At 33.1% G+C, this 57,671-nt stretch carries 51 protein-coding genes and 1 tRNA gene (2 of these 52 cut by a window edge); 42 read left to right on the forward strand and 10 right to left on the reverse strand.

Annotated features, from left to right (window positions below):
- On the forward strand, positions 1-298 hold the end of the coding sequence (locus tag BLP68_RS03455; RefSeq protein ID WP_091540050.1) for a beta/alpha barrel domain-containing protein. The gene continues 383 nt to the left of window position 1, outside the view; the window shows 298 of its 681 coding nt (coding positions 384-681); its start codon lies off the left edge, out of view; its stop codon occupies positions 296-298.
- 39 nt (positions 299-337) lie between these two features.
- Here the strand turns inward: BLP68_RS03455 and BLP68_RS03460 are convergent, their stop codons facing one another.
- Positions 338-1,144, reverse strand: coding sequence for a histidinol-phosphatase HisJ family protein (locus BLP68_RS03460; protein ID WP_091540052.1), 807 nt, complete (start codon positions 1,142-1,144; stop codon positions 338-340).
- Positions 1,145-1,237: 93 nt separating this feature from the next.
- On the reverse strand, positions 1,238-2,461 hold the full coding sequence (arcA, locus tag BLP68_RS03465) for an arginine deiminase (RefSeq protein WP_330389043.1): 1,224 nt from the start codon (positions 2,459-2,461) through the stop codon (positions 1,238-1,240).
- Between the two features lie 374 nt (positions 2,462-2,835).
- On the opposite strand from arcA, the gene BLP68_RS21620 reads away from it, so the two are divergent.
- From BLP68_RS21620 to BLP68_RS03480, 4 genes are all read left to right on the forward strand, one after another.
- A complete protein-coding gene (locus BLP68_RS21620; RefSeq protein WP_176758846.1) occupies positions 2,836-2,976 on the forward strand; it encodes a hypothetical protein in 141 nt (46 codons plus the stop codon).
- 316 nt (positions 2,977-3,292) lie between these two features.
- Positions 3,293-3,868 carry a YdcF family protein gene (locus BLP68_RS03470; RefSeq protein WP_091540056.1) on the forward strand — a complete coding sequence of 192 codons (576 nt, stop codon included), beginning with the start codon at positions 3,293-3,295 and terminating at the stop codon, positions 3,866-3,868.
- A 355-nt stretch (positions 3,869-4,223) separates the two neighbouring features.
- Positions 4,224-5,690 (forward strand): M23 family metallopeptidase, encoded by a 1,467-nt coding sequence (locus BLP68_RS03475; RefSeq protein WP_091540059.1) that lies wholly within the window; start codon positions 4,224-4,226, stop codon positions 5,688-5,690.
- An 83-nt stretch (positions 5,691-5,773) separates the two neighbouring features.
- The gene (locus tag BLP68_RS03480; protein WP_091540061.1) at positions 5,774-7,402 is read left to right on the forward strand and encodes a hypothetical protein; all 1,629 of its coding nucleotides are present in this window, start codon (positions 5,774-5,776) and stop codon (positions 7,400-7,402) included.
- 73 nt (positions 7,403-7,475) lie between these two features.
- Here BLP68_RS03480 and BLP68_RS03485 read toward each other — a convergent pair whose 3' ends face one another.
- Both BLP68_RS03485 and BLP68_RS03490 read right to left on the reverse strand, forming a co-directional pair.
- Positions 7,476-9,551 (reverse strand): ABC transporter ATP-binding protein, encoded by a 2,076-nt coding sequence (locus tag BLP68_RS03485; RefSeq protein WP_091540063.1) that lies wholly within the window; start codon positions 9,549-9,551, stop codon positions 7,476-7,478.
- Positions 9,552-9,562: 11 nt separating this feature from the next.
- A complete protein-coding gene (locus tag BLP68_RS03490) occupies positions 9,563-11,311 on the reverse strand; it encodes an ABC transporter ATP-binding protein (protein ID WP_091540064.1) in 1,749 nt (582 codons plus the stop codon).
- A 246-nt stretch (positions 11,312-11,557) separates the two neighbouring features.
- Here BLP68_RS03490 and BLP68_RS03495 point away from each other — a divergent pair, with 246 nt between their 5' ends.
- The 5 genes from BLP68_RS03495 to BLP68_RS03515 all read left to right on the forward strand — a co-directional run bounded on the left by BLP68_RS03495 (position 11,558) and on the right by BLP68_RS03515 (position 16,759).
- Positions 11,558-11,971: a 4Fe-4S dicluster domain-containing protein gene (locus BLP68_RS03495; RefSeq protein ID WP_091540067.1), complete on the forward strand. Its 414-nt coding sequence runs from the start codon at positions 11,558-11,560 to the stop codon at positions 11,969-11,971.
- The gene (locus BLP68_RS03500; protein WP_242876893.1) at positions 11,971-13,722 is read left to right on the forward strand and encodes an aldehyde ferredoxin oxidoreductase N-terminal domain-containing protein; all 1,752 of its coding nucleotides are present in this window, start codon (positions 11,971-11,973) and stop codon (positions 13,720-13,722) included. Before BLP68_RS03495 ends, BLP68_RS03500 begins: the two co-directional genes overlap by 1 nt.
- Positions 13,723-13,823: 101 nt before the next feature.
- Positions 13,824-14,015 (forward strand): hypothetical protein, encoded by a 192-nt coding sequence (locus BLP68_RS03505; protein WP_091540072.1) that lies wholly within the window; start codon positions 13,824-13,826, stop codon positions 14,013-14,015.
- A gap of 258 nt (positions 14,016-14,273) precedes the next feature.
- Positions 14,274-15,764, forward strand: coding sequence for a MocR-like pyridoxine biosynthesis transcription factor PdxR (gene pdxR, locus BLP68_RS03510; protein ID WP_091540074.1), 1,491 nt, complete (start codon positions 14,274-14,276; stop codon positions 15,762-15,764).
- Positions 15,765-15,790: 26 nt separating this feature from the next.
- Positions 15,791-16,759 (forward strand): diacylglycerol/lipid kinase family protein, encoded by a 969-nt coding sequence (locus tag BLP68_RS03515; protein ID WP_091540077.1) that lies wholly within the window; start codon positions 15,791-15,793, stop codon positions 16,757-16,759.
- Positions 16,760-16,779: 20 nt separating this feature from the next.
- On the opposite strand, the gene BLP68_RS03520 is transcribed toward BLP68_RS03515, so the two are convergent.
- Complete coding sequence (locus BLP68_RS03520) at positions 16,780-17,157, reverse strand: bactofilin family protein (RefSeq protein WP_091540080.1); 378 nt, start codon at positions 17,155-17,157, stop codon at positions 16,780-16,782.
- Positions 17,158-17,174: 17 nt separating this feature from the next.
- Positions 17,175-18,122: a M23 family metallopeptidase gene (locus BLP68_RS03525; RefSeq protein WP_091540082.1), complete on the reverse strand. Its 948-nt coding sequence runs from the start codon at positions 18,120-18,122 to the stop codon at positions 17,175-17,177.
- A gap of 216 nt (positions 18,123-18,338) precedes the next feature.
- On the opposite strand from BLP68_RS03525, the gene BLP68_RS03530 reads away from it, so the two are divergent.
- From BLP68_RS03530 to hutH, 4 genes are all read left to right on the forward strand, one after another.
- On the forward strand, positions 18,339-18,776 hold the full coding sequence (locus tag BLP68_RS03530) for a MarR family winged helix-turn-helix transcriptional regulator (RefSeq protein ID WP_091540085.1): 438 nt from the start codon (positions 18,339-18,341) through the stop codon (positions 18,774-18,776).
- 35 nt (positions 18,777-18,811) lie between these two features.
- On the forward strand, positions 18,812-24,229 hold the full coding sequence (locus BLP68_RS03535; RefSeq protein WP_091540087.1) for a diguanylate cyclase: 5,418 nt from the start codon (positions 18,812-18,814) through the stop codon (positions 24,227-24,229).
- A 63-nt stretch (positions 24,230-24,292) separates the two neighbouring features.
- Positions 24,293-24,538, forward strand: coding sequence for a YkuS family protein (locus BLP68_RS03540; protein ID WP_091540090.1), 246 nt, complete (start codon positions 24,293-24,295; stop codon positions 24,536-24,538).
- 201 nt (positions 24,539-24,739) lie between these two features.
- Entirely contained in the window at positions 24,740-26,263 is a 1,524-nt protein-coding gene (hutH, locus tag BLP68_RS03545; protein WP_091540093.1) for a histidine ammonia-lyase, read from the forward strand.
- A gap of 262 nt (positions 26,264-26,525) precedes the next feature.
- Here hutH and BLP68_RS03550 read toward each other — a convergent pair whose 3' ends face one another.
- Complete coding sequence (locus BLP68_RS03550; RefSeq protein WP_091540096.1) at positions 26,526-26,810, reverse strand: hypothetical protein; 285 nt, start codon at positions 26,808-26,810, stop codon at positions 26,526-26,528.
- Between the two features lie 207 nt (positions 26,811-27,017).
- Here BLP68_RS03550 and BLP68_RS03555 point away from each other — a divergent pair, with 207 nt between their 5' ends.
- The 8 genes from BLP68_RS03555 (at position 27,018) to BLP68_RS03590 (ending at position 33,963) form a co-directional block, all read left to right on the forward strand.
- Positions 27,018-27,881, forward strand: coding sequence for a hypothetical protein (locus BLP68_RS03555; protein ID WP_091540098.1), 864 nt, complete (start codon positions 27,018-27,020; stop codon positions 27,879-27,881).
- A 55-nt stretch (positions 27,882-27,936) separates the two neighbouring features.
- On the forward strand, positions 27,937-28,107 hold the full coding sequence (locus BLP68_RS03560; RefSeq protein ID WP_091540100.1) for a DUF896 domain-containing protein: 171 nt from the start codon (positions 27,937-27,939) through the stop codon (positions 28,105-28,107).
- Positions 28,108-28,262: 155 nt separating this feature from the next.
- Entirely contained in the window at positions 28,263-28,721 is a 459-nt protein-coding gene (locus tag BLP68_RS03565; protein ID WP_091540103.1) for a chemotaxis protein CheW, read from the forward strand.
- A gap of 145 nt (positions 28,722-28,866) precedes the next feature.
- Complete coding sequence (locus BLP68_RS03570; protein WP_091540105.1) at positions 28,867-29,349, forward strand: hypothetical protein; 483 nt, start codon at positions 28,867-28,869, stop codon at positions 29,347-29,349.
- Between the two features lie 283 nt (positions 29,350-29,632).
- Positions 29,633-30,784, forward strand: coding sequence for a sensor histidine kinase (locus BLP68_RS03575; protein ID WP_091540106.1), 1,152 nt, complete (start codon positions 29,633-29,635; stop codon positions 30,782-30,784).
- Between the two features lie 12 nt (positions 30,785-30,796).
- Positions 30,797-31,447, forward strand: coding sequence for a response regulator (locus BLP68_RS03580; RefSeq protein ID WP_091540108.1), 651 nt, complete (start codon positions 30,797-30,799; stop codon positions 31,445-31,447).
- A 149-nt stretch (positions 31,448-31,596) separates the two neighbouring features.
- On the forward strand, positions 31,597-33,018 hold the full coding sequence (locus BLP68_RS03585; RefSeq protein WP_091540111.1) for an aminopeptidase: 1,422 nt from the start codon (positions 31,597-31,599) through the stop codon (positions 33,016-33,018).
- Between the two features lie 120 nt (positions 33,019-33,138).
- Positions 33,139-33,963 (forward strand): DegV family protein, encoded by an 825-nt coding sequence (locus tag BLP68_RS03590; RefSeq protein WP_091540112.1) that lies wholly within the window; start codon positions 33,139-33,141, stop codon positions 33,961-33,963.
- A gap of 50 nt (positions 33,964-34,013) precedes the next feature.
- Here the strand turns inward: BLP68_RS03590 and BLP68_RS03595 are convergent, their stop codons facing one another.
- Together BLP68_RS03595 and BLP68_RS03600 are read right to left on the reverse strand one after the other, a co-directional pair.
- Positions 34,014-34,928, reverse strand: a complete 915-nt coding sequence (locus BLP68_RS03595; protein WP_091540115.1) for a selenium metabolism-associated LysR family transcriptional regulator — start codon at positions 34,926-34,928, stop codon at positions 34,014-34,016.
- 39 nt (positions 34,929-34,967) lie between these two features.
- Entirely contained in the window at positions 34,968-35,888 is a 921-nt protein-coding gene (locus BLP68_RS03600; protein WP_091540117.1) for a cation diffusion facilitator family transporter, read from the reverse strand.
- 106 nt (positions 35,889-35,994) lie between these two features.
- Between BLP68_RS03600 and BLP68_RS03605 the strand changes: the two genes are divergently transcribed.
- The 18 genes from BLP68_RS03605 (at position 35,995) to BLP68_RS03690 (ending at position 56,097) form a co-directional block, all read left to right on the forward strand.
- Positions 35,995-36,444, forward strand: a complete 450-nt coding sequence (locus BLP68_RS03605) for a hypothetical protein (RefSeq protein WP_091540119.1) — start codon at positions 35,995-35,997, stop codon at positions 36,442-36,444.
- Between the two features lie 326 nt (positions 36,445-36,770).
- The gene (locus BLP68_RS03610; RefSeq protein ID WP_091540121.1) at positions 36,771-37,550 is read left to right on the forward strand and encodes an SDR family oxidoreductase; all 780 of its coding nucleotides are present in this window, start codon (positions 36,771-36,773) and stop codon (positions 37,548-37,550) included.
- Between the two features lie 67 nt (positions 37,551-37,617).
- Positions 37,618-38,229 carry a DNA-3-methyladenine glycosylase family protein gene (locus BLP68_RS03615; protein ID WP_091540246.1) on the forward strand — a complete coding sequence of 204 codons (612 nt, stop codon included), beginning with the start codon at positions 37,618-37,620 and terminating at the stop codon, positions 38,227-38,229.
- 107 nt (positions 38,230-38,336) lie between these two features.
- The gene (locus tag BLP68_RS03620) at positions 38,337-38,576 is read left to right on the forward strand and encodes a hypothetical protein (protein ID WP_091540124.1); all 240 of its coding nucleotides are present in this window, start codon (positions 38,337-38,339) and stop codon (positions 38,574-38,576) included.
- Between the two features lie 581 nt (positions 38,577-39,157).
- Complete coding sequence (locus BLP68_RS03625) at positions 39,158-41,170, forward strand: methyl-accepting chemotaxis protein (protein WP_091540127.1); 2,013 nt, start codon at positions 39,158-39,160, stop codon at positions 41,168-41,170.
- Positions 41,171-41,479: 309 nt separating this feature from the next.
- On the forward strand, positions 41,480-42,424 hold the full coding sequence (locus BLP68_RS03630) for a sugar-binding transcriptional regulator (protein ID WP_091540129.1): 945 nt from the start codon (positions 41,480-41,482) through the stop codon (positions 42,422-42,424).
- 312 nt (positions 42,425-42,736) lie between these two features.
- Entirely contained in the window at positions 42,737-43,537 is an 801-nt protein-coding gene (locus tag BLP68_RS03635) for a class I fructose-bisphosphate aldolase (RefSeq protein ID WP_091540131.1), read from the forward strand.
- Positions 43,538-43,572: 35 nt separating this feature from the next.
- Positions 43,573-44,613, forward strand: a complete 1,041-nt coding sequence (locus BLP68_RS03640) for an alcohol dehydrogenase catalytic domain-containing protein (protein WP_091540133.1) — start codon at positions 43,573-43,575, stop codon at positions 44,611-44,613.
- A gap of 194 nt (positions 44,614-44,807) precedes the next feature.
- Complete coding sequence (locus tag BLP68_RS03645; protein WP_091540136.1) at positions 44,808-46,181, forward strand: APC family permease; 1,374 nt, start codon at positions 44,808-44,810, stop codon at positions 46,179-46,181.
- Positions 46,182-46,404: 223 nt separating this feature from the next.
- Entirely contained in the window at positions 46,405-47,334 is a 930-nt protein-coding gene (locus BLP68_RS03650; RefSeq protein ID WP_091540138.1) for a bifunctional riboflavin kinase/FAD synthetase, read from the forward strand.
- Between the two features lie 81 nt (positions 47,335-47,415).
- The gene (locus BLP68_RS03655) at positions 47,416-48,741 is read left to right on the forward strand and encodes a glycine/betaine/sarcosine/D-proline family reductase selenoprotein B (protein WP_091540247.1); all 1,326 of its coding nucleotides are present in this window, start codon (positions 47,416-47,418) and stop codon (positions 48,739-48,741) included.
- Between the two features lie 2 nt (positions 48,742-48,743).
- On the forward strand, positions 48,744-50,054 hold the full coding sequence (locus tag BLP68_RS03660; RefSeq protein ID WP_091540140.1) for a glycine/sarcosine/betaine reductase component B subunit: 1,311 nt from the start codon (positions 48,744-48,746) through the stop codon (positions 50,052-50,054).
- 66 nt (positions 50,055-50,120) lie between these two features.
- Positions 50,121-50,519, forward strand: a complete 399-nt coding sequence (locus BLP68_RS03665; protein WP_091540142.1) for a 4Fe-4S dicluster domain-containing protein — start codon at positions 50,121-50,123, stop codon at positions 50,517-50,519.
- A 1-nt stretch (position 50,520) separates the two neighbouring features.
- On the forward strand, positions 50,521-52,344 hold the full coding sequence (locus BLP68_RS03670; RefSeq protein WP_176758850.1) for an aldehyde ferredoxin oxidoreductase family protein: 1,824 nt from the start codon (positions 50,521-50,523) through the stop codon (positions 52,342-52,344).
- Positions 52,341-52,631, forward strand: a complete 291-nt coding sequence (locus BLP68_RS03675) for a MoaD/ThiS family protein (protein ID WP_176758851.1) — start codon at positions 52,341-52,343, stop codon at positions 52,629-52,631. The genes BLP68_RS03670 and BLP68_RS03675 overlap by 4 nt, the downstream gene beginning before the upstream one ends.
- A gap of 207 nt (positions 52,632-52,838) precedes the next feature.
- Positions 52,839-54,053, forward strand: coding sequence for an iron-containing alcohol dehydrogenase (locus BLP68_RS03680; RefSeq protein WP_091540149.1), 1,215 nt, complete (start codon positions 52,839-52,841; stop codon positions 54,051-54,053).
- 909 nt (positions 54,054-54,962) lie between these two features.
- Positions 54,963-55,595, forward strand: a complete 633-nt coding sequence (locus tag BLP68_RS03685) for a hypothetical protein (RefSeq protein ID WP_091540151.1) — start codon at positions 54,963-54,965, stop codon at positions 55,593-55,595.
- Positions 55,596-55,773: 178 nt separating this feature from the next.
- Entirely contained in the window at positions 55,774-56,097 is a 324-nt protein-coding gene (locus BLP68_RS03690) for a DUF3795 domain-containing protein (protein WP_091540154.1), read from the forward strand.
- Between the two features lie 142 nt (positions 56,098-56,239).
- Here BLP68_RS03690 and BLP68_RS03695 read toward each other — a convergent pair.
- Positions 56,240-56,326 (reverse strand) — tRNA-Leu (locus tag BLP68_RS03695).
- Positions 56,327-56,477: 151 nt separating this feature from the next.
- Between BLP68_RS03695 and BLP68_RS03700 the strand changes: the two genes are divergently transcribed.
- Complete coding sequence (locus BLP68_RS03700) at positions 56,478-57,428, forward strand: metal-dependent hydrolase (RefSeq protein ID WP_176758853.1); 951 nt, start codon at positions 56,478-56,480, stop codon at positions 57,426-57,428.
- A gap of 174 nt (positions 57,429-57,602) precedes the next feature.
- Positions 57,603-57,671 carry the 5' end (the start) of an RNA polymerase sigma factor gene (locus BLP68_RS03705; protein ID WP_176758854.1) on the forward strand. The gene runs 507 nt beyond the window's last position, so 69 of the gene's 576 nt are visible here — the first part of the coding sequence; it begins with the start codon at positions 57,603-57,605; its stop codon lies off the right edge, out of view.

Consider the following 57,671-nt stretch of genomic DNA (forward strand, 5'->3'; position numbering starts at 1 on the left):
ATTAAAGAGAAACATTGATATACCCGTTGTTGTAACAGTTGTATCGGAAAATGAGGATATATACGCTAGATTAGAAGCAGGCGCCGATATATTAAATGTTTCTGGAGCATCTAGAACACCTCAGATAGTTGAGGAAATAAGAAAAATAAGTAAAACAGTTCCTATAATTGCAACCGGTGGCAATAAAGAAAGTACTATTACAAGAACTATAGAAGCAGGTGCAAATGCAATAACCTACACTCCTCCAAATATTGGAGATATATTTAGTGAGATAATGGATAGATATAGAGAAGGCTAAATAAAAATAGCATGATCCGATTAAGGTCATGCTATTTTTTTAGATTAGACTTATTATCTTGTGAAATCTTGGCTGCATAGTATCAAAGGTGCAGATATACTTAAAACCAATTATATCAAGAGCCTTCAAGGCATTTTTAAGGTCGAAGCCCAGTTGATCAGTTCTATGGGCATCTGAGCCTATTGTGATAATCTCTCCACCAAGCTGATGATATAGTTTGAATACATCTAAAGAAGGGTGATAATCTCCTACCTGATAACGGATTCCAGAGGTATTTAGTTCTATCCCTTTACCCTTTTCAATAATCCTCAGTAAAATGCTTCTTGTAATTTCGCTATAGCTTTCTAGGGGTAGCGGAATATCATAGCTGCCATATCGTTTGATAACATCTAAATGCCCAATGACATTAAATTCTTCAAACTGAGTAATTATCAGATACAATTCTTCAAAGTATTTACTATAAGCCTCAAGCTGAGTTTTTTTATTAAAAAAACTACCAGAATACAAGTCGGTTTTTTCCACCGAATGAACAGAGCCAATAACAAAATCGAAGGAATGGTTTTGTATATCTTCATTATATTTATCTAATGAGTGGCTTTGAAGACCTAATTCCACACCTATCTTTATTTCAATTTCGTTTTTATATTTGTCTTTATAATTTTTTATTGCTTTAAAATAATCATCATAATCGAAAATAATGTGATGATTATTACCATCGAAGTCATAATCGATATGATCAGTAAAACATATTTCACTTAATCCTTTAGTAATAGCTGCCTTTATTCCGGCCTCCATTGTCATAATAGCATCCGGTGAAAAATGACTGTGAATATGATAGTCAAACATAAATTGCCTCCTAAATTCCCAAATTACAACTCTAAAGTTTATTTTACAACGAAAAATTTACCATGTCAAAAATTTTATTGTTAATAATAGCTTTTATATATCGGCACGTACTAAAGGCATACTCATACATCTGGGACCACCTCGGCCTCTAGATAGCTCATAGGAGTCAAATTCTAGTACTTCTATTCCTACTTTTCGTAAAGCTTCATTAGTGACATAGTTTCTGTTATAGCAAACAACCTTACCGGGAGATATCGCTAAGGTATTACTACCGTCGCTCCATTGCTCTCTACCTGCGGCAATAACATCATTATTACCACATCTTATTAAATCCACAGATGGTAATCGAAGATATTTTTTTAGAATTGAAGATAAATCTTCAGCCTCGTAGCTAATATTTATATTGTTGTTACTACCCTTCCGTAGGCTATAAACATCAAGGGGCATTTCTATTCCAGGATAAATAGTGAATTTATCATAGTCAATCATAGTAAAAACTGTGTCTAAATGCATAAAAGCCCTTGTTTTAGGAATGTCAAAGGCCAGTACCACTTCAAAGGATTCATCGGATTCAAAAACATTTCTTGCTACCATTTCAACTGCTACTGGATCAGTTCTATCACTTACACCTATTGCAATAACTTTAGGAGAGAGCACAAGCTCATCGCCACCTTCAATAGGATGAGTTTTATTTCTGTTATACCACCTTCTAATATTTTTAAATCTTGGATGATGATCAAATAAGTACTTAGCAAAAAGAGTTTCTCTATTTCTTGTTACAGAGGACATAACATTTAAGGTTACACCACTGCCTATTGTGGCAAAGGGATCCCTTTGAAAATATAAATTAGGTATAGGATCTAAATAAAAGGGGTAAGGATTTTTTACCAAATCAGCTAAGTGTTTATTATTAATCTCTTTAACTTCATCCTTTCTAACGCCAGTAATTGCCTTTTTTGCCATTTCTAAGGGAGTTAATAGTGAAAAAAATTCTCTTAATGCTTCACGAACGCCTTCTGTAGGTACCTTTCCTTCATCCATTAGATTCTCTAAAAATTTTTGCCGAACATCAGGTGCTCCTAGTATATCTGCCATCAAATCAGTTAGATAAAGGACTTCTACTCCTTCTGTTTTTAAAATGTTGGCAAATTGATTATGCTCTACAATCGCCTGCTTTAAAAAGCAAATTTCATCGAACAGTAGTCTACTTAAATAATCAGGCACGATATTTTCTATTTCTTCACCGGGGCAATGTAGTAAAACACTCTTCAACTGACCAATTTCGTTATATACGTGAATATAGTTGTTGTTTTCCAATTTTATCATCCTTTCTAAATAAACTCTAATCATTCTATATTTCAAAGCAGTAATATCGACAAAATAGCTTATAAACTTGGACAAATTTTCGTAGAAAATGCAATAATTCTTTTCTATGCATTCATAAATATCGAAATTTTCTATCTATTATAATTATTTTATACTATTAATATGATTTGTAATTTATTAAATTATTATGTCTTGTAAAATAAACGTTCAAACTTTGGCAATTAAGGTGAAAGTCAGAAAAATTTCCATGAATAAATAAAAATGAAGAAATGAATAATAAAAATATAAAATTGCAATTGACAGATAAATGAATTGATGCTATAATTAAATTACAAATTCGGATAAGTTTGAGGGAGGTATGGGTTATGGTTAATAATATTAAAGACTTTGAAAATACAGAAGAGGTTCGCGAATGTGGTGTTTATACATGTATACACTGTGTTGTTAATACCTGTACTTTAGATGAATGCGAAATGTATGAAAGAAGATATTTGCAAGAAGGCTAAATAATTATGCAGAAATCAAATATATTAAAGCTTCCAATTTAGTAAAATCTGGAGGCTTTTTATTTTTTTATAGGAAAATTTGTTCAGAACTTCTCTATGTAATACGGGGTTGTTAAGGGGGCGTTCTTACTTATGATCAATGAGGAGGATACGAATTTTTCATTATTTTAAAGCATGAAATGCTATTGTTCTTAAAAAGAACTGATAGAAATATAAATATACACAAATATAAACTAGGTTAATTTAATAAGAGAAAAATGATATAATGAAAGTGTTAAATGTTACACCAAAGACTTTATATTAAAGGAAGAGCATAATGAAAAAAATTATTACTTACTTAATAGGTTTATTGCTAATTGTATATATAATTCTTCAATGGAGCATCATATATGACTCTATTAATGCAACACCAGAAAAAGGGGATGCTATCATTGTATTAGGCTGTCGCCTTTATGGAGATAAGCCAGGGCCCATGCTTTTGTATAGGTTGGAAAAAGCCTTAGAGCTCTATGAAAAGGGATACGCAGAAGCCTTTGTTGTTAGTGGAGCACAAGGAGAAGACGAATGGATCACAGAAGCCGAAGCCATGAAGAGGTATTTAGTTGATGCAGGAGTACCTGAAGATAGAATATTTAAAGAAGAAAACTCCTATAATACATATGAAAATTTAACTTTTAGTAAAGCGATAATGGAAGAGCAAGGCCATTCAAAGGGTATAATTGTATCCAATGGATTTCATATAAGACGATCACTGTTAATTGCTGACCGTATACAGCTGGAAGCTTCAGGAGCTCCAGCAAAGATGTATCCTAATTTATTTGTGAAAATTAGATATTATCTTCGTGAGGTATTTGCATATACTAAGGACTATATTAAGGTGAAGAAAATTTAAAGAATAATACAATAAAAAACTTAAAATAAATTAAGGGTGAGGGAATTATTCCTTCACCTTTAATTTTGGGTGTAAGGGTTAGTTTTTGTTGGTATGCATTACTATGTAAAAATATGTCGCAATATAAAGAAATATGAAGAAATATTATGATTGTCATGAAAATATAAAAATGATACTATATAAATTACATAAATTACATATTTTACTAAATATATGAAATATATTAAATTTATGTAATTAAATACCATGCTATATGTACATATTATTTGTTTTCCTAGAACTCAAGTAAGAAAGTCTTATTATAGGAGATAAGGTTGTGTATGAATAGAAGTAAAAATCTGAAAGGGGTATTTGAATGTGTATTAGGAAATTCGTATCAATAACAATATTAATTGCTTTGCTTGTTTCGGGATTGAACTTTCAAGCATTTTCTGGGCAAGAATTATGCGAAAGTAATCAACAAATTCTTAATTTCAATACTATTAGCGAGACTAAAATCTCAGCTTACTCACCACTTAGAGTGGGAGATGTAGGTACTGGACAAGAGGACTTAGTAGCAATAACCTCTCAATATAATCAACCCCGTAAGGAAAGTGGAATATTAAGAGTACATGCTGGGCTTGATTTACGAACTAGGAAAACAGATGGAACAGGAAGAGATGTTTTTTCTGTTTTTAATGGAGGTAGAGTTATACATACTACCGATAATGGTGGTGGTTATGGGAAGTATGTTGTAATTCAACATGAGTATATTCCATCGGGTACAGGAAAAAGATATTATTTTCAAAGCCTGTATGCTCATTTAGATTCAAGAGCACTTACATCAACAACTAGTAGATATTACAATCTACCTTACACTACAAAAGTGGGAAAAAGTGGATATTCTGGCATGAGCGATTCTAGTCAGATTCATTTACATTTAGAGTTTTTGACCCCAAAACAAGAAGTTAATAATAATATAGCAGTGGGAAATTTTAGATATGCACCATCTGTTTTTTATTGGCATAAGGGTGCCTGGGGTACAAATACCAGCTTCATAAATTATTCAAATACCACTGAAAATACTGTAATATTTAACATTGTTTCCTATGATAATGGAGCAGCACATAGTGTGGCTGCTGATAAAGTTAAGATTTACTATAAAAATGCTTCGTCGTCTGGAGGTTTTACTAGCAAAACGATGAGTAAAAATGGGCATACCTTTGTTTCCACTTTTACTGGTTTTCCCGTTGGTACAACTATACAATACTATATTGAAGCTCAGGAAAACAGATGGGATGGAACATATTATAAAGCTTTTAGGCCCTATTATGACAGATTAAGCACTCCACCACCTGCTGATAAATGCTTTAAACATGTAATGGTGACATCAACAGTAGAACCATCATCAATAATTGAAGAATATTTACAGCAAGCAAGTAGCACAATGTCATATCAAGAATTTATTGAAGACAAAACCTATGATGGCAGATATGAACCACAGATTAACATTCCATGGATTCCTTCAGAGGAAAGTGTGAGGAAGGGTCTTGAACTAAATAATATCTCATTTTTAGCGAAGGTGATTGAGATAAATAATGATGGTAGTTTGGTTGTTGAAAGCATCAATGGAGGGGAAATGTTTGAAATGGACGAATACCAAACTGCACATATTACTGAAGATTTAGAAAAAGGTCAGATATATACAGTAAACCTAGAATTTGAAGATAAAATATATATAGGAAATGTGTATAGATTAAAGGGTCTATATGACAATGAAACCGAAACAATAACTGTATATGATTCGCTGTTTTTCTCAGGCTACTACGAGGAAACCAACTAGATTATTTAAAAGTTATACACCCTACTGCAATAATAGCAGTAGGGTGTATAATATGAGAAAAGTAAAGTTTGGAGGTATTTATAGTGAATAAAAAATACAAAACTTACATAACACCTATTCTTTCCATCATATTAATGGTAATGCTGATTTCTGGTTGTACTACTATTAAGGAGGAAGATATAAATGTGGATAGACAGGGACAAGTAGAAGAATTAAAAATAGAGGAAATCATCTTACCATATTATTGTGGCGGTGTTGCTTATGCGCCAGAAGGTGTGAAGGTTATATATCTACCTGAGTCTTCAAAGGATAATAATAAAATAACCGTTAAATTTAATAAAGAGCTATCTGACGAAAATATAATGAATCTTTATTATATACAGACTGGAGGAATTGTACCAATAATATCTATGGAAAATAAATTACCCGCACCACGGCCCTTTGAACGTTACAGAATAAAGGACAATACAATCGAAATAGGCGATAACTGGAAAGGAAATTACCTGCCACCAATGATGTTTAGTGGCTTATTTTTACCTAAAGAGCTATTGGGAAAGGATGGCAGTAAATTGGAAAATGATATGGCATTATTCTTTTCTTTAGGCATTCCATCACCTCATGGACAGTTTCTAGAAATAAATGCAGTAATGGAAGACAGCCTTACTCCCACCCTTGTTATACCCATGTATTCTGAGAATAGTCTATGGAATAATTTAAGCAACCATAATCCCAAGGTTGGATATGTTATAAAAACATCAGCAGATATATATAATGATAAGGAGTTAACAGAAAGAAATGATGAAATAAGCTTTGGAGCCAATGTGGAATTAATTGAAAAATATGATGACTATTATTATGTGTATTATTATCTACCTCGAGATATTGAAGATCCAAAGCATTTTTCATATCATACATTACAATATAATATGAATATTTTCGATAGTGAGCATGTTATAAAAAGAGAGGGATATGTTAAATCAGATGACTTAGGTCTAATTGAACCCTTCGATAACAAAGGTTGTAAAATTATAGTTTACACTACTGGGTTACGAACCATAAATGGTACATTAGAATTATATATTGGTAATACTCTGTATCCTTATAGTGGAGCAGGCTATCGCCTTTATCATGTAGAAAATGACACAGAGATTCGATCCGACGAGGTTTTAAATAGAATAAATAATATACATATTAATGCTCTAGAGTTAAATAGCTATTTGAGTGTGGACGGGATGCTTGGAGATGGGTACAGTGGTGGTTATCTGGATGAAAACAACATGTCTATGGCAATGGAGGATAAACGGCAGCATGAATTTATATTGGATTTTTTTAAAGCGGACAGACAGTATATTATGAGAATGTTTGAAGTATACAACAACTTTATATTCGATTCATGGAATAAAGCCGCCAGTAACATAGAAGGGGAAAAATATAAAGAGGATGTTGATTTTGTGTTAGAAAGCATAAGTAAAAGAAATTATCTGTGGTATAAATGGAGTGAAATTGATCCAGAATTAAAAAGAGAAACCTATATTAACCTCATTATTGACAATTTCGCAGCAACAGATGAAGAAAAAGAAGAAATTCGAAATTATTTTAGAGACAATGAAGCACCGCTTATAGAACAAATGAGCAATTTATTTGTAGATATGGTATGGAGTAGGTTAAGAGAAAATGAAATCGAAGAACTTGTTAATAGAGCATTTGAATAAAGGTTTATACAGTAATGTTGTATTCAATACAAAATTAAGGGTGAAGGAATAATTCCTTCACCCTATTAGCCCATTATTGCGTAAAGCTTTCTTTATACTGCAATTGATAAAGATTAAAATAAATCCCCTCATTTTGTAATAACTCTTGATGATTACCCATTTCACGAATTTTTCCCTTATGCAAAACTATAATTTTACTACAATTTTGAATGGTGGATAATCTATGGGCAATTGCAATGGTTGTCCTTCCTTTAATAATTTTCACAATGGCATCCTGTATAAGCTCCTCAGTTTCGGTATCTATATTGGAGGTGGCTTCATCTAAAATTAATATTGATGGATTAAATACCAAAGCCCGTGCGAAGGCCAATAGCTGTCTTTGCCCAGTTGAGAGATTAGCTCCCCGTTCCATCACTGGCTCATTGTACCCTTTGGGTAGCTTTTCTATAAATGAATGGGCGTTAACGTACTCTGCAATCTCCATAATTCTATCATCTGTTATATTCTGTTGATTTAACACTATATTGTCACGGATAGTACCAGTGAACATAAATACATCTTGTAGAACTACTCCTATATTTTTTCTTAATTCCTTTAAGGGATAATCCTTAATATTGACACCGTCAATAAGTATTTCACCCTTCTGTATATCGTAAAGCCTACTAATTAAATTAATAATTGAAGATTTACCAGCCCCTGTAGCTCCAACAAAAGCAACTGATTCACCAGGGTTAATTTTAAAGCTAATATCCCTTAATACCCAATCCTCATCCTTATAAGCAAACCAAACGTTTCTGAATTCAATCTCTCCTTTAAACTCAGTTGCTTTTACAGGACTAATTGGATCTGTAACTGCTGGTTCCTTATCAATCAAAGCAAAAATCCTTTCGGAGGATGCCATAGCAGACTGTAATATATTATACTTTTCAGTTAAATCATTAATGGGCTGAAAGAATCGTTTCAAATAGCTTATAAATGCAAAAAGGACACCAAATTCAATGTTTTGTCTAAGCAATTGACCACCACCATACCAAATTAAAAGTGCCATTCCAAGGGATCTTATTACCTCCATAGATGGACGGAAAATAGAGAATATAAAGATCTCTCTTTTATTTGCATCTAAAAGCTCTCTGTTGCTATGATCAAAGCTATTATATTGCTGATTTTCCCTTTTGAAAATATGTATGGTTTTCATACCAGTAAAGTTTTCATTAAGACTAGAGTTAATTTTAGCCAGCTTAACTCTTACATCACGATAGGCATCTCTAATTTTTAATCTAAAAATTGCTGCTGAAATTAGAATTAATGGTATAACGGCAAATGAAATTAAAGCAAGCCTAACATTCATTCGAAGCATAACAATGACAATACCTAGAAGAAGAAATAGGTCCTTAAATAGATTTACCAACACTCCTGTATACATCTCATACAGTGTTTCTGTATCGTTGGTAACTCTAGTAACCAATCTACCTACTGGGTTTTTATCAAAAAAGCTTAAGGACATCCCTTGTAGGTGAGAAAAAAGCTGCTGACGTATGTTATAAACAATTTTATTGCTGGTATGGTTTAGTACATATACTTGTATATAGTTAAATAGAAATCCAAGTACTATTATTGCAAGATACAGGAGGCTCAGTTTATAAAGAGATGATACATCACCCCTTCTAAAAACCCTTACATCGTTGGGAGAAAGGGATTTTACCTCCGTCAATTCTCCATTATACTGCAATAATATAGTGCCATCCTCTTCTATTATTTCGTATTCTACATTTCTTAAATTATATTCACCCATTACAAGATAGTCATTCTGCTGATGACGTATAAGCTGAACAACATCATCATAAGTAAGGGAATCTGAATCTGGGTAATCTTTTTCTTTAACATAATACCTTCCCTGAAAAGCTACATAATCTAAATTGTGTGGTGTATCATCAAAAACATAAATAGGCTTTTCGTACACATTTATATGATCATCAATAGCGATTTTTATTATAAAGGGTTGAGCTAGGTCAATAACAGAAATTAATATAAGAAGTACAATACACAATGTTAGGGCGGCCCAATAGGGCCTTGCATATTTCAATAGACGACCCATAAGCTTTGAATCATAGGATTTTCCAAGTACCTCTTCTTGAAAATTATTACTCATCTCTACACCTCCTAATCCTGTGCTATTTTTTCCTCTAATAGTTGTTTTTGATATATTTCAAAGTATAGTTTTCTATTTTCCAATAGCTCGTTATGGGTTCCTTCCTCAACTATTTCACCATTATCCATAACAATAATCTTATCGCTATCTTTAATGGTGGAAATGCGATGAGCAATAATTATACTGGTGCTCTCCTTCATCGCATCCTTTAATGAACTCAAAATGCGCTCTTCTGTATCTGTATCAACTGCTGAAAGGGCATCATCCAACACTAGTATTTTTGGTTTTTTGATTAGAGCCCTTGCAATTGATATTCTTTGCTTTTGTCCACCAGAAAGGGTTACTCCACGTTCACCTACAAAGGTTTCATATCCATCAGGAAAACCTACAATATTATCATGGACCTCTGCAATTTTTGCTGTTCGAATAATTTCTTCTTTACTACATTCATCAACACCAAAAGCAATATTCTCAGCTATGGTTGTAGAAAAAAGAAAGCTATCTTGATCAACATAGCCTATTTGACTTCTAATACTTCGTAGCTGTACCTTGTTAAGAGCATTACCGTCAATAGATATTATACCTTCGTTTGCATCAAACAATCTCAATAGAAGTGTAGCAATGGTTGTTTTACCACTGCCGGTTTTTCCAATAACACCTATACTGGTACCAGAGGAAATGCTAAGAGTAAAATTCTTTAGGGCGTCTTCATTACTATTAGGATATTTAAATGACACATTATTGAATTCAATATCACCCTTTATATCTTTATGATCAATAGCATCAGGTTGATCCACAACTTCTGGCTGTTCATCTAATATAGTATTGATTCTTTCCATAGAAGCTGAGCCCCTTTGAAGCACGTTAATAACCCAACCAATAGCCATCATCGGCCATACAAGTAAGGCTAGATAAGCCTCAAAGGCTATAAAATCTCCTAAAGAGATATCTCCGTAAATAACTAGAGTGCCTCCATAGCCCACAACAATTAAAAAACTCAAAGCCGACATAAATTGAACAAATGGAAAAAACATACCGAACAATTTAACCATAGCCATGTTTTTGTCATAGACATGCTGGTTTTTTACACTGAACTTTTTAATTTCTGAGTCCTCTTGAACAAAAGATTTAATTACACGAATACCGGAAAAATTCTCTTGTACCGTATCAGTTAATGATGAAAAGGACTCCTGAACAGCTTTAAAGCGAACATTAATTACCTTGCCAAATTTACCTATAGTAAATGCTAAGAAGGGAAGGGGTAGTAGGGCAAGTATTGTTAAACGCCAATCTGTTGTAGTTGCCATCATTGTTATAGCAATTAATGTAATGAAAATTGCATCTGTCATCATTACTATTCCTGGCCCTAAAGCCATTCTAACAGCATTTATATCATTGGTTGCGTGGGCCATTAAATCGCCAGTTTTGTGATTGGTATAATAATTAGTGGATAGCTTTAATAGATGGCCAAAAAGCTTGTTTCTAAGCTCATATTCAAGCTTTCGAGAGGTGCCAATAATGTATATTCTCCATAAAAAACGGAAAAAGGCAATTCCAAAACCAATACTAATTATATAAATACCATACCTAATGATATCTTCATTTGAAAGAGTATTAGCTTGCAGCTGATCAGTAAATCTTCGTAATACCTCTGGTATAAGTAGCTGCAATACATCTACTAGTAATAGCCATATGATACCCAGTATGTAATACCATTTGTTACGAAAAAAGAATCCCTTTAAAGCTTTAAAGTGACTCATTATTTCACCTCTAATCATTATGTTTTGTTAGTCTAAATATTTCCTATTCTATAACAGTATAACATTTCCTTTATTTTTTTACTAAAATATAAAACAAAATTAAATTTCAAGGATATAATAACCTACAACTATTATTTTAAAGTAGGTTTATCTAAAATTAAGGATTAGTATATAAATAAAACTATAGGATAATACTTCAAATCAAGAACCCTTTTAACAATACAAAATGGAGGAGCTTTATATAGTATGTTGGATAACAAAATATTAAAGGTTAAAAATACAGGACAATGTATTGGCTGCTATTCATGCATGATAGGGTGCTCTACTATTGTTCATAAGGATCACTCATTATTAATGAGTGGAATTGCTGTGAAAACCAGTGGCGGTTACCCAGGGAGAATGGTGGTTGATATATGCAGAGGCTGTATAGAGCCAAAATGTGTAAGCTGCTGCCCAACAGAGGCACTTAAAAAGAGAGCTGGAGGTGGCGTTAGATTTAATAAAGATAAATGTAATGGTTGTAGTAATTGTGTAGAGGGATGTGTTATAGGGGGAATGCAATTTAATTATGATGAAAAAATCCCGATACCGTGCATTCAATGTGGTATATGTGTAAGTAGGTGCCCACATGAAGTGCTTAGTATGGAGGCTAGACTATAATGGAAAAGGAAAAAAAGATATTATACATAAATTTAAATGAAAGAACCTTTGAATCCATAAAAAGACCTGATTTAAATAAATATATAGGTGGTGTTTCATTAGGGACTCAGCTTTTAGAAGAGGAATGCTTATTTGATGAAAGCTCCCTTAGTCCAGAGCAACCAATCATTTTCACTAAGGGGCCCATGAATACTATTTTTCCCGTGGTTACTAAAACATGTTGTATGTTTAAATCTCCATTAACAGAGGAATTGGGAGAAAGCTATGGCGGAATGAGAATGGCTATGGCTATGGGGCTGGCTGGATTAGATGGAATTATTTTGAAGGGAAGCAGCCCTAGACCCTGTATTCTACATATTAATAATGATGAAGTTAAATTTTTAGATGGTGAACCCTTATGGGGATTAAACACAGATGAAGCAACACGCCTTCTTCATGATAAAAGAGGAAGAAGGGGGTTAAGGTCTATTATTACTATTGGAAAGGGTGGAGAAAAGCAAATAAAATATGCCTGTGGTTTAGTTGATACCTATAGACATTTTGGAAGGCTTGGACTTGGTTGCCTTTTAGGTATTAAAATGGTTAAAGCTATAGTTATTGAGGGGAGTAGAAGTAATCCCATTTCCAATACAGAAGACTATAGAAAAGCCTATGAAAAAATATATAAAAAGGTAACCGATACAGACCTAATGGAAAAGTATCATGGACTAGGAACTTCAATTAATATAAAATCCCTCAATGACTTAGGAGCTTTACCTGCCTACAACTTTAGTAAAAGCAAAATAATAGATGATAATAGTATAAGTGGAGAATTTTTAGCAGAAAACAAACTGATTAAGAAAGTTGCCTGTAGTGGTTGTCCTATAGGCTGTATCCATATTGCACTTCTAAAAAGGAAATTTGGTGATCCTTATGAATATGAGGCATCAACTGTTTCCTATGATCATGAGCTTATTTATGCATTAGGTTCTATGCTGGGGATTTTAGATGCTGACAAGCTTCTGAGGCTCATAGAAGCTGTTGAATTAACCGGATTAGATGCTATTACAACGGGGGTAATGTTTGCTTGGATGACAGAAGCCTATGAAAAAAAGATAATCGATGATGATTTATTATTAACAAAACCAGGATTCGGTGATATTGAAGCCTATCTACAGATTATTAGTAATATTATTAGTCAACCCAATAAATTTTACATAGATGCTGCTGATGGGACATATGCATTGGCATCAAAATATGGTGGCTTAAATTTTGCCATGGTTTTAGGCAAAAATGAGGTGGCAGGATATCATACCGGCTATGGAAATATTATTGGACAAGCTGTAGGTGCCAGACATTCTCATCTAGATAATGCTGGTTATGCAATTGATCAAGAGCTACAGGAGTTTAATCCAACGGAAATAGTAAATAAACTAATTAATGAGGAAATAGACAGAAACCTCCTAAATAGCTTGGTTATTTGTCTCTTTTCAAGGAAGATATACGACTATGAAACCATTGAAGATGCACTAAATTCAATTGGTTATAATATTACGAAAAAACAATTAAAGGAACTTGGGTTAAATACTTTTCTTGATAAAATTAGAATTAAAGAGAAAATGGGATTTTCGTATCAACGGCTTCAAATTCCAAAAAGATTTTTTGAAACAGAATGTTGTGGCAAAAGGCTAGAAGAAAAACAGGCAGATGAAATTCTAAGGCTGTATATAGATGAAGTTGAAAAGCTAAAACAAAAGTATAGCTTTAGTTAAGCAGCATTTTTTAACTATAGCTGTTTAGAATGGATTTTATATTATACCTGAATATTTGCAGTAACATTAGGAAAAATATTAGTATAAAGGAGGTGTGTAGCATGAATATGAATACAAGGGATATGATTACTAAAAAGCTTTTAGATGCACAAGAAATGGTTAGGGATTTCGAGATGTTTTCTAAGCATACAGAAGACAGTGAAGTAGCAAATCAGTTTAAGGAATTTGCTGAATTAAGTGGAAAGCAAGCAATGGAGCTTCAAAGATTAGCTGATAAATATAGAGGTGATTAGAGGATTCCATCCACTAAAATATTGATTAATGGAACTATTTAAACATAACATTAAGCACGCAAAAAAAATTACTTTTAACTACCAGCTAATGAGTCAGAAGTGCTTCTGGCTCATTAACTTTTTAATGGTTTTTAATTACTTATCTCAGTTATAAAAGCTGAATTAATTATTTAGTTATTTTCTAATAATTGTATATTAATAATATAGCTCCTTTGATATAATAAATTGTATGGTAACATTAATACCAGAGGTGATAAAATGTATAAATTTGAATCAATTAAGCTTGATAAGAATCATCCTCAACATTTATATGTTCAGTTATACAAAATGATTAAAGAGCTAATTCTTTTAGGTCATTTAAAGGAAGCCGATAGACTTCCCCCTGTTAGAGCTATGTCAAAAATGCTTGAAATTAATAATGTAACAGTTGTTAAAGCATATGAAATATTGGAAAAAGAAGGGCTAGTATACAAAAAAATAGGCAGCGGTACATATATATCAAAACAATTAATTAATCAGTTAAATGAAGTAGACCAAGAAAGTAAGCAACAGACCAATATTAGAAGTCAATTGATGGAGCAGGGTCATATTAAGGTTGAAAAAAACATGATTAATTTTGCAAGTGCAACCCCTTCTGCAGATTTATTTCCAGTAGAAGATTTTAAGCAAGTTCTCAATGAGGTTTTAGATAGGGACAAAGGATATGCCTTTGATTACCAAGAGGGGCAAGGCTATTATCAATTAAGAAAGATACTAAAGGATTACATCTTTCATTATGGTATTAAGTCAGAAGTGGAGAACATACAAATTATTTCTGGTGCTCAACAGGGAATTGATATTATTTCAAAGGCATTGGTGAACTATGGTGATTATGTTTTAATTGAAAGTCCCTCTTATACAGGAGCAATGGCTGCCTTCAACTCAAGGGGAGCGAAAATGATTGATATTCCTTTGCAAAAGGATGGATTAGACCTTGATATCCTTGAGAAAAAGATTAAAACCCATAAACCCAGATTTATTTATGTTATGCCAAATTTTCAGAATCCAACTGGCATCTCCTACAGCCCAGGAAAAAAGAAAGAGTTATTAAAAATATGCAAAAATTATAATATGTATATTGTAGAAGATGACTATTTAAGTGATCTTAACTTTTATAGTGAAGATAACACTACTTTAAAAAAGCTAGATGAAGATGAATTAGTAATATATATTAAGAGCTTTTCTAAGATATTTATGCCAGGCCTGCGGCTTGGGTTTTTAGTTATTCCTTCAAAGCTTCATGAAAACCTACTTATGGCAAAGCATACCACTGATATCTCTACTTCTGGCTTGTTGCAAAGAGCCTTCGAGCTCTATTTAGATAAGGGGATATGGCAACAGCACCTTAAATATATGGAGGATAAGTACAAGGAGAGATTTGTAGTAATGAAGGAATCAATTAAAGAGTATTTTCCAGAATATATTAGCTATTCCTTACCTTTAGGGGGTGTAAATTTTTGGTTTAAGTTACCAAAGGGTTTTTCCTCTAAAGAATTATATGAAAGGTCAGTAGTAAAGAATATAATATTTGCACCAGGAAATCTTTTCTTTATGAATAATAATGATGAAGGGTATTTTCGATTAAGTATAGCTGCAGTAAATCCTTCTGAAATAAAATATGGCATCAAGATTTTAAGTATAGTAATTAGGGAATATATAGATAAAAGAAGAGATCAAAGAAATGACTCGTTAATTAAGCCAATACTATAAAATTTCCTACAAATGGGGGAACCTTTATGAAAAGAAGAGTGAAAATCATATATAATCCGGATTCGGGTAGGAAGCTACTTCAAAAAGATATACCTAAGCTTAAGACTATATTAAGTGATGAATATCATATGATGGTAGACATTGAAGCCACTGAGGGAAAGCACCATGCAACAGAAATTGCTTTTAGGAGTAGTCAGGAGGAATATGATATTATTATAGCTGCAGGTGGTGATGGAACCGTTAATGAAGTTGTTAATGGTATGATAAGCAATACAAAATCTAGCCTTGCAATTTATCCTGCCGGTACAATCAACGACTTTGCAACTCACCTTAAAATCCCACGACAGCTAAGAAAATTTGCAGAAATGGTATATAACGAAAATACAACAAAGGTAGATATTGGTAAGGCAGGAGACACTTACTTTTTGAATGTTGCAGCAGGTGGCTTATTAACTGACGTAGCACATAAGGTATCATCAGATGCAAAAACTGTACTAGGTAAGTTTGCATATTATTTAGAAGGTATAAAGGAATTTCCAAAGCAGTTATTTAGACCCATAAAAATTTCTATTCAAATTGGTAACATTAAAGAAGAAAAGGAAATTTTGTTCTTTGTTTTAGCCAATAGTAAACAGGTAGGAGGGTTTAAAAAGATAGCATCGGAGGCAAAAATTAACGATGGCTTATTAGATTTAATTCTTGTTGAAACCAGTCATATATTAGATGCTGCTTCTTTATTTTTTCTGATTATTAAGGGTAATCATATAAATCATCCCAATATAACATATACACAGGTAAAGGAGTTTACTATATATAGCGATGGAGATTTAACTATAGACATAGATGGTGAGTTGGGTGGGAAGCTTCCAATGACATTTAGTATTATTAAAGGAGCCATACCAATAATAATTCCAGAAAAAAAGATATTAAATAATGATTCATACGAAAGTAAAGATCAAAAACATTTTTTATTAACTAGGCTTGATATCCGTTAAAAAAACCCGAAAGGGTTTTTTTATAGGTTTTCCAATTCAAGTGTTTTTTCATTATTGAGCATTTTACAATTGCCATCAAATATTGCATTTTCATCCAAAACAAAGCTTTTAACATTAACATCACCATATAGCTTTCCCTTAGCCGCCACTCGCAATTGTCCAGTAGCATAAACATTGCCATGTACTTCTCCTGCAACAAAAACATTACTACCATTAACATTTCCAATCAATCTGCCTGTTTCACCAATATAAAGGTTACCTTCGAGATTTATATCACCCTTTAACTCTCCTTCAATGCGGATTGTCCCCTTGGTATTCAAACGCCCTTCAAAGACGCAATCAGCTCCAATTAAGGTAGTGAATTTTGTGTATTGTACATCTTCCTTTTTACTAAACATGAATATCCTCCTTTATACTAATCGTCTAAAATTGATGATGGATCTATAGCTCTTCCATTTTTTCGTACTTCAAAATGCAAATGTGGACCAGTGCTACGGCCTGTACTACCCATCTTAGCAATAACCTCACCCTTTTCTACCCGTTCCCCAACCTTAACGAGATTCTTTGTATTATGGGCATAAACAGAAGTATAGCCATAACCATGGGAGATAATAATCATACGACCATATGCACCATTATATCCAGAGAAGGTAACAACGCCACTACCCGCAGCGAAAATATCTGTATTACTTCGATTCGCAATATCTATCCCTGAATGAAATTCTCGTCTCCTATTAATTGGAGAAATACGATACCCATAGGCAGAAGATATTTTACCGGTTGTGGGTTGAAGATTAGGTAATGAGTCTATATATTTTAATTGCTCTTCAACATCATCGATAAGTTTTTGCATATTTTCCTTTTGTCTTGAAATCAAATCATCTATTAGCTCCATTTCAACTTCCATATCTAGATCATTGTCAAAAAGCATACTCCGTCTGCTAGACCTTGATACTAAAAGGGATGGAATTATATCATTTGATACTTGTGTTACAAACATAGAATCAGATGGGTCTAAACCTACCATAGCCAGTACTTGGTTCTGCATATCATAAAGAGATATTAGCTTATCTTCTATTTCAATAGTACGCCCTTTTAAAAAGCTTATTTCTTCTATATATGCATAATTTTCAACCCGCAAGCTATTAATAGTGTTTTTTGCAGAAGTTAGTTTTGATGTTGTATCAAAGAGACTAGTTGAAAAGCCTACAGTACTAATAATTAAAGACACTATTATTATAGTTGAAAATATTGGTACCCAATAGGGAATATTAAATTGTATTATTTTATGTGAGGTGCTTGGAATGACGGTGAATGACAATGTCTTTTTTTGTTTTTTAGCGAGATGATTAAACTTTTTCATGAAAAGTTAACCTCCTTTTCCAGGGCGTTACAGATATTAAATATTCGACATAAGTTGATTAAAACCTTTTATGAATATAATTTTTTATAATAGTTAGTTAAATATGACTAGTTAATTAGCTTCGCAAAAAATAAAGAAGGATTTTTCAATAACAAGTACGAATTATTACATTAGTATGTTAAAATAAAAAAAACGAGTAGAGTGTGGGAGGTATGTATGAAAGATTTAAAATATGATGATACAATTATAGAGCTAGAAAAGGAAATAAGACATCTTTGTACAGTAATTAAACAAAAGGGTAGAGAAATCTTAACTGATTTTGAAATTACACCTCCACAATTTGAAGCACTTCAATATTTAATAAACGAAGATAATTTAACAATTGGCGAACTTAGTAATCAAATGTTTTTAGCATGCAGTACAATTACTGATTTAGTAGATAGAATGGAAAAAAACATGCTGGTAAAAAGGACAAGGGATGAAAAGGATCGCAGAGTTGTAAGAATAATAGTATTAGAAAAGGGTCATCAATTGATTAATGAGGTCCTTCATGCAAGAAGAAATTATCTAGCAGAACTATTGAAGGACTTAACACAGGCACAAAAAGACCAAATATTACAGGGAATTGGCATGGTTTATGGAAGAACTGTTTAATGTAATATTAATTCTATATTCGGGGAAGTGGAAAAATGGAGTTAATTAACAATCGCTATAGAATAGAAGACATAAAAGAACAGGAAAGTCTCTATAGTAAATATATTGTACAAGATTTACTACAAAAAAATAAGAAGGTTATTTTATATATTATAAATCATACACAATACTCTAATGAATTTATAACTTTTTGCAATAACAATTTTTATGAATTGACTTCTATACAACATCCCAACCTATTGCAAGTTTATAACTATGGGATTATTGAGACCATTGATGATAAAAGAATAAATGATAGAAGATTCTACTATACAACAGAGTATTATGATACTGAATCTTTAATCAATCATAATATACAATTATCAGAGGAAGAAATATTAAATGTCTATACCAAAGCAGCCTTGGTTTTAGATTATTTGCATTTTCATGGGCATATATATAAATTTATAGGCATTGATACAATGTTTGTTTTCCGGCATGAAAATGACATTAATATAAAGCTTCTTGATTTGGTTTCATTAAAGAAGTATGAAATAAATAAAAGGTATCTTGATGAGATGTCCATTAGTTGTCGTGCGCCAGAACTTACCTACGGTATTGAATTAGGAAGCTATACAGATATTTATTCACTGGGAGCACTATTTTTTTACCTCTATACAAATCAAGAATTTCAATATCATAAATTAATTAATAGAATGAACCACTTTGAAAAAACAGAAGTAAACAGTAGGGAATATTTACTGTTTGAAACCTTTAAAAAAATGACCCATTTAGATTTCTTTGAACGTTATCAATCTATTCATGAATTAAATCGTCACGTTAAGGAAGTATTTAGACTAGATGGTTTAATAGAAGATAAAAGCCCTCTAGAAAAGCTTAATTTTAAAACTCCAATTATTGGCAGAGATGTAGAACTTAAAAAAATACTTGATATTCAAGAGCAGTCACACAAAAATCTTATGCTAATACATGGCGATAAAGGAATAGGTAAGACTAGATTTGTAAGTGAAGTTAGAAACCAGATGAGATGGAAGGGCTACAAAACCTTTGGCACTACAGTTACATCCAGCAATGAGAATTTCTATAAGCTTTCTGCGGGTATTCTTAAAGGAATATTAAAAATTACTACCTCAAATATTATACATAAGTATGCAAATGAACTTATTAAGATTATACCTGAAATTGGCGCCAACAAGAATATTATACCTGCCCGTCCCCTTTCAGAGGGTAAAGAAATATTGAAGCTCTACGACCGTGTATCAAACTTTATAATCGAAGGAACAGCTAATCAACCTACTCTAATAATAATTGATGATTTCCAATACGTTGATCATACTGTAGCAGAATTTATAGACTATCTACTTAAAATCAGCAAGCTAAAAAAAGCACCCATTACTGTGCTTTTAAGCTTTATTAAAGATGAGCTAACCAATGAGTCAATAATGAATTATATTGAGCAATGGCAAAGGAATGATTATACATTAGAAACAAGGCTATCAAGACTTACAGTTGAAGAAACGGCAAAGGTTATTAAGCATATCCTAGGATGGAATCAGGAACCCCTTAATTTTGCCACAAGAGTAATGAAGGAAGCTGATGGAATACCTGCATATATAGAAGAGGCCATGAGGGAGCTATTTGCTCAAAAAATGATAATTGTTGATTATAGTACAAAATTCGATGGCTTCGCTTGGCATAAAACTACAGATGACTATTCTCAAATTAAGATAACTGATAATATTGACGAAGCAGCCGTTAAACAATTTGAAACCTTTGACCAATTAACAAAGAATATAGTGAAAATTATATCGCTATTTAATACATCTGTTTCACTTGAAATCATAACAGCGATTCTTGGAGAAGAGGATGATATATCTAACCACTTGCGACGCTTAACTCAGCTTAGAATACTTAATGAAAAGTTAGAAGATTGGGGCTACACCTATGGCTTTTTTAGAAAAGAGTTTAAAGGATATATTTATAACACAATTGATGAAGATTTAAGAATAGAGTTACATTTGAGTGTAAGCACCGTCCTTGAGGACTTATATATGAGAGAAGGAAGAGAAAACAAGGATGAATTAATTTATCATCTTCTACAATCAAATCAAAGAGAGAAAGCAATAGATTATTGTATAGATGCAGGAGATAGAATGTATGATTTAAAAATCCACTCCCAGGCATTGGTATTTTACATGCGAGCCCATTCATTAATTAATGAATCAGTTGATAAACGCAAGTTATATTTATTGATTAAAATCGGTGATGTTTATCAGAATCAAGGAAAAAATAAAGAAGCAGTTGAGTATTTTACAGAGGCAACTAAGCTTGCTACTGTTAATGATGTAGAGTTAATTATTGATGCAAAAATTAGAATTGGATTTATTGCTTTATATCGTAATGAATTGATTGAAGCAGAAAAATGTTTTCTGGAATGCATAGAAAATGCTGAAGCCTATGGATACAATGAAGGACTTTTAAGAACTGCATATTTATTAACAAGAGTATATATGTTTAGCCGAAGAATCGATAAAATGAGTGAAATTTGCACCAAATATTTAGATGTCGCCCGAGAACTTAATCGAGATGACTATATAGGAATGTTCCTAAGTCAAGTAGGGGTTAACTATTCATATAAAGGGAAAGAAGTAAAAGCACTTAGCTTATTCAAAGAAAGTGTAGTCTATTTAGAAAAAGCAAATAAGATCGAAGATACATGTCGACCAATAAATAATATTGGAGTTATACTTCAAGACCATTTTCAAGATAGTAAGCAGGCACGGGATTACCTAGAAAAATCTCTTAAAATTGCCCAGCAATATCATAGGGTAGAAGACGTTATAGTTACTTATAATAATATAGCAGATTCATATATGATCGACTATGAGTTTAACAAAGCAATAGAGGTATTAAACAAGAATGTTTTATTGGCACTAGAATATGAGGAAGAAACTATCAAAATATTGAGCTATATAAACCTTGTAGAATGTTATATAGATATTTGTGACTACAAGAGTGCATATAATTATTTAGTTAAAACACGAAATGAACATCAAGCCAAGACTGGAGGTCTCTATAGGGCCAATTTTCTTCTTGTATCATGTCGTTTTTACTTTGAAATGGGTCAGTACAAAAAAGCCAAGGAAATAATAAATGAGTATTTTACTGAATTCAATGAAAATGAGTCAAGGCAGTACTTGTTAATGAAGAAGCTAGAATTTATGACATTATCTCTTAATAAAGAGCCTATGGAAGATAAATACCTATTTGAAGTAATTGAACAGTACTCCAACACAAATTATGTGAGGGATCATAGACTTATTTTGTTAGAGGCTGCTATGTATTACTGCGATAGAAATCAGCTAGACTTAGCAAGGGATTTATTGGCTAAAGATGAAGTGCTAATCGAAGAATATAATAATGAGTATTTTCAAATACTGAGGATCTTCCTAAAGGCAATAGCAAAAAATCAGGATAACTTAATTTCATTTATAGAGGAGTCAATAATTCCATTTGTATCTGTTAACTCTAAGGAGTTAAAGAGTAAAATTTATAAAAAATTGGCAGAGGCATATTTAGAAAAGCAAGATTATTATCGTGCTGCCACCTATTATTTCAGTGTGCTAGAAATAATACAGTTAATTATTAATAGAATACCTGATGAATTTAAGAAATCATATTTTTTAAGAGAAGATAAATACCAAGTAAATCATCAACTCTTTATTATGAAGGAAGTAATTCTTAATAAGAAGTTTAATGATACTAATACTACATTAGACACAGATAATTTAGAGGAATATATTAACCTAGATGATTTTTTTGATATAAGTAAGTTCCAAGAGCTGTTTAATAATCCAGCCTTTTATCAGCTAGCCTTGGAGCAATATAAGAATTTATTTCCTATAGAAGTAGAGAACACCATGGATCTGATAGAGTCTTTAACTAATGATATTGACTATAATCTAGATCTATCCATAAAACTAGCAGGTAAGCTTGTTTTAGCAACTAGAGGGATTTTAATTGGTATTGCAGAAGAAGGATATGAAATAATTACTTCCTTCGGAGAAAAAATTGATTTAAAATCTATTAACTATATACTAGAGAAATCATCCACAATAAGAGAGGGGTTAATCGTAGAAAACAGCTTTATACAGCCATTAGATGGAAACGATGATTCCCAGAAAGACTCCAGAGCCCTTATGGTTGTACCTATTATTAATAAGAATAAAGGTGTACAAACTATTGAAACAGAGCAGCGGAATTTTGCAAGATATGAACAAGAAAAGATAGCAGGTTTTTTGTACCTAGAGACAGATAAAGTATTTAATAATTTTTCCCACGATACCCTTAAGGAGTGTGAAGAGCTAGTTCCATTATTAGGTATTATGTTGAATAACTACTACCTAAAAATATCCTCTTCTATAGATAAACTAACAGGAACATATATTAGAAAATACTTTGAAAAAGTATTGCAGGATGAAATTGAATATTCAAAGGATTACGAACATATTTTTTCAATCATAATGTGTGATATAGACCATTTTAAGAGTGTAAATGATACCTACGGACATCAAAGAGGAGATTTGGTTCTTACAGAGGTAGGACACATTATAAAGAACAATATTCGAAGCACCGATTATGCTGGTAGATATGGGGGAGAAGAATTTATTATTTTATTACCTAGAGCATCAAAAATGGATGCCTTATTGGTGGCTGAAAAAATAAGAACAGGCTTTAGTGATGCAAAACTTTTAGGTGATGATGTTGAACTTACAATTAGCTGTGGAATAGCCAGTTATCCCCATGATGGTGTAAATAAGGACACTATTATTGAGAGAGCCGACCAAGCCTTATATACTGCAAAGGAACAGGGGAGAAACCAATCAGTGGTTTGGGAAGATGGTATTAGATTTGTTAATAAACGAGTAGATAAGCTTGCAGGAATCGTAACTGGAAATATTGTACAAGATCAAAGAAATGTATTGGTTTTGGCGGAGGCAGTAGAGATAATAACCGAAGATTATTCCATAGAAGAAAAAATATACACTTTGCTAGGTAGACTAATCGAAATATTAGAAGCAGAAGATGGAATTTTGTTTATAGTAAAAAACAATGAAATATTAACCCAGTTTGGACGAAAGCGCTTCATAGACGAATGGATAAAAACCTATAGCTATAACAATAAGCTTATTGAAAAGGTTATACAGACTAAGCAAGGCGAGTATTTAATTGACTGGGAGGATGTTAGTCATATAGATATTTTCACCGGTGCTCCAAATTGGAAGTCAGTTATTGCAACTCCAATTATATTTAATGGAGAGCTGCAGGGAATAGTATACCTAGCAGTGTCTGTAAAAGAAAAGGAATTTGACTTTAGTGGTTATAATTTAGCAAAGCTCACCAGTAATATACTGGGTGCAGTTATTACTGATTATAATTATATAACAGAATAATATCTACTTAAACACCAAATAATATAATGAAAGAGTTTACTTACATTATTAGGAGGTGTTTAAGTGAAGAATAGAATAGCTGTGGAACATTCATTGACAGATGTTAGAGATTATTTACAGCAGAAGGGCTATGAGGTAGAAAGCTTAGAAAACGGAAAAGATTTAAACAGGTTTGATGCAATTGTTGTTACCGGTCAAGAATCAAATGTACTTGGTATTGAGGATGCAGTAACCAAATCACCTGTTATAACAGCCAGAGGCCAATCAGCTGAATTAGTGTATGATGAAATTAAAAAAAGATTAAAATAAGAAGCTGAGACGAATTTGTCTCAGCTTTTCTCTATATAGATTTAATAGTTTATCACAGTAAAACGACACCCTGCTAAAATTTGTTGAAGTGTTATAAAAAAATTGTAAATATGAGAAGGAGATATTTTATTCCTGTAGAAATTCTAATAAAGATAAAATATACTAAAGATAGATGATTTTCTAATTAAAGGAGTGAGCTTGTTGGAAAAAGTTGTTATTGATGGGTATAATTTGACATTAGAAGATGTTGTTAAGGTGGCTAGAGGGTTTTATCATGTAGATATTAGCACAGAGGCTATTGATAAAATTAAAGCCAGCAGACAGCTGGTTGATAAATATGTAGATGAAGAAAAAGTAGTCTATGGTATTACTACCGGCTTTGGAAAGTTTAGTGATGTTGCAATTTCAAAAGATGAAGCAGAGGAACTTCAAAGAAATTTGATAATTAGTCATGCATGCGGTGTAGGAAATCCATTGCCAGAGGATACTGTAAGGGGTATTATGCTTTTAAGGGCAAATGCACTTGCTAAAGGGTTTTCAGGAATTCGCTACAGTACAGTTACTACCTTAATTGATATGCTGAATAAGGGAGTACACCCAATCATACCAGAAAAAGGGTCTTTGGGGGCCAGTGGGGACCTAGCTCCATTATCCCATATGGTACTTGTGATGATTGGTGAAGGTGAAGCAATATATAAAGGTACAAGAATGTCAGGAAAAGAGGCTATGGAAAAAGCAGGCATTTCAATTATTAAATTAACTTCTAAGGAAGGTCTTGCTTTAATTAATGGTACTCAAGTTATGACTGCAATTGGAGCCTTAAATGTATATGATTGTAAGCAGCTTTTAAAGCTGGTAGATATTGCTGGAGCATTAACAGTTGAAGCACAAAGGGGAATAATTGATGCATTTGATCCAAAGGTACATCAAGTAAGACCCCACCCTGGTCAGATGGAGTCTGCTGAAAATCTTAGAATGCTATTGGAGGGAAGTACTTTTAAAACCCGCCAAGGTGAATTAAGGGTACAAGACGCCTATACAATTCGATGTATTCCACAGATTCATGGTGGAAGTAGAGATGCTATAAAATATGTTGAAGAAAAAGTAAGCATTGAAATGAATGCCGCCACCGATAATCCTTTAATATTTACTGCTGAAGAAGAGGTAATCTCTGGTGGTAACTTTCATGGACAGCCAATGGCATTGGCATTTGACTTTTTAGGTATAGCCATTGCTGAATTGGCAAATGTATCTGAAAGAAGGATAGAGCGACTTGTTAATCCGCAACTAAGTGGTCTACCAGCCTTTTTAACAGCTAAAGGTGGCTTGAACTCCGGATTTATGATAATGCAATATTCTGCTGCATCTTTGGTTTCGGAGAATAAGGTGTTAGCTCATCCGGCAAGTGTAGACTCTATACCATCCTCTGCTAATCAAGAGGATCATGTATCAATGGGAACTATTGCTTCTAGAAAAGCTAGAGAAATATATAATAATGCTGTAAATGTATTGGCAATAGAACTATTGGCAGCTGCACAGGCAATTGATTTTTATGAGGGTTATGAATTGGGTAAAGGAACTAGTATTGCCTACAATGAAATCCGTAAGAGTATAGAAACACTTAATGAAGACCGTATAATGTATACTGATATAAATGCATGCAGCCAACTTATAACAAGTCATCAAATAGTTAAAAAGGTGGAAGAGGTAGTCACATTGCATTAATAATGGGATGTTTATTAGCTCAGTATAAAAGCAGTCTTAACATAACTGAAAAGTTAAGTTAAGACTGCTCAGACTGTTGAAAATCCTCCATCTTCTTCGTTGCTGCAAAAACCCAGCACCCTCACGTATTACGTATACGCTGCGTTCGCTGGGTTTTCTTGCGCCTCGAATCTGAAGAATTTTGAACAGTCTGGATATTGTTGACTTTTTCAACAACCTCAGCAGTCTTAACATAACTGAAAAGTTAAGTTAAGACTGCTTTTTAATCTTCCTCTAAATATTCTAATACCCTCTGGAGCTTTTCTTTTTGTTCAGCGTTTAAAAAAGGTTGCAGTTTATCAATAATTTCTTGTTGATTTGGTATAGTATGCTTTAATTTTGCTAGCTCCTTTAGAATTTCATCTTCAGATTTATGACTATATTGATTGAATAGACTTAGAGCTTTTTGATAATCATCGTCAGAAATTAAATCTCTTACATCTTCTAATTTAGAATAATCTCCTGATTTTGCTGCTGCCATCAGTTCATTTAATTTTTTTCTGTCCACAATATCCCTCCTAGACATAATTACTAATTTAAATTTCTCATCTATCTATAGTTATGCCTCCAGATCAACTTTTGCCACTAAAATATGTTTTTTTATAAGTATTTATATAAAAATTCTTATGGTATTTAACAATTAGTTTAATAATTCAAACACCACTGCAATATATATTACTTAGAAAGAGAAAAAGCCAGAAAGGGAGGAAAAACAATGGATGGGAATAAAGCAAGAGATCTAAAGGATCCTATAATAAATAACAGCTTTTTGCAACAGAATTGGATTTTATTTTTACCTGTTATGATGATGGCTTCTAGTAAAATACCTGAAGTACTTAACTTTAGCAAGGTAGATACAATGGAATTAGAGAAAAAAATAAGATTACTAAATAGAATAAAGGGCTATATGAAGCCAGAGGAGCAAAATATTCTTCATAGATCAGAGATGATATTACATATAGTTGTAAAGGTAAAAAGTCTAATGGAAATTTCCAAGATGCAGAACCATGAAACGAAGTATCACTCCTTATCATTAGATGATAGAAAAAGATACATGTTGATGGATATAGCAGAATTTGTAGACGACGAAAAAAGAGATGTAATTCATAAGGCGATAGAGCTTAATTTAAAGGCCAATATGATGGGGAGCAAGATTAAAGAATTACAACAGCTATCAAGTGCAGAAGTATCTATTGAAACCATAGAAAAGTATATAGAGATTTTTGAGCCTTTAGTAGAAGGCGATATTAAAAGTAAGACGAAAGAACTTAAGATTCTTATAGGTTTTCTAAAGCTAATGAAATCAATATCCAGTAAAGAAAAAATTGATGAAATGGATATAGTTAACATGGTAAAGCCTATGGTGAATGATGAACAAGGTGAATCTTTAATGAAGATGATGCAAATATTTAAGGCCCTAAGTACTATTAGTAATGAAGCTAGCGAAAAGGAAGCAGGTAAAGATTTACCCCAACTACAGATAGGATCTAATGAAGAAAAAAAGCAAACTGCAAATGATGAACTGAGTTTTGAATACGAGGAAAAGGAAGCACAGGAAAATATAGATAACCCTTTATAAACCTATAAAAATATGATATATTGATAAATGATTAGGAATTGAAGGAGTGTATTATATGGTTACAAAGGAAAAACTTACTCGAATTAATGAGTTGGCTAGAATAGCAAAAAATGGAGAGCTTACTGATGAAGAGAAAAGTGAGCAGAAGGCATTAAGAGAAGAATATATAGAGGCTTTCCGTAAGACCTTTAAGAAACAGTTGGAAAGCATAGAGCTTGTTGATTAATTTAATAGTCTAAAGGATGGAAACTGTATTTTTATTCAGTTTCCATCGCATTTTTTGACAAAAGTTCTCCACTTTTAAAGGAATTAATAAATTAGTATCGAATAAAATAAGTAAATAAAATACTTTTACTTTATATTAAAAAAGGAGGGAATAATATGGCAGAGAGACAATATGTAATATTTAAGTTAGATAAAGAGGAATACGGTGTTGACATTATGCACGTAAAAGAAATCAGTGAGTTTAAAGAAAGTGTAAAAATTCCTAACTCACCCAAATTTGTAGATGGAATTATTAACTATCGTGGTGTCATTACTCCCATTATTAACCTTCGTAGAAAATTTCATTTAGAGTTAAAGGAAAATACAGCAGATGTGCGAATTATAATAATTAACTTAAGTGAGAAACAGGTAGGATTTATTGTAGACGATGCCTCACAGGTTTTAACCATTGATGAAAAGGACATAGATCCTGCACCAGACTTAATAGCTGACATTGATCAAAGATTTATTAGTGGTATCGCTAAGGTAGATGAAAGAATGGTAATATTATTAGATTTAGAAAAAGTATTAAGTGAAGAAGAAAAGAAAAATATTGAAATGTTGGACAATATGTAGGATATTTGTCTTTGAAAAAAAAATGACACCTTCTGTTGTTTAATTATTATTGAATGTCTCCAAGAAAGAGCAAATTTCTTTTCTCCTATTGTTTATAATAGGACACACAATATTTAGTGTTCATTATAAATAAAGGGGGAAAAGTATGAAGAAGATAGTTGTACTAATCTTACTATTAGGATTATTTGCTGCCCATCATCATAATATTTTTGCTGCTCTTCATGAACATGATAAAAATTTATATGAAGAGGAAGTTAAGGATAGATTTGAAGAAATATTTCTTCAAAGGGCTAAACTTTTTAATAGTCTATTAACAGAAAATGATTTAAAGCCAATAGAAATTAAGGTTGAACTAGAAAAACTAGAAACAGATCCTTTATTAAGTGAAGATGTAGAGATTTTTACACATATAATGGAAGAACCAACATGTTATGAATTAATAAATGGCTTTAATATACAAGAATTTAAAGTTGTTGGACTAAAAAATAACATAGTAATGATAGAAGTAGTATTACTGTGGGAGTTAATGGGTTTAAATGAAATCACCTTTGAGGAAATTACTTATAATGTTGAAATGATAAAAAAACAAGATGAATGGTTATTGATGGATTATCGTCTTGTTAGATGAATGAGAGTTATTACAAAATCCAGACCTGCGTATTTCTGTATACGATGCGTTGGCTGGATTTTCTTGCGCCTCGACACTGTCGAATTTGAAGAAAATATAAATGAGTTTTTTCAACAATGTTAGCATTATATATCTATGTTTTTAATCCTATTTCATTGAAAAAGCTATATTGTAGTCATAAAGTCCTAATCCTTTTAAGTTTTATAATTAACCCTTTAAAATAGAGGAAATTGTTATTTAGTGAAGAAATATGAAATTTAGAGAATGTTTCGAGGTGGATATTATGTCAAATGGAACTGTTGATGTTGAGCATATGAATATGATATTAAATAAAACAATTTCTGCTATAGAAGAGAGCCAAGAGGCTATATTTGATATCGCAGAAAATGCACGTAAAGAGTGTAATGCTCTAAAAAGAAAGCTTGAAGAAATCAAAGTAAAAATGCATGGAATTATTGCTGAGGTGGAAAAAATTGAATCACAAGAGAAGAAAAGCAGAAATAGGCTTCTAGATGTTAGTAAAGATTTTGTTAAGTATCGGGAAGATGATATACGGACGGCCTATGAAAAAGCAAACCAGCTTCAAATAAAGCTAATACTTATAAGACAGCAAGAAAATGATCTATTTAGATTGAGAAATGAAGTGGAAATGCGTTATCGGAATTCAGAGGAAATATTAAGAAAAGCTGAGGCCCTTATATCTAAGATAGGAGTGGCCATGGAATATTTATCGGGAAATCTTCAAGATATAAGTAGCACATTAGAGGATATCCAACAGAGGCAAAACTTTGGAAAAAACATCATTAGGGCTCAAGAGGAAGAACGACAGAGGGTCGCTAGAGATATTCATGATGGACCAGCACAAGCCCTAGCCAATGTTACCATTAAAGCAGAAATATGCGAAAAATTAGTTGATATTGATAAAGAGAGGGCTAAGACAGAGCTACAGGAATTGAGAATTGTTCTAAGGGATAGCATCAAAGATATAAGAAAAATCATTTATAATCTACGACCAATGTCATTGGACGATCTTGGATTTATTCCAACAATACAAAGGTATATAGAGGGCTTTCAGAAAGAATCAGGTATTACTGTAGATTTTATTATTTTATCACAGCTAACAGTAGAAGATCCTATAAAAAACCTTTCGATTTTTAGAATAATTCAAGAGGCTTTAAATAATGTTAGGAAACACTCAAAGGCAAAGCAGGTTAAGATAAGGCTAGAAATGTCCATAAAAAATATAACTTTATCAGTTGCTGATGATGGAATGGGCTTTAATACAGAGGAAGGGGCATTTCAGATAAGGAGTGATGGGGGGTTCGGTCTTTTTAATATTCGTGAGAGAGTAGAATTGCTTAACGGAACTCTTCAAATCAAAAGTGAATTAAATAAAGGTACTAGAATAACTGCAATAATTCCAAATGAAGAATAGGGAGGTATAATAATGGGAAAAATCAAATTGTTATTGGTGGATGATCATTCATTAGTGAGGCAGGGCTTAAAACAAATATTAGAGTTAGAGGATGATTTGGAAATTGTTGGACAGGCTGGAGATGGTGAAGAAGCAATCATAAAGGTACAAAACCTCAGGCCGGATATTGTGCTTCTTGACATTAATATGCCAAAACTAAATGGAATTCAAACCTTAAGACGTTTGAAGGATATGAACAATACGATAAAGATTATTATGTTGACCTTCCATGAAGACCAAGAGTACCTTTTTGAAACTTTAAATCTTGGTGCAAATGGGTATGTCTTAAAGGATGCTGAAAGTGAGAGCTTGATAAAGGCCATCAGAGATGTATACAATGGTTCTTCATATATACATCCTTCATTGGCATCTGGACTAGCCTTAGAAATGAATAGAAGAGATGTTTCTAATAAACATTCAAGTAGTAATAAGCTAACAAGAAGAGAGTATGAGGTACTAACCCTTATAGCCGATGGACTAAACAATAAAGAAATTGCTGGAAGCTTATACATAAGTGAAAAGACTGTAAAGAATCATGTTTCAAATATATTTAAAAAAATAAACGTTAATGATCGAACGCAAGCAGCCATTTATGCATATAAGCAAAACATAAAAAAAATTTAAATTATGATATATTTTTCAATTAAGGACTATCAAGTATTTAATTTGCTCTTTAAAAGGGAAAAAGTTGACATTTATTTTATATAAATATAATATTAATGTAACATATAAAATTTATTTTATGATTAAATATTTGGAGGGAAGAATCTAATATGACAATTGAAGAGCAAGGAAAGAAGCTGCAGGAAAAGTTAACAAAGGAGTTTAAGAATGCATGGGAACAGCTTGAGAATAATGAGATGGATGAAGTATTTGCCTTGGGTGAAGCCTACAAAAATTTTATGGACAAAGGGAAAACCGAAAGGGAATGTGTTCATGAAATAGTAAGAAAGGCTAAGGAAAATGGTTTTATTTCTCTTGAAGAAGCTATGTCAATTGGTACCTTAAAGCAAGGAGAAAAGATATATGCTATTAATCGAGATAAAGCGGTTGCACTATTCGTACTTGGGAAAGAAGATATAGAGAATGGTGGAATGAGAATAGTTGGTTCGCATTTAGATGCTCCTCGATTAGATTTAAAAGCATGTCCTCTATACGAAGATGGTGGTCTTGCTTTACTTAAAACCCATTACTATGGTGGCATTAAGAAATATCAATGGGTTGCTATTCCATTAGCACTTCATGGTGTAATATATAGGAATAATGGTGAAAAACTTAATATTGTAATTGGTGAGGACGAGAATGACCCAGTTTTTTATATCACTGATCTATTACCTCATTTGGCTGCAGATCAAATGAAAAAAACAATGGGTGAGGGAATTACAGGTGAGGGCTTAAACATATTGATTGGTAACATTCCATTTGATGGAAAAGATCTTAATGAGAGAGTTAAGCTTAATATACTAAATATATTACACGAAAAATATGGTATTGTTGAAGAAGATTTTACAGTAGCAGAAATTGAGATTGTACCTGCAGGAAAGGCTCGTGATGTTGGATTAGATCGTAGCATGATTGCTGCCCATGGTCATGATGACCGAGTGTGCTCCTATGCAGCCCTTAAGGCTGTTTTAGAGATTGAAAATCCCAATACTACAGTAGTAGGTCTGTTTGTTGATAAGGAAGAAGTAGGTAGCATGGGGAATACTGGGATGGAATCTATGTTTTTTGAAAATGTAGTGGCAGAACTGCTTGCACTTCAGGGAAAGGACAGTCATTTAGCCATTCGTAGAGCTTTTAAAAACACAAAAGTATTATCAGGTGATGTAACTGCTGCCTTTGATCCAACATATCCAGAAGTATTAGATAAAAAGAATGCTTCCTATGTAGGTAAAGGTGTAACTATTACTAAGTATACTGGTGTTAGGGGTAAATCTGGCTCTAGTGATGCAAATGCAGAGTTTTTGGCTGAAATCAGAAAAATTTTCAATGACAATAATGTAACCTGGCAGGTGGGAGAACTAGGGAAGGTTGATCAAGGTGGTGGAGGAACAATTGCATATATTTTAGCAAATTATGGGGCAGAGGTAGTTGACTGCGGAACCCCAATGCTAAGTATGCATGCACCAATGGAGTTAATTAGTAAGGTTGACCTCTATATGACATATAAAGGATATAAGGCTTTCTATAAATAAAACAGTTAAAAAGCTTCCAAACTATAAATGGAAGCTTTTTTTATTTATTTTAATGAAAAATGAAGGGAATAGCTGATTGATGTAGAAAAATAATATTAAATAATTATAAGGAGGTTTCTTATGCAAATAATAACCGATAGTTCATGTGACCTACCCAAAAGTTATATTGATAAGTATAATATTTTAATCGTACCATTAAATATTGAAATAAATGAGGAAAACTATGTTGATGGCGTTAATCTTAGCCATGAGGAATTTTTTAAGAAAATGGCAGAATCACCAACTCTACCTAAAACATCACAGCCTTCTCCACAAAGCTATTTAGATGCTTTTAAGGAAGGAGCTAAGAGGGCTAAGCAGATGCTCAGCATACATCTCTCTTCAAAGCTTAGTGGTACCTATGATGGGGCTCTGGCAACAAAAAAGATGACAGGCGATAATGTAGAGGTATTTGACTCCTTAAGTGGGTCTTTAGGAGTTGGACTACAGGTTTTAAAGGCCTGCCAAATGGTTGAGGAAGGCCTTGAACTTAATAAAATAGTTGAAAGACTAAAGGAATATCGTGAGCAAATGAAGGTATATGTTTATCTTGAGACCCTAGAAAATGCAGTTAAGGGGGGAAGGGTAAGCCGTACTAAAGAGATGGTGGCCAGTATTTTAAATCTTAGATTTGTCGTTCATGTTGAAGAAGGCTATGTAAAGGTTCTAAAAACCCTTAGAGGGAAAAAAAGAGCTGTAAGCTTTATGCTAGAAAAGCTAACAGCTGAAAAGGATGATTTTAAGGATAGAATTATTGGTATTACCCATTGTGATTGTCTAGAAGATGCAATTGCATTAAAGGACGAGATTATGAAAAGATTTAACCCAACCGATGTAATTATTACTACAATGGGTCCTGTTATAGGAACTCACGCTGGACATGGTGGACTACTTGTTTGTTTCTAAAAAATATATTTACTTAAACATTTTAATTTAATTTTAAAATGCTTCTGATGTTAATCAGAAGCATTTGCTTTTTGAAAATAATTAAAAACAAAGTTTTGAAATGTGGATTCCAATGGAGATGGATTTCTATACTTATGATAAACAAAATAGAATTTTCGTTCCAGATTTAAATCCTTAATTTTAAAAGACTTTAACGATCCAGCCTTTAACTCATCAGTAATGGCTTTCTGGGAGAGAAATGAGACACCTAGGCCACTGCGAATACATTGCTTTATAGCTTCTGTATTCTCAATATAAGCAACTACATTAAGGGAACTAATATCAAATTTGAAATCTGCAAGCTTGCTTTCTACTAGCTTTCGAGTGCCAGAACCTATTTCACGGAAAATAAATCTCTCATTAAGTATTTCTTCAATACTTATTTCCTCATCAAAGGAAGCATATGTTGAAGTAGCTGGTGTTACCAGTACCAGTTCATCATTAATAAGCTCAACATAGTTTAACTGTGGATGAGGGATCTCTGCTCCAACAATACCAAAGTCTATTCTATCTTGAATAATTCCCTCCACCACCTGTTGAGAATCATAATGAAGCATTTGAAAGGTAACATCGGGAAATTCTTTATTAAATTGACAAAATAATTGTGGAAGAATATATTGTTCAGGAATCGTACTGGATGCAATTTCTATATTACCGACAATTTTACCTTTATATTCACCAAGCTTATAAATTGCACCATCCTTTAGATTAAGAATATTTAAAGCATAATCATAAAGAATATCTCCAGCCTTAGTTAAGGAAATTTTGCGATTTGTTCTGTTAATTAGTATAGTATTAAGTTCTTTTTCTAAATTAGCTATATGACTACTTACTGTTGGTTGTGTTAAATAAAGGTGATCTGCTGCCTTAGAAAAGCTTTTAAACTTAGCCACTGCAACAAAAGTTTCTAATTGTCTAAGATCCATAATATAAGCCCCCTATATTAATACAATTTATGTTTAATTCTATCTTTGATTATGTTCACAGTCATTACAATAATGCTTTTCTTTTTTTTCTAGGCATGGATTCACATGAATTAAAACATCCTTTACATCTTCATTAGTTTTTATAACATTTACCTTCGCTCTTGCTGCAGCACCATGTCCTTCTTCAACTGTTATTTTAGGATCCACACAAATTTTCATATCTACAAAGTACTTAGACCCATATTGACGAACCTTAACATCTTGTACAGATTTTACACCCTCAGCATTTAATGCAGCACCTTCAATAGCATCAATAATATCTTTGTCAGGGGCTGTATCCATAAGACCTTTAATTGCCTCTATATATATGGTGACGGCAGTTTTTAATATTAGTAAGGATACAATAATACCTGCCAGTGGGTCCATAAAGGTATATCCAAATAAAGCACCAGCTATACCAATCAAAGTAGCTACTGATGAAAAGGCGTCAGATCTATGATGCCAGGCATCAGCTATAACGGCATTACTTTTTATTCTTTTCCCTACAGCCAACCCGTATTGATACATACCTTCTTTAACTATAATAGATAGAATGGCTGTATATATGGCTATTACTCCTGGAGGAGATATTTCTCCAACTCTGATTATTTTTACCGCTTCATATCCAATCCCCAAAGCAGTAACAATTAATATAATTGCTAAAATTTTAGAGGTAATTGATTCCGCCCTATGATGACCATAGGGATGGGACTCATCTGGAGGAAGATGTGCTATTTTTAGTCCCTGAAGTAATATTATGGTACCAATAAGATCAGAGGCTGAATGAATGGCATCTGCCAATAGAGCAGTACTACCAGCAAACATTCCTACTACACCCTTTATTATAGTAAGAAGCACATTACCTATAATGCTAATTATTGAAACTTTTTTTATTTCACCATAACGAATTTCATCATCCATTAACACACATCCTTTACTAGTGATTGCTCCACACAGTAATTATTATCTGAATACGATTAAGAACATATGCAAATACTTATTAAAGAAGATAACAGGAGGAGCTATTATGTCTAAGGTTGTTGATTTAAAAGATTATAAGGAACTTAAGCAAAGAGAATTTTTTATTAACTGCTATCATTTTCTTAATCGAAATCTTAACAGTAAATTAGATGATTTATTATTGAATACAAACCAATATTTTGTAAATTTACTAATAAGGAATGACTATGATTCAGGCTATGTAAGCTATTTTCAAGTTCCAATTATTACATTTATTGTAACAGTTTTTATCAGGAATAGCGATCTTGTTGATCATTTTCCAGAGATCCTACAAATTGATAATGATTTGAATAAAACTTTATTTAGAAATACCCTAGTAAAAATTCTTGAAACAATGAATGATGAATGTGATTATAAAAAGGTTGACTTACAGCTTAAGGACGAACTAGAAATAACCTTAGACTATATATTTGAAAATATTATGGAACTTGTTCCCTATAAAATAGTTTTTGTCTAATAACATCATTCCTTATTATAGTAACAAATATTTAGTAAAATGAATAATAAAAAATGCGAAAGGAAAATATATCATCCTTTAATAATACAGTTTAATATATTTTCTTGATAAATGAAAGAAAATTCATAGAAATCTTACTAAGTATTGGTAAGATTTTTTTGTGTTACTATATCTGAGGAAAATGTATAATTGCCTTAATTGATGCTTTATACAATAAGGAATAACAATTTCAATTATTAAAATAGAGGTAAGCTTATAATTATTTTGATATAATTACTATAGTATAATTTACAATATCAAATAAAGTAAAAATAAAGAGGTGCATTATGAATTTTCAAAACAAAGTTTGTGTAGTAACAGGTGGAGCAAATGGAATAGGTCTCTGTTTAGTAAATGAGTTTGCAAAGAAGGGATCAAAGGTGGCCTTTATAGATATAGATAAAAAGGCCGGAGAAAAAGCATTAGTAGAGCTAAAAGCAACTGGTGCTGAAGGACTCTTTTTCTGTGGTGATATTGCAGAAAAAAGTACCCTTGAAGAATTTGCAAGCAAAGTAATTGAAGCCTATGGAGGTATAGATTATCTTATTAACAATGCATGCATAAGCCGTAAAGGGATAATTACAGGTTGCCAGTATGATGATTTCAACTATGTATTAAAGGTGGGAGTAACAGCACCATATATGCTCGCAAAACTGTTTTTAGACTATTTTAATAAAGGAGGGGCTATAGTTAATATTTCATCAACTAGAGCAACAATGTCTCAAGTCGATACTGAAAGCTACACTGCCGCTAAGGGAGGTATATCGGCTTTGACCCATGCCCTTGCCATTAGCCTTGCAGGGAAGATTAGGGTAAATAGCGTAAGTCCTGGTTGGATTGATGTCAGTGCAAACTATGACAAAGACTATACCGCTAAACATAGTGATGCTGATAAAAAGCAGCATCCTGTAAATCGTGTTGGGGAGCCTCTTGATATAGCCAAAACTGTAATGTTTTTATGCCATGAAGATAACGGATTTATTTCAGGTGAAAATATAACCGTTGATGGAGGTATGACAAAACAAATGATATACAGTGGAGATTATGGTTGGGAATACAAACTATGATATGTTAAAGTATACTGATACATCAGATATACGAAAAAAGCAAGGGAAAAAAGAAAGGGGTAATAGAATGCCAAGATATTTTGAATATGGTGAAAAGGAAATTGATTACTTGAAAAGTAAGGATAAAAAGCTAGGAGCAGCTATTGACAAGATAGGTATAATTAAACGGGAAATTAATCCAGACCCTTTTATTTCGCTAATTTCAAGTATAGTAGCCCAACAGATTTCTGGAAAAGCTGCTGAAACTGTATGGAGTAGGTTTGAAAACCTTCTAAATGACATTACCCCCGAGAGTATTATTAAAGCAGACAAATCTGAAATACAAAAATGTGGTATGTCAAATAGAAAAGTTGATTATATTAAGGGAATAGCAGAGGCTGCAATGACTGGCCAGGTGGATTTTGAAAATCTACATACTCTAACGGATGAAGAAGTAATAAAAAAACTATCTTCACTCTACGGAGTTGGTGCTTGGACTGCTGAAATGTTATTGATTTTCTCCTTTTGTCGACCAGATGTTGTAAGCTATAAGGATTTGGCCATATGTAGAGGAATGATGAATTTATATGGACATAAGGAGCTTTCAAAGGAACAGTTTGAAAGATACAAAAAAAGGTACTCGCCTTATGGCACAGTAGCTTCATTATACCTATGGGAGCTATCAATAATGAAGTCATAAATAGATTTTGCTTTATTCTTACAGACCAAGCAAGGATATATTTTTTGCCTTTACATAGAACATGTGTTCTGATATAATTGATAATAAAATGATGAGAGGTGAAGGGCATGATTGATTTTATGTTGAACTATTCTTATGAAAATAAGGCCGTAATAACAATCATGTATCAAAAAGGTGTTGAAATTACCCAAAGGCAGATAAAGGTGCTAAGTATAAACGAAGTCACAGTACATGCATATTGTTACAAAAGAAGAGCAAATAGGTTTTTTAAGAAAGAATACGTGTTGGCAGCTATGATACCGGAACTAGTATTTAAGTATGGCACTTCAAATCATCTCCCGATATAAAGTACCATTTGAGATAATAGGTAAAAATCTCATGGGTATACCATGGAGAATATCATTGTAAAGGAGATAACGTTTAAGAGCATCTGCTAATAGGGTGTTCTTTTTGTTTCACCTCAATAATTGATGATGGAAGTTGAAGTAAGAGTACTACTTTAAATGTCAAAGAGAACAGTCTTAACAGCTAGCCTATATGGGATTTAGAATACTTCCTATAAAAAGTATAGAAAAATATTTATTAGAAGCACTTAATAGATTATAGTACATAAGTACTAATTAATTCTGTCAAAAAGTAATATATCAAACTGAAGAAGGAGAAATTCTATATTGTAGATGTTAACATAGAATGAAACCTGTGGCTTTTGTCGAAATTTGCGATTTATAATAAGAGGGTTTACTAATTTCTTGTTGAATGAATCCAATAATATGTCGATAATAATCAAAAAAGCTCATTAACCAAAACCACATATGTAATGTATTTAAGATTAGGCAAATGAATTATTGCTTATAAAATATGAGGTGAAGAATCCGTCCCAGTAGTTGGTACGGAGGCTTTGGTGTGTAAAAGGAGGATATTGATTATTATGAAAACATTAAAAACTAGATTTATAACTATATTTACTGTGCTTATACTTGGTTTAACAGCAACACTAGGGTTTATAGCAATAAGAATGGTTAGTAATAATATGGTTGAGAACTGTTATAGAGAGTTACGGATATTATCTGAGGAAAAGGCTAACTACATAAAAACTATAGTTGATGGTCATATATTCTATATAGAAGCTATTGCGAAAGATAATAAAATTACTGATGATGATATACCTTGGGAGGAAAAGGTATCATATTTTGAGGAAGAAGCTCAAAGGGCAGGCTATATAGAATATTCTTTTGCTGATAAAAATGGTAATGCTGTGGTATTTAATAGACAAAGAGATACTCTAAATATTAATGATCAAGATTATTATCAAAATGCTATGTCTGGTAAATCAACTATATCAGATGTTATTATAAGTGATGTGTTAAAGGAACCGATAGTTATTTTAGCAGCTCCAGTTATGAAAAACGGTGAGATTTACGGAGTTTTTTATGGGGTAAAGGAAGGTACTTTTTTATGCGATATTGCCAGTGAGTTTAAATATGGAGAGACAGGCTTTCAAATTATCATAAATCAGAAAGGAACAACAATTGGGCATGTTAATCGAAACCTTGTTATAAATCAAAGTAATATTATCGAAGGAGCTAAAGAAAATCTGTCTTTTGAAAGCTTAGCAGAATTGTTAGAAAATATAATTTCAAAAAAGGAAATTGGAAATGGCGACTATGAATATGAAGGAATAAAAAATGCAGTTGGGTTTTCTCCTATAGATGGAACTCAATGGACTGTGGTTTGTGGATTGGAAATAGATGAAGCATTAACTGAAGTAAAAATCTTCAGAAATACCTTTATATTACTTTCTTTAGTTATATTACTAATAGGTGTTATAATTACTTATTTTATTAGTAGTAGAATAGCTAAGCCTATCATTGCTATTACAGATAGGATTAACCAGTTGGCTAAACTAGAATTTACAATAATTGATGATATAAATGTTCATAAATATTATAATCGCAAAGATGAAATAGGTAGTGCTACAAGAGCCTTAAGAGATATGCGTAATAATATTGCAAATTTTATCATGAAAACTTCAGAATCATCACAGAAAGTTGTAGCAACATCAAAAGTGCTAACAGAAACATCTAGCCAATCGGCCATTGCAGGAGAAGAAGTAGCAAAAACTGTTGAGAATATAGCAGAGGGTGCCAGTAGCCAAGCTGAAGACACAGAAGTATCGGCTTTAAGTATAGAAGAAATGGGAAAATTATTAGAAAAAAATAAAGACTATACGAAGGAGTTAAATGAGGCAGCTAAAGAAATAGAAAAAGAAAAAGAGTCAGGATTTGATATATTAAAAACACTTGTGTTAAAGACAAAGGAGAGTAATGTTGCATCAGAAGAAATATTTGAAGCTATACTAAGTAATAACCAAAGTGCTGAAAAAATTGAAGAGGCAAGTACTATGATTCAATCCATAGCAGATCAAACTAATTTACTGGCATTAAATGCTGCTATAGAAGCAGCTCGTTCAGGAGAACAGGGAAGAGGCTTTGCAGTAGTAGCAGAAGAGATTAGAAAGTTGGCAGAAGAATCCAATAACTTTATAGTACAAATTAAAACATTAATAGAAGAATTAAAAACAAAATCTCAAAATGCAGTAAATAAAATGCAGCAAGTAAAGGAAATTTCTGTAGAACAATCAGATAGCGTAAATCAAACAGAAGAAAAATTCAAAAGAATAGCTAATTCTATTGAAGTAACCAATAGGGTAATTACAAAACTTAATGAATCAGCAGAAGCGATGAATGAAAAAAAGTACAAACTAGTAGACTTAATACAAAACTTATCGGCTATTGCAGAAGAAAATGCATCTGGAACCCAAGAAGCTTCAGCATCTATAGAGGAGCAAACAGCAAGCATTGACGAAATAGCAAAAGCCAGCGAAGAATTGGCCCATATTGCAGAGGAGTTACAAAGTATTATTAATAAGTTCAAGATCTAAAGTAAAAGAATAAAGCTCTATCGAAAAAAACCTGCTAAATATTAGCAGGTTTTTTCAGTAAGACATCATCTAACACCCCTCAGTTAATCTCGCATGTTGCAATGTTTAAAATCCCTTAGAGAATTTATCAGCCAATTTTATAATTGGAAATTAAAAATGGAATTTTTTGTATTGACTCTAAAAATATATAGTTATAAAATATAACCATCGAAGATTCTAATTAATAGAGTAATTGGAAATTAATAAATATATCGTAGAGATGGTGAAAAAATTCACAATCTCTATATACTAGGATAAAGGTGGAATAAAATGAAAAATACAAATTCGCAGCAGGATAGAGTAGAGTATATAAGAGTTGCCAACTACTATTATAAGTTTGGACTTACACAAGAAGAAATTGCACAAAAAATGAGCATGTCCAGACAGCGAGTTAATAGGATTCTTGCTAAATGTCTGGAGAATGGTATTGTAAAGATAGTAATTCCTGAGTTAGAAGAAACTCACCTGGAGCTAGAGACCGAGCTTGAAGAGAAGTATGGTTTGCAGGCCGTGCGAATTTCTAAGAGCTTATCTGATGAACAACTTTATTCTGAGCTGGGCGTTACTGCTAGTCGATATTTAATGTCAGTTATAAATGAGGGTGATATAATAGGGTTTTCAAGAGGTAGAAGTGTAGCGGCTTTAGTGGAAAAAACCGATAGTAAAAAAATTAATGACGTTACAGTCATCCAACTGATGGGAAGCTGGAACAGTGATGATATGAAAGTAAGCTCTGATGATATAGTACATCGATTTAGTGAAAAAATTGAGGCTAGAGCAGCTATGCTATATGCTCCAGTAGTTGTTAATTCTAAAGAACTTCGTAAATCAATAATGAATGAACCCTTCTTTAAACAGACATATGAAACTATTAAGGCATGTACCATAGCTGCTGTAGGTATAGGTGATACCCGTTATAAGGAAATTTTACCAACAATTGGTCATGAAGAATATGAGTATATTAAAAGAAAAAATGCAGTTGGTGAAATATGTACACATTTCTTTGACGAGGCTGGTAATAGAATTGTTTCTCCCTTTAGTGAACGTGTAATTTCAATTGGTTTTGATGACTTTCTAAGAATTCCTATGAGAATTGGAGTAGCTGGTTCGGAAGAAAAAATACCGGCGATTATTGGCGCGTTAAATGGAAGGCTGATTAACGTTTTGATAACAGATCTTGATACAGCAGAAGAGTTAAAACAGTATAAAAAGTAAAATGGATGTCACGTGAAAAAAACACATAAAACTATATTTTTTTTTATAAAAGAGTCGCTTTCTAAATGAAAGCGGCTTTTGTCTGTGTAAAAATATTTGCGAATGGATACAACAGCTGGCAATTACTTTCTTAGGAAACATTTCTAAATATAATAAGATTAAAATTATTCTGACAAAATAGAATTTTCCTCTTGACTTGTAAAAATAAATGTGATATTTTTAGACTAAACATTACATATGTAATATAAAGTGAGCAAATGTAACGACATATTATTTTTATGAAAAGAGAAAATTATTTGAGGAGGTTTTATTATGACAGCAAGAGCGAATCGAATGAACCATATTTTCAGGCCAGATGGCAAAACCTTTATTTTGGCTATGGATCACGGAGCTAATTTCAACGTGCTTCCAGCAATGAAGAAACAAGGGAAAATGATAAGAGAGCTGGCTATAGCTGGAGCAGATGCCTTTTTATCAACAGTTGGTATGGCAGATAAATTTGGAGATTGTTTTTTAGGTAAAGGTATAATTTTACGAGTGGATGGTGGTGTATCATTTCTTGGAGATCGATCAAAGTCAATGAAAATTGTTGCCAGTGCTGAAGATGCACTTAGATTAGGAGCAGATTCTATGATCGCAATGTCTTTTCCGGGTTCAAAGTTTGAAAACGAAATACTAAGTCAGCTTTCACATACCATTATGGATGCACATAAATGGGGAATACCTGTAACAGCAGAAGCTCTTCCTCGCGGTTTTGAGGGTGGTGATGACTCTAGGACACCGGAAAACATAACATTTGCTTGCAGACAAAGCGTTGAATTAGGAGCTGATATTGTTAAAACCGAATACACTGGAGATCAAGAGAGCTTTAAAGAATTGACTGAAAGTGTCTATGCACCGGTTGTAATTTTAGGTGGCTCTAAGAAGGTTCCAGAAAGACAATTATTACAAGAGGTTAAAGATGCTATGGAGGCAGGAGGGGCTGGAGTAGCTATGGGAAGAAATATTTGGGGACATGAAAACCCAGTAAAATATGCTGCAGCAATTGCAAAGCTAATCCATGAAGATTGCAGTGTAGATGTAGCCCTTAAAGAAATGAGTCAACTATATTAGCAAAAAATCAATCAGAATAGAAAAGGGGTAACTATATGGACAAATACAAGGTAAGTATACTTACTGGTGTTAATGAAACAAAGATATATGAACTAAATAAAAGAGAACCTATTGGAAAGGAAGTATTAGTTAAAGTTGATTGCTGTGCAATATGTACACTAGAACAAAGAGTATATGATGGTGTTAGAAAGCTGTATCCCTTTGCAGGTGGACATGAAATAGCGGGAACTGTTGAAAAATTAGGCGAAGATGTTAAAAATATAAAAATAGGGGATAAAGTTGCAGTACGAACCTTAAATACATGTGGTGAGTGTTATTATTGTAGGAGTGGTAATGAAAACCAATGTGTTGTTTCATATAAATCTACTATTCACGAAGGGTTTCTTGGACCGGGTGGTTTTGCAGAGTATGTAATGGTAAATGCGAAGAGTATTTATAAAGTCGCTGATGATGTTGATCTTAAACATGCTGCCCTTACAGAGCCATTAGCTTGTTGCATTCATAGTGTTAATCAAGCTGACATAAACCTTGGAGATGATGTGGTTGTGGTAGGTGTAGGAATTATGGGGGCACTACACATCCAGTTATCCAAGTTAAAAGGAGCACGTGTTATCGCTTGTGAGATTGATGATTCCAGGCTTGAAGTTGCAAAAAAAATGGGTGCCGATGTGGTTATCAATTCAACCGACATGAATAACGTCATTAGCGAAATCAATAAACTTACAGACAATAGAGGAGCAGATGTAGTATTTTGCACAGTACCGTCTACTCAAGTGGCTTCCGATTGTATTAAAATCACTGGTAAGCTAGGCCGAGCTATAATGTATACTTCTTTTCATCCGGATAATCCAGTAGAAGTGAGTGTTAATCATATTCATTCTAGCGAAATGGTAATTACAGGTGCAGTAAGTCCCAAAAATGTAGATTTTCTTACAGCAACCAAGCTTATTTCAAATAAATCAATTGATTTATCACATTTAATAACAAGTACTGAAAAATTATGCAATATCGATGAAGCTTATAAAAAAGCACTAAGTCCGACTGCTTATAGAATTATAGTTGAATCAGCTAAGTAGTATGGTTTAAAAATCCGCATGTCACAGTAACAGTAAATGATAGTAAGTACAGACATTTAATTGAAAACGTATTCAAGGAAGTTATATCAAAGTATCAGTCCATAAAATATATTTCATGAAACACGGTTTAGGAGAATTCTTAAAAAGCTAATCAAGTGCTATTGAAAGGACTTGATAAGAAGGAGGAATACGTAATGTCCAATTTGTCGAAGGGTAATACTCAAGAAGGTTCTTTAGGGTTAGTTGCCTGTGTAACAATGATTGCTGGAGGGATGATTGGAAGTGCAATTTTTTCATTGTCAGGAATGACGATTTACTATGCAGGCCCTGCAGCAGTATTATCCTGGTTGATAGCTGCCATTATACTATTGATGTATGGATTGCAAGTTGCAGAATTATCTACTATTTTTCCAAAGTCGGGAGGTGTATTTGTATTCCCTTCAAAATCACTGGGGCGAAATGAAACACAGGGAAAGATATGGGGATGGTTTTCAGTTTGGGGATATATTACCTCCAATATTGCAGGTATTGCTTTTTCTGCCATATATGTAGCTACTTATTTGGGTGTTGGCTTCCCAATATTTGCTAAATACCAGATTCTCATGGCTGTTGGAGCGGTTGTATTATGTAGTGTACTGAATTTTTATAAAATATCAGTTGCTGGTAAGGCCAATACTATTCTAGTTTCAGTGTTAGTATTAACTATGCTGGTATTCATTGCAGTTGGCTTATTTGGAGGTTCGTGGGAGTCGGATCTTCTAACCCCATTTTTCTCTCAAGGGATAAAAGGAGCCTCAGGCTTTGTTAGTGCTATACCCAATGCTATGGTTGCTTATGGATCTATAGTTGCTGTTGCCTTCATGGTTTCAGAAGTTAAAAATCCTAATAAAAATGTACCTAAATCTATTGCTATTGCAATGGGAATCGTGGTTTTCATTTATTCTCTGATCATTATTACAACTGTTGGTTTAGTAACAGCAGAATTCCTTGTTGAAAACCCAGGTATGAGGTTTATACCATTATATGCTGCCGCCTTTACAAAGCTTCAGATGTTCCCATGGCTTCCCAAGGTGATTTCTATTTCAGCGGTTATGGCACTACTTACTACTATTCTCGTTCTAATTGCAATAACAGCCAGAGCTATTTTTGCCACTGCTGAAGCAGGACTTCTTCCTAAGTTTCTAGCTAAAATTGACAATAAAACAGGAACTCCCCTTAATGCAACAATCCTCGTGGCATTGGCAACAAGTATTATATCATGTTTCCCACAGTTTACCGCAGAGATTGTTAACTTAGGATCACTATTTGCAGCAATTACAATTATAATAAACTGCTATTCACTTGTAGTTGCACGCAGGAAATTTTCACATATTGAAGGCAATTATCGTGCCCCCGGAGGAACATTTCTTCCAATCATTACTCTAGCGGTGATTATTGCCACATACATACCTAGAATATTGGAAGGCTCAACAATAATATACTTTACATTAGCTTGGTATGCAGTTGCAGCAGTTATAATAGCCTTTGTATTAAGACAGAGCCCAAAAACTAAAGCACCGATAGTCTAGTAAATAGTAATAAATATTTTTTAAATATGACATGAATAGAAAAAAGGTTATATGTAAGGATTACATAATATTTGTTTTATTATAAGGACCGTAGACTGCGGATTTTTAAAAATATTAAGGGTGTACCATCATTGCTGGTCACCCTTTTTACAAAATTTTCACATCATTGAGTAATGAGACGACTACACCATTATGAAGATAAGACTTTAGGGAGGCAAGGTAAATGAATTATATCCAAGGCAAGGATTTTAAAATGAAAAATACTTGTATAGCTTTTGGAAATTTTGACGGATTACATAGAGGTCATCAAGCTGTCATCCAAAAGCTAATTAAGCAGGAAAATAAAGAACTTACATCTATACTACTGAATTTAGAATATATGCCAGATGATTTGAACAATTCACTAAAAGAAATCTATACCACAGAAGAGAAGCTGGAAATATTAAATCAAAATTCTCCTAAGATTATGATTTCGTATCCATTTTGTAAAGAAACAAAATTAATGGAGCCTGAAGAGTTTGTTAAAAAAATACTGGTGGATAAACTTGACGCAAAGGTTATTGTTGTAGGAAAAAATTGTAAATTCGGAAGATCCCAAGCCGGAAATATTGAAACCCTTAAGGCACTCTCATCAAAGTATGGTTATCAGTTGGTTCCCTGTGAAGAAGTGAAGCTAAAAGGAGAGACTATAACCACCAAATGGTTACGCAGTGAAATTGTAAATGGAGAACTTGAAATAGCCAATGAACTACTTGGCCATAGCTTTTCATTCTGGGGAAAGATTGTTCACGGAAAGGCCTTAGGAAGAACTGTTGGTATGCCTACTGCTAACTTGGGTGTACATGAAAATAAACTTATTCCAAGGCATGGAGTTTATGCAACTCTTTCGGAAATTGATGGTGAATTGTTTCAGGGACTAACCAATATAGGACTACGTCCATCTGTCGATAACCATGGCTATGTTACAATTGAGACCTTCCTTTTAGATTTCTCAAGACAAATATATGATAAAGAAATTAAGTTGGAATTGCACAACTATATAAGGGACGTTAAAAAATTCGATAATTTAGATGAAGTTAAATATCAAGTTGAGAAAGATATTCTACAAATTAAAGAATGTCTTAATGAAAAAGATAAATTGATGATGGCATAGGGTAAATTTGCTAATTATTCAAGTATTACTTAAAAAAATCATCATATCAGATGTAAGAGAGGAGTTTATGTCATGGGTAGAATGCGGGCTGTATATTATATTAATCAGTTTTATGCTGGATTAGGCGGTGAAGAAAGGGCCGATATAGGGCTGAATGTTTTTAACGAAAAGAAGGGGCCGGCTTTAGCTATAGAAAAATACTGGAATGATGAAATGGAAGTAGTTAAAGTAATCTCCTGTGGTGATAATTTTGTTAATAACGATGAAAAATTCCACAGTATATTAACAGATATAAGCAATGTAATTAAAGAGGCTAAGGCTGATGTATTTATTGCCGGTCCTGCATTTAATGCTGGCAGATATGGGGTAGCATGTGGAAAGATATGTAGCTATGTCAAAAAAGAAATGGGAATACCTTCTGTTACAGCTATGTATTATGAGAATCCTGCAGTAAATATGTATGAGAAGGATATTTATATAATTGAGAGTCCAGAAACTGCTGCAGGAATGCGTAAAGTAATTCCTAAACTTGCAAATCTTGCTTTAAAATTAGCAAAAAGAGAAAAAATAGGAGCTTCAAGGATAGAAGGATATTTGCCCACAGGACATAGGTATAATGAATTCCATGATAAAACAGGAGCACAACGAGTTGTGGAGATGCTGGTTAAAAAGCTTAATAATCAAAAGTATACCACAGAGGTGCCACTAAGAACCCTTGAACAGGTTTCACCAGCCGAACCAGTTAAGGTTTTAAGCGAGTCTACCATTGCAATGATTACAACAGGTGGATTGGTGCCAAAGGGAAATCCAGATAAGCTGAAGCAGGCTTTTTCTGTAAGCTATGGGAAATACAACATAGAAGGTATGGATTCTATTCACAATGGAAGATATGAGTCAATTCATGGAGGCTACGATACAACTTTAGTAGACGAAGATCCCAATAGATTAATTCCATTGGATGAATTGAGAGGGTTAGAAAAAGAAGGCATGATTAAAAAAATATATAATCATTTTTTCTCAACATGTGGTGTTGGAACAAATGTAGAGAATAGTAAAAAAATTGGAAGAGGTATTGTAACAGAATTATTAAATGAAAAGGTTGATGCTGCCATCCTATCCTCCACGTGAGGAACTTGTACACGTTGCGTTGCAACGATATCAAAGGAACTGGACAAAGCAGGGATTCCTAATGCTGTTATTACAGGCTTTACATCAATAGCACTGAACGTTGGTGCCAATAGAATCGTGTATGGAGGAGATTTTACAAATCCAGTGGGAGATCCAGCGTTGCCCTTGGATAGGGAAAAGCACTATAGACGAACCATACTGCTTAAAGCTTTTGAAGCAATAAGCAAGAAAACAGATTCACCAACAATTTTTAATGTTGATGAAAGTAAGGAGTGTTAATAATGAGATTAACAAGGCGCTATTATCATGTTAAAGATGTTAAATGGAGGGATGAAATATCCTTTAATGATGGTATATTAAGCATCAGTAAAAAGCAGCTATTAGATGAAATATCACCCCTTATGAAAAGCATCGATTCAATAGATTTTGAAATTGCCAAGCCTGGGGAGAGCTGCAGAATAATCCATGCACTAGATGCAATACAACCTATGTATAAAGTATCAGGGAATGGGTATTCATATCCTGGATATTTTGGAAAAGCAGAAACCGTTGGTGAAGGTGATACAAACCTGCTTAAAGGCTTCTCAATAATTCAAAGTGCACCACTACCTTGGGAGACAACCAGTGCCAGCAGTGGTCTATTGTACCCTAGAGATGCAATAATCGACATGTCTGGCGAAATTGCTGGTATTTCACCTTTTTCCCAGACCATTAATTTGGTCATGATTTATAAATTGAAAGAAGGAAAATCATCAGCAGAGTACGACAATGATATACGATTATGCAGCTTAAAGGTATCAGAAATTTTAGCAAAAACTACTCTCCTAAGGGAGCCAGATGAAAAAGAATTATTTGCGCTTGATGAGTTAAATTCAAATCTTCCAAATGTTGTCTTAGTATGGCAATGTCAAAATCAGGGTGTCTACTCAAATACCAATCTATATGGCCAAAATATTGACAATCTGGTTCCAACCTTATTGCATCCCAATGAAATGCTAGATGGATGCATAGTCAGTGGAAATTACGTGTGGCCTGCTTTTAAAGTACCTACATATCTACATGTTAATCACCCAATATTATTAGAGCTCTATAGACAACATGGAGAAACAATTAACTTTAAAGGTGTAATCTTCAGCAGAAGTCACAATCCTACTAACTGGCATAAAGAAAGATCCGCAAATTTTTGTGTAAAGTTAGCAAAACAACTTGAAGCCCAAGGATTAATAATGGCCTGGGAAGGTGGAGGAAATGCAGCAGTAGATGGCATGCTGACAATTCAAGCAGCTGAAAAAAACGGAATTAAAGCTACAACAATTACTTTTGAATTTGGGGGAATAGATGGGACAGAAGGGATATTATTGGTTGATGATGTTCCAGAAGCAGATGCCGTTATTAGTGGTGGTAGTATAGAAAAGCAATATATATTGTCTAAGATGGATAGAGTTGTTGGCGGAGATGTATTAAGGCTTAATAAAGAATCAGGAGGATTATTTCCCTCTGCTTATGACAGCTATACCTTTGATAATACTACTCATCTGTACTGTTCTGGGAACCAAGCGGGGCATAGCAAGCTTTTTGCAGAATCATACTGATATTCAATTAATAAATGCTTAAATTATCACTCGTGAATCTGAATTAAAAAAGGAGAGTGAAATCCAATGAAACTAAAGTTTAACACTGATATCTGTACAGAATGCCACTCTTGTGAGCTTAGCTGCTCTATGGCTCACTATGATGTTTACAATACACAAAAAGCATCCTTAAGAATTATCACAAAATTCCCTGATAGTCCGGATCTAGCATATTGCAGGCATTGTTCCGATGCATTATGTGTAATGGCATGTAAATTTGATGCATTGTTAGTAGAAAACCAAGTGATTATTCTTGACACTGAAAAATGTGTAAACTGCGGAATGTGCCAAGATGCATGCCCCTATGATGCAATTTTTAAACTACCAGATGATACATACTTTAAATGCGACTATTGTAAAGGCGAGTTTAAGTGCACAAAAACATGTGCAACTGGAGCTTTATCAATTGCGAAGGAGGGGGAATAATATGTATGAATGCTATTCAAAGAGGCTGTTAAGGATAAATCTAACCCTAAAAACATATACAATTGAACCAATTAGCGATGAGTATATTGAGAAATACATTGGTGGTATTGGTTTTGGAACTGAGATAGTTTTTAGAGAAGTACCACCAACAGTTGATGCTTTTGATGAAAAGAATAAAATTACAATTAATGTTGGACCAATAAATGGAACCAGGGCACCATTGTTTGCACAGTCATGTATAGTGACAAAATCGCCAGCATCAAACGGTATGGTTAATAGCTATGCAGGAGGGGATATGGCCTATCGAATCAAGCAAAGTGGCTTTGATTCAATAATTATAGAAGGCAGGTCAGATCAACTGGTATATGTTCTTGTAGATGAAAATGGAGCGCAGTTTTACGATGCCAACCAGTTGAAGGGTAAGACCACAGATTATACTGAAGATCATATCAAATCAATCCACGGAAAAGAACTAGGTGTTATTTCAATAGGACTTGCTGGTGAAAATATGGTGCGTTTTGCAGCATGTATTTCAAATACTCGAGCATATGGCCGTGGAGGAGTAGGTGGTGTTTTTGGTTCTAAAAATTTAAAGGCCATTGCCATGAAGGGTAATAAAGATATAAAAGTGAACGATCCTGAAGGCTTCGAAAAAAATGTAGATAAATGCATAGAAATAATTGAAAGAGCCTTTGGCGATAACTGGAATTTATTGGCTTCTTTCGGTAAAAATGGAACAGGATCTGGTCTTGGAATGATTAATTCCAGAAATGCTTTGGCTACAAAAAATCATAAATTAAGTAGGTTTCAGAATGGTGATAAGATTGATGGATATGCGTATATGGAAAACTATCCCACTAGATTAGTAGCCTGTCACGCTTGCGCAGTTCACTGTGGTCAAGTTCACAGGTTTGAAAAAGGGAAATTTCCTGGGATGGTTACCAGAGGTCCAGAATATGAGACAATGTACTCATTTGGTTCTGATATTCTAAATGATGACCGAGAAATTTTGGCCAAAGCTCATCAAATTTGTGAAGAATATGGAATGGATACATTATCTGCTGGATGCACAGTTGCTTTTGCAATGGAATGCTATGAAAAAGGATTAATTGATAAAAAAGATACTGGTGGTATCGATTTGAAATTTGGTAATAATGAAGAAATGATAAGGATGTTGGAAAAAATCGGCAAGAGAGAAAATATAGGTAATCTACTTGCAGAGGGAACCAGAAGAGCTTCACAGAAGATTGGAAAAGGATCAGAGGGCTTTGCCATGCAAGTTAAGGGATTGGAGTTTGCTGCATGGATGCCACAGAGAATGAAAGGAGTAGCCTTAACCTTTGCAACATCCAACAGAGGAGCATGCCACAAACGTGCACCAGTGGGACTTGAAATAACTGGAAAGATCCCAATGGATAGTATTCAAAATAAACCGGAGCTTGTTAAAGAAATACAAGATAAGGTAAATGCTTTATTTACTTTGGTCTGCTGTAGGTTTGCAGAATTTGAATATCCAATGGGTCTATTCTTAGATTTGCTGACTTCTGCTTCTGGTATTAGGGTTTCTGAAGAGGAATTTGTTAAGAAAGGTGAAATGATATGGAATATGGAGAGAATGTTTAACATAGAATCTGGAATGTCAAAAAGTGATGATTGGCTACCAGAAAGATGTTTCGAAGCATTGACAGATATCAAAGAGCCGTTTCTTCCATTAACTGAGAAGGACCTAACAAATATGCTAGATCGATATTATGAATTAAGAGGATGGGATTCCCAGGGTATTCCCAAAAAGGAGACCTTAGATATACTAGGAATTGTAAGATGATCACCGTTTCAGTACAAATGATGGGGATTTTTAAGAACTACATATCGGAAGAGGAAAGATACATTTCCCTTAAGGATGGTAGTACAATCATGGATTTACTGGAGGAACTCAGTAAAAAATGCAACCATGAGTTTAGAAAGGATGTAGTAGAAAAAATATCAACCAGTGAATGTTTGCAAAGTCTAATTTTCATAAATAATAGGAATCTTGTTTTTGAAAAGGGCATTGACACTCAAATGGAGGATGGAGATAAAATTATGTTTTTACCTCCTATGGGAGGTGGATAACATACTGTAGGAGGACGGCTGTAGATTATGTTAAAAGAGGGTAATGGACTACTCATCACCCTCTTTTGTAATTTATTAAGCACACTATTATTAATGGATATATAGTGGGATTTCTTGAGATTGAAGTTAAAAACTCAAGAAATCTTTTATGGAAGAAAGATTTAAAAAGAAAGGCAGATAACTATTTTAAATAGAGAAGTAAATGGAATGAGAAAGGATGAAATAGCTATGGAAAAAAAGTATTCACCTTTGGAACTAACTAGATTTATTGTTGGTCGTGGATCTCTTGATTTTCTTGGACAATTGTCAGCCAAGCGTGCAGCAGTAATTCATGGTGGTGCAAATGTGATGTCTACGATTACGAAAAACAGGATACAAAATCTTATAGAAAAAAATGGCGGTAAATGCCAATTTATTTCGGAAATAATCAACGAACCTTATTTTAGTGATATCAAAACAGTTGGCGATGAGATGAAGGAGTTTCAGCCAGACCTTATTATAGCCCTCGGTGGTGGTTCTGTTATTGATACTGCAAAAGCAATACATCTCTTTTATGAGTATCCCAATATGAGTCTTGAAGACTCCTTAAAGCCATATCAACTACCAACTCTAGGAGATAAAGCCAAAATGGTTGCAATTCCAACAACTAGTGGTACGGGATCTGAAACAACATCTGCTGCAGTATTCACTGATGATGAAAGCAAGCAGAAACACCTTATGCTTGGGAATGGACTTATTCCAGCATATTCGATTATTGATGCTGACTTTACAGATTCACTTCCTTCAGTAATTGCAGCTCATACTGGTATGGATGCATTAACTCACGCAATGGAGGCTGCTGTAAGTATGACAGCTTCACCTATGGTTGTATCAATTGCAATTGGTGCAGCCCTTGATCTTTTAGAAAATCTTAAACACTCTGTTAATGAAAATATTACAACAGAAGGAAAAAGAAAGGTAAGAGAAATATGTCATATAGCAGCAAGTATGTCTGGAGTTGCTATTACCAATTCTTGTGCTGGTCTTGCCCACGGATTTGATCAGCCAGGACCTTATTTTGGAATTCCCCATGGACAAATATGTGGACTGCTATTACCTTATACAACTGCATTTACTGGCGTACACCCATCATATATCACTATAGCAAAAAGAATTGGAATAGTGGGCAATAATGATGGCGAACTTTGTCAATCTTTAGTAGACTATATTGTTGAGTTTAATAGGAGTATAGGAATTCCAGAAAGCTTTTCGGCTTTAGGTATTGATGAGAAAGAATTTATGGATAGAATTGATATTTTTTCTGAATTAGCAGTTTCTGCAATTGCAACAAAGCTATCACCTCGTATACCTAATATTAATGAAGCAAAAGAATTATTTATAGATGCTTTTTACGGTAAAAAACCGTTAATCTATGAAGAGTGATTGTTAGTATAAAATTATTCTTTTTCTGCTATTGCACCCAAAACTTAGCATCCTTATGAATTTTTAACAACCTCAAGGCTCATTTTGAGCCTTATTATTTTTTTTTGATTAGAATAAAAATTATATTATATCCAGTGTGTAACTTATTTAGTTACACACTATATAAAGGTAGTATCGACCACGAAAAAATCGACTATTTAAGTGTACCACCAATCTTTTATCAAAAACGACGTAGTAGGTGTAGTAGGCGTAGACATAGCATTAGATACATTATAGCAAATCATATCACAGATAAGGTTATAGACTATATTTATCATGAAGAGTTAGAAAGTGCCATAATTAATGGAAAAAAATTAACCTATGAGGATGTTTGATTTTTCACACAAATAGTAAGCCTATATTTTTTTTCACTTATAGTTATAGGTGATACAGCTGCACCATGGTCTTTAGTAAGTATTATTTCTATCGATGAAATAATGGAGGAAGAAGTTCGTACTACTAGAATAACCTTAATAACTAGTTTATTAGTAATAATTGCTTTGATTATTACTATATTTACTATCTCAACTCAATTTCAAAACCAATTGAATTATTAATCTATCAAAAATAAAATTGAAAAACTATCTAATAATGATTTAACCATTGATGAAAATAGTGAAGCTATAAAATACTTGGATAAAAAAGACGAGATAAGAACAATAACCAGAGCATTAGCTGCAATGCGAAAAAACTTAATAGCTAAAGGTGCTACTGAAAATTTTGTAAATTATGTAAAAATAGAGGATATATGAAGATTACGTAGAAGTAGAAAATATTCAAAATCAGTAATAAATCGTATGTTGAACGAAGGAATAAGTGTAAATAAAGTGTTAGTCATATTAGATGAATAAAACCTAGGGGGAATTAATGATGAAAAGGAAATTAATTATTACAATATGTATAGTTATAGCTGTGGTAATTTCAGGATGTACCAATAAATCTATTGACTCATTCAAAGATGAAAAAGACCATTTGATTAATAAGATCTTAGAATTGGAAGAACAGGTATCCCAAAAAGAGGATGATATAAAGCGTCTACAAGATCTAAATACCAAACTAACAATAGAGATAAAAGAACTAGAAGAGAGTTTTATAATGTCTAGGTTTTCTTCATATGCTATGTTAAAGGATAAATATGACTCCTTTGAAAATTTGAAAAATATATATAATATAAATGCGAAATATAAAATTAAAGATGATTGGTATGTTCTAGATGATGAATATTTTAAATTGGAATTAATTGGATACAAAAATGCTAAGAAGGTAGATTTTTATTTTCTAAGGATGGAATCAGATCAGGGAGAGGAATTAATATTTACTGATAATGACCCTAGTGATGGGTGGATATATACAAATGATAGCATTAGTGAAATAATAGAAAAACATATTAAAGCTCCAAAAGGAAAGTTTTCGTATGAGCCTTATTTCGTACTTTACACAAAGGTGACCTTAGAGAATGGAGAAATCACACAAACACTAAAATTACCAATATATTATGAATAAATAACTGTAAAAAATCTATGATAAAAGCAAAAAAAATTATCTAAGTTTGATAGTTTTTGTCCCATTAAATGTGTTATTAACTAATAAAAGAGTTTGGTTTGGTGTATGTAGAGGGTGCTTTGTTAACCTGACAGTAGATAACACTGTATTATTATTAGTTGAGAGGAGGGAAATATTTTTGAAAGATTATAATGGATTCATACCTCCTTGTGGTATTTACTGTGGTGAGTGCCCAAATTTTTTGAGGACAAATAACCCATGTGAAGGCGCAGAGAAGCATTGCAAGGTTAGAAAATGTAAAGGAATTTATGTATGTTGTATAGAGAAAAAGAGATACAATTATTGTTTTCAGTGTAGTATTTTTCCATGTAGTAGGTTTAAAAAGTTTGCAGAAAAATGGATGAAATTAGGACAAAACTTGATTTCAAATCAACAGAATTTGAAAGAGTTAGGAGAAACAAGATGGTTGGAAAAGTGGAAGCACAAAATTAATATGAATTGACGGTAACGAACTGATATATTAGGATTTTTAGTTACAATGGCTAGAGGTTAGTGCAAATAGTTAAAAAAAGCTAGGAGAGATCAAATAAATAAAAAAAGTCTTTAAAATCGCACTAGAATGCGAATTTAAAGACTTTATATTTTGGTGCCGCGGAAGGGAATCGAACCCCCACGATCTTTCAATCGGCAGATTTTGAGTCTGCTGCGTCTGCCAGTTCCGCCACCGCGGCATGTGAGGTACAAAATTTATGATACCATACACCTGTGAGAATGTCAATCATAAGGTTATAGAAAAATCTTCAACTATATATAGGCCACATATTCTGATATAATGCATTATGTAAACTATTGCAAGGTTGAAAAAACAAAGGGGGAATGGGGATGGACCCACTATCACACGCAATTATCGGCTTGTCCATCCATGGACTAAGTCAAGCACCAAGCTTAGGAAACCCTGCCAGCATCGGCGCTTTAATTGGTGCTATTGCACCTGATCTTGATATCATTACCAGAATAAAGGGTGATTATGTATATTTGAAGCATCACAGAGTTGAAACCCACTCGATTCCAGGGATAATAGGAGTTTCATTACTAATAACCTTAGGGCTTTCTCTTATCTACTCATCCTTTGTTTTTAGAGAGGTCTTTCTGTGGACAATGATAGGTGCTTTGTCCCATGTTGTTTTTGATCTATTGAACTCCTACGGTGTAGCATTACTATATCCATTGAACCGTAAGAAATATTCCATAAACCTGATAATGATATACGATCCAGTTGTAATATTGTTGAGTGGATATATTCTATTTTTCAGCGGTCGGACTTTTTTTGAAAACCTCATGATGGGAGTAATTATGCTGGCTTACCTAATTCTCAAGGCATTAGACAAGAAAAGCCTAAAGAGAATACTACAAAACCAATATTGTAAAGGTGCTGAAATTAGAAAAATAACAATTATGCCTTCGGATTATAATCCTCTTAAATGGGACTATATCGTAAAAACTAAGGAAGAATACTTAGTTGGAGATATTAAAAGCTTTAGAGGTATTCCAAATCAATTAAGACGATTTACTATTATAACCAATTCCATTATTGAAAAATCACTAAAGGAAGAACTGGGACAGTATTTTGAAAGCTTTACACCTTTTTTTCATATAGACTTTAAAGAGGAAAAGGATAGAATTATAGTGAAAATGACAGATCTAAGATATCGAGTAACTAATGGTTTTAAGCATCATGCAATTTTTCACTATAATAATAATGCTCAATTAGAAAAAAGTGTATTTCATCCTTTTAAAATGGATAATCAAATTACAATAAAGAATGATCGGTAGAATTAAGTCGATTATTTTTTATTGTTTTTTCAATAGTTTAACAAATATTTAAAAAACGTATATATCCTTTAACAGATAAAAGATATATAATTATAATGTTCAAAAAAATCTTATGGAACAAAAACCAACTTATTTCGTCTTAGAAATAGGAGGTCGTGGAAGGGAGTGGAACACTTGAGTCAAGAGGAAATCTCCTTAATTGAAGAATCTCAGCAGGGGGATATGGATAGCTTTGAAAAGCTA

The organism is Alkaliphilus peptidifermentans DSM 18978 (assembly GCF_900101495.1).
Lineage (GTDB): Bacteria > Bacillota > Clostridia > Peptostreptococcales > Natronincolaceae > Alkaliphilus_C > Alkaliphilus_C peptidifermentans.

Bases quoted from the DNA above. Each gene is read 5' to 3' on its own strand.
- BLP68_RS03615 (WP_091540246.1), top strand. From the start codon at position 37,618: ATGCCAAGATATTTTGAATATGGTGAAAAGGAAATTGATTACTTGAAA.
- BLP68_RS03460 (WP_091540052.1), bottom strand. From the start codon at position 1,144: ATGTTTGACTATCATATTCACAGTCATTTTTCACCGGATGCTATTATG.
- pdxR (WP_091540074.1), top strand. From the start codon at position 14,274: ATGTATAAATTTGAATCAATTAAGCTTGATAAGAATCATCCTCAACAT.
- BLP68_RS03590 (WP_091540112.1), top strand. From the start codon at position 33,139: ATGCAAATAATAACCGATAGTTCATGTGACCTACCCAAAAGTTATATT.
- BLP68_RS03700 (WP_176758853.1), top strand. From the start codon at position 56,478: ATGGACCCACTATCACACGCAATTATCGGCTTGTCCATCCATGGACTA.
- BLP68_RS03485 (WP_091540063.1), bottom strand. From the start codon at position 9,551: ATGAGTAATAATTTTCAAGAAGAGGTACTTGGAAAATCCTATGATTCA.
- BLP68_RS03470 (WP_091540056.1), top strand. From the start codon at position 3,293: ATGAAAAAAATTATTACTTACTTAATAGGTTTATTGCTAATTGTATAT.
- BLP68_RS21620 (WP_176758846.1), top strand. From the start codon at position 2,836: ATGGTTAATAATATTAAAGACTTTGAAAATACAGAAGAGGTTCGCGAA.
- BLP68_RS03570 (WP_091540105.1), top strand. From the start codon at position 28,867: ATGAAGAAGATAGTTGTACTAATCTTACTATTAGGATTATTTGCTGCC.
- BLP68_RS03650 (WP_091540138.1), top strand. From the start codon at position 46,405: ATGAATTATATCCAAGGCAAGGATTTTAAAATGAAAAATACTTGTATA.
- BLP68_RS03680 (WP_091540149.1), top strand. From the start codon at position 52,839: ATGAGAAAGGATGAAATAGCTATGGAAAAAAAGTATTCACCTTTGGAA.
- BLP68_RS03490 (WP_091540064.1), bottom strand. From the start codon at position 11,311: ATGAGTCACTTTAAAGCTTTAAAGGGATTCTTTTTTCGTAACAAATGG.
- BLP68_RS03515 (WP_091540077.1), top strand. From the start codon at position 15,791: ATGAAAAGAAGAGTGAAAATCATATATAATCCGGATTCGGGTAGGAAG.
- BLP68_RS03675 (WP_176758851.1), top strand. From the start codon at position 52,341: ATGATCACCGTTTCAGTACAAATGATGGGGATTTTTAAGAACTACATA.
- BLP68_RS03555 (WP_091540098.1), top strand. From the start codon at position 27,018: ATGGATGGGAATAAAGCAAGAGATCTAAAGGATCCTATAATAAATAAC.
- BLP68_RS03575 (WP_091540106.1), top strand. From the start codon at position 29,633: ATGTCAAATGGAACTGTTGATGTTGAGCATATGAATATGATATTAAAT.
- BLP68_RS03525 (WP_091540082.1), bottom strand. From the start codon at position 18,122: ATGAAAAAGTTTAATCATCTCGCTAAAAAACAAAAAAAGACATTGTCA.
- BLP68_RS03500 (WP_242876893.1), top strand. From the start codon at position 11,971: ATGGAAAAGGAAAAAAAGATATTATACATAAATTTAAATGAAAGAACC.
- BLP68_RS03685 (WP_091540151.1), top strand. From the start codon at position 54,963: ATGAAAAGGAAATTAATTATTACAATATGTATAGTTATAGCTGTGGTA.
- BLP68_RS03670 (WP_176758850.1), top strand. From the start codon at position 50,521: ATGTATGAATGCTATTCAAAGAGGCTGTTAAGGATAAATCTAACCCTA.
- BLP68_RS03520 (WP_091540080.1), bottom strand. From the start codon at position 17,157: ATGTTTAGTAAAAAGGAAGATGTACAATACACAAAATTCACTACCTTA.
- BLP68_RS03595 (WP_091540115.1), bottom strand. From the start codon at position 34,928: ATGGATCTTAGACAATTAGAAACTTTTGTTGCAGTGGCTAAGTTTAAA.
- BLP68_RS03560 (WP_091540100.1), top strand. From the start codon at position 27,937: ATGGTTACAAAGGAAAAACTTACTCGAATTAATGAGTTGGCTAGAATA.
- BLP68_RS03640 (WP_091540133.1), top strand. From the start codon at position 43,573: ATGGACAAATACAAGGTAAGTATACTTACTGGTGTTAATGAAACAAAG.
- BLP68_RS03530 (WP_091540085.1), top strand. From the start codon at position 18,339: ATGAAAGATTTAAAATATGATGATACAATTATAGAGCTAGAAAAGGAA.
- BLP68_RS03475 (WP_091540059.1), top strand. From the start codon at position 4,224: ATGTGTATTAGGAAATTCGTATCAATAACAATATTAATTGCTTTGCTT.
- BLP68_RS03495 (WP_091540067.1), top strand. From the start codon at position 11,558: ATGTTGGATAACAAAATATTAAAGGTTAAAAATACAGGACAATGTATT.
- BLP68_RS03565 (WP_091540103.1), top strand. From the start codon at position 28,263: ATGGCAGAGAGACAATATGTAATATTTAAGTTAGATAAAGAGGAATAC.
- BLP68_RS03625 (WP_091540127.1), top strand. From the start codon at position 39,158: ATGAAAACATTAAAAACTAGATTTATAACTATATTTACTGTGCTTATA.
- BLP68_RS03630 (WP_091540129.1), top strand. From the start codon at position 41,480: ATGAAAAATACAAATTCGCAGCAGGATAGAGTAGAGTATATAAGAGTT.
- BLP68_RS03585 (WP_091540111.1), top strand. From the start codon at position 31,597: ATGACAATTGAAGAGCAAGGAAAGAAGCTGCAGGAAAAGTTAACAAAG.
- BLP68_RS03600 (WP_091540117.1), bottom strand. From the start codon at position 35,888: ATGGATGATGAAATTCGTTATGGTGAAATAAAAAAAGTTTCAATAATT.
- BLP68_RS03605 (WP_091540119.1), top strand. From the start codon at position 35,995: ATGTCTAAGGTTGTTGATTTAAAAGATTATAAGGAACTTAAGCAAAGA.
- BLP68_RS03535 (WP_091540087.1), top strand. From the start codon at position 18,812: ATGGAGTTAATTAACAATCGCTATAGAATAGAAGACATAAAAGAACAG.
- BLP68_RS03660 (WP_091540140.1), top strand. From the start codon at position 48,744: ATGAGATTAACAAGGCGCTATTATCATGTTAAAGATGTTAAATGGAGG.
- BLP68_RS03635 (WP_091540131.1), top strand. From the start codon at position 42,737: ATGACAGCAAGAGCGAATCGAATGAACCATATTTTCAGGCCAGATGGC.
- BLP68_RS03610 (WP_091540121.1), top strand. From the start codon at position 36,771: ATGAATTTTCAAAACAAAGTTTGTGTAGTAACAGGTGGAGCAAATGGA.
- BLP68_RS03620 (WP_091540124.1), top strand. From the start codon at position 38,337: ATGATTGATTTTATGTTGAACTATTCTTATGAAAATAAGGCCGTAATA.
- BLP68_RS03645 (WP_091540136.1), top strand. From the start codon at position 44,808: ATGTCCAATTTGTCGAAGGGTAATACTCAAGAAGGTTCTTTAGGGTTA.
- BLP68_RS03665 (WP_091540142.1), top strand. From the start codon at position 50,121: ATGAAACTAAAGTTTAACACTGATATCTGTACAGAATGCCACTCTTGT.
- BLP68_RS03580 (WP_091540108.1), top strand. From the start codon at position 30,797: ATGGGAAAAATCAAATTGTTATTGGTGGATGATCATTCATTAGTGAGG.
- BLP68_RS03505 (WP_091540072.1), top strand. From the start codon at position 13,824: ATGAATATGAATACAAGGGATATGATTACTAAAAAGCTTTTAGATGCA.